This is a genomic window from Actinomadura napierensis (assembly GCF_039529375.1).
GTDB classification, from domain to species: Bacteria; Actinomycetota; Actinomycetes; order Streptosporangiales; family Streptosporangiaceae; genus Spirillospora; species Spirillospora napierensis.
The window spans coordinates 1-48,711 of sequence record NZ_BAAAMR010000079.1 but is presented as its reverse complement, the minus strand read 5'-3'; the positions used below and the strand labels follow the sequence as shown (position 1 = coordinate 48,711).

Here is a 48,711-nt window from a genome sequence, read left to right as displayed (position 1 = left end):
AACGGCCGCCGCGTCGGCCGCGCCGCCGCGCCCGCCGCCGGCGTCGCCGCCCTCGCCGTGCTGGCCGGCCAGCCGTGGGTCGCCTACGCCTGCGCCGCGCTGGCCGTCCTCGCCGTCCCGCTCGGCCTCGACCGCTACCGCCAGCTCGGGCACGGCACCGACGGCGAGCGCCTGACCGTCCGCTCCGGGTCGCTGCGCCGCCGCCAGGTCGTCGTCGAGCACGGCGCCGTCATCGGCTGGCGCGTCCGCCGCACCCTCTTCCAGCGCCGCCTCGGCCTCGCCACCCTGTTCGTCGCGACCGGAGCCGGCGACGGCGGGTACTCCGCGACGGACATGGCGGAGTCCGACGCCGTGGCGTTCGCCGCCGCCATCACCCCGGAATGGCTCGAGCCGTTCATCGAGCGCCCGGCCCCGCCCCCGCCTCTTGCACGGGACGCCGACTGAGGCGCCGAACGTACGAACACGGCGGTCATGCGGGATGCATGACCGCCGTGCCGGCAGGTCTCACTCGGGGCGGCGGGCGCCGAACATGATCTCGTCCCATGACGGGACGGAGGCGCGCTTGCCCTTGGACTTGCGCCGCGGCCGCGCGGGCCGCCGCTCCGGCGCCTCCGCCGCCGGAGCGGCCGGGGCCGGGGGAGCGGTGACCGGCTTGTCCTGACCGGCGGCGGGCATGGGGGGCCGGGACGGCTTCTTCTTCGCCGGCGGCCGGGACGGCTCCCGCCGCGCCGGATGCTGCGGAGCCGGCTTCGGCGCCGCGGCCTTCTCCTCCGGCGCCTGCGCGGCCGCCGTCTCCGCCTCGCGCTCCGCGGCGGCCTGGTCGTCCTCGGAAACCTCCGCGTCCGCGTCCTCGGCGGACGGCTCCGGCGCCAGGGCGTCCCTGCGGGCGCTCTCGTCCGCCTCGTCACGCGACGAAGCCGCCTCCCGCTCGGCAGGCGCCTGAACGGCAGCCGGCTCCTCGGCGACCTCGCCCCGCCGCGACTCGCCCTCGTCGGCCGCCCGCGCATCCTCCGCCGCACGCTCGTCTTCGGCCGCCTGCGCGGCTTGGGCCGCGCGCTCGTCCTCAGCCGCCTGCGCGTCTTCGGCCCACCGCGCGTCCTCGCTCGACCGCTCGTCATCGGCGGGACGGGCGTCCTCGCTCGACCGCTCGTACCCGGCGGGACGGGCGTCTTCGGCGGGACGCGGCGCACTCTCGTGCCGTGCGCCCTCCAGACGGGGCTCGTCCTCGCTCTCGCGGGCGCTCGGGCTCCCCGCGGCGCGCCGCTGCTCGTCCTCGGCCTGCGCCGCGGCAGGCCGCGTGGCCTCCTCGGCCGCCGCCGCTTCCCGGTGCGCTTCCTTCGGCGCTTCGCGCCCCGGACGCGCATCCTCGCGGGCTGCTTCCTCACGCGTACGGGCGTCCTCGCGGGCCGCACGCGCACGAGCGTCCTCTTCGTCGCGGGTACGGGCGTCCTCGCGAGCGGTTTCCTCACGCGCACGAGCGTCCTCGCGGGTGCGGGCGTCGTCGCGAGCAGCTTGCTCGCGCGCGCGGGCATCCTCGCGGGCCGCTTCGTCACGCGCACGGGCGTCTTCGCGGGTGCGTGTGTCCTCGCGAGCGGCTTCCTCGCGGGTGCGGGCGTCGTCGCGGGTGCGGGCTTCTTGGTGGGCTGCTTCCTCGCGGGCTCGGGTCTGCGCGCCGGACGCCAGGCTCTCGCGCGGCTGCGCCTCTTCGCTCACGCGCTGCGGGCGGTCGTTCTGGGCCCGGGTGCCCGCGCGGGCCTCGGCCTCTTCGCGGCGGCCCGCTTCGGCGGGGCGCTGAGGCGCGGCATGCGGCTGCTCCTGGCGGGGGCGCGGCGCGCGGTGCTCCTCCTCGCGCGGACGTCCGTCGGACGGACGGGCGGGGGCCTCACGCAGGCGAGGGGCCTCGCGGGGGCCGTCCGAGGCGAGCGGACGGGACGCCTCGCGCAGCGGGGCGCCCTCGGCGGGCGCGTCGCGGAAGGCGGGGCGCGGGTCGACCATGCGGCCCCGCTCGACGATGTACTGCGGCGGCTCGGCGGGCCGCAGCGGACCGGGCGCGGCGGGCTGCTCAGGCTCGGCGGGCAGGCCGCGCGCGGAGACGTCCCTGTCGTTCGGGGGCCGGTCGTTCTGCACGACCTTCATCGCGGGGCGGCGCGGCACGAGCGGGGTGACGGTGTCGGACAGGGCCTCGTCGTCCCATTCGACGGCGGTGAGCCGCGCGGCAATCTCGTCGAGGGGGGAGACGTGCCGGCGGCGCGGGTCGAAGGACCACTCGGCGGCGTGCGGGCGGCCGTTGTCGAAGAACGACAGCCGGACCCGCCAGGTGGAGTCCTCGCACTTCCAGGAGTCCCACTCGACCTCCTCGAGGTCGACGCCGCCGCGGCCGAGCCGCTCCTCGACGGTCTCGCCGAGCGGGGGGCCGAGGGTGGTCTCGCCGGGGCGGCGCACCGCGACGCGTTGCGCCTGCTGCGCCATGTACTCGCGTTCCTGCAGGACCGGGCCCTCGAACCAGCGGATGCGCTCGACCGGGATCCCCGCCGATTCGGCGATCTCCTCCGCCGTCTCGCCGGACCGGATGCGGGCCTGGATCTCCTTGGGACGCAAGGGACTCTCCACTTCGATCTCGAACTGGCCGAGGCGGGAGAAGTGCCCACGGACCGCGGCGCGGAGCCGGTCGTCGACGGGCAGGGTGAACCGGGTGCCTCGGCCCGCGGTGGCCAGGACGAGGTACGTACCGTCCTCGCTGACCGCGACGAGGCGCAGCTCCTGCATGCGTGTCCTTCCTGCCCTGTCCTGACGGCACGGAGGGCGCCGGACCGTCCGGCCGCGGTCTCACCGGCCGGTCGCCCGTTGCCCGCCGAGGGCGCATGCGTGCCCTTCCCCCGGGTTCCCGAGTCTCTCTTCCGGACACACCTGCTGCCAGCACCGTACCCGGCATGTCCGAACATCGCCGCTCTCGAAGCCCTCTTCACGAGGCCGAAGAGGGCACCTGACCTAGCTTGCCGGTGCTGAGGCGCGGCCGTGGCCGCCCTGCCGGATTCTTGTGCATCCTTTTCCACACTGTGCCTGAGCCCGGCGGAGCGCTCCACCCCTTTGAGGTTAGGAGCGTCACGTCTGTGGCAGGAACACTCGGATCTTCCGATTAGTTTCGTTTCCGGGGGATTCGGGCGAACGGACAGGGGTGAAAGGGTCGATGCAGCGCAAGCTGCCGGACGTCAGCACGACGCAGCTCATCGCCAGCGGGGTGGCCACACTGGTCGCCGCCGTCGGGGCGTCCTACCTGGGGGTCTACGGGACGATCATCGGTGCCGCGCTGATGAGCGTGATGTCGACGGCCGGTTCGGCGGTCTTCAAGCACTACCTCGACCGGGGCCGCACCCAGATCAAGGATCTGACGCACATCCAGGCGGCGGTGAGCCGGCGGGACGCGGCGGACCAGGCCGCGGCCGAGGCGATGAACGCCGACCCGACCCGGACCGTGGTGTGGCCCGGCGGGGACCCGAACGCGACGCGGCTCGACCTGCACCCGCCCGGTGGCGGGGACCCGAACGCCACCCGCCTGGACCGCACCCCGGCCGAGACGGTCGCGGACACGCTCGCCGCGGCGGCGGGCCCGGAGGCGCTGCGCGAGGTCGTCCGCCGCTCCGCGCTGGACGGCACCGTCGAGTGGGCCAAGCAGCACTGGACGAAGCTCGTGGTGTCGTCCGCGGCGATCTTCGCGATCGTGATCGGCGGCATCACCCTCTACGAGGCGACCACCGGTTCGCCCATCGGCAAGAACTCGGGCAGCGGCACCACCATCAGCAAGGCGCTGACCGGCGGCGGTGGCGGCGGCTCGCAGGAGACGCCGGAGTCGCCGTCGCCGTCCGGGCACTCCACCGGGCCGAGCGGCACGCCGACCCCCAGCTCGTCCGGCGGGACGACGTCGACCGGCACGCCCACCACCACACCGCCGCCCGCGACGACGCAGAGGCCGACCGAGCCGACCGCGCCGACGTCCTCGGCCCCCAGCACGCCGAACACGCCGAACACCCCGCAGCCGACGAAGTCGTCGGACGGCGGGAACGACGGCCAGCAGAACGACCAGAACAACGCCGACCCCAACGCCCGCACCACCCCGTAAAGAGGGGCACGGCGGGGCGCGCGCTAGTCCCCGAAGACCTGGCGGGTGTAGGGGTTGGCGAAGCGGCGGTCGGGGTCGAGGTCGTCGCGCAGCTTCCGGAAGTCGCCGAAGCGGGGGTAGACCTTCTCCAGGTAGGTGGCGTCGCGGGTGTGGAGCTTGCCCCAGTGGGGGCGGCCGTCGAGAGCCGTCAGGAGGTCCTCGACGCCGCGGAAGTACTCCTGGTGCCGGTCCTTGTAGTAGACGTGGACGGCGATGAACGCGCTGCGGCGGCCGTGGGCCATCGACAGCCAGGCGTCCTCCTCGGGGAGCAGCCGCACCTCGATGGGGAAGCTGATCCGCCAGTCCTTGCGGGCGAACAGGGAGCGCAGTTCGCGCAGCGCGGGGACGAGCTCCTCGCGCGGGATCGCGTACTCCTGCTCCTTGAAGCGGACGGTGCGCGGGCTCGTGAACACCTTGTAGGAGGTGTCGGTGTAGGTGCGGGCGCCGAGCGCCTTGGCGGAGATGCCGTTGACGAAGGGCGTGGTGGCCGGGGCCAGGTGGGTGAGCCGGTTGACGGCGCCGAAGACGGTGTTGGACAGGAACTCGTCGTCCAGCCAGTGCTTGAACCTCGGCAGCGGCTCGGCCGGGCCGTCGACGCGGTTGTTGCGCTTGGTGAGGCAGCCCTCGGTGTGCGGGAACCAGTAGAACTCGAAGTGCTCGTTGGCGTGGTCGAACTCGTCGACGCGGGCGAGGACCTCGTCCCACTTCATCGGTTCCTCCTGCGCGCGCAGGAGGAAGATCGGGACGGTCCGCCAGGTGACGGCGGTGACGACGCCGAGGGCGCCGAGGCCGGCGCGGGCGGCGTCGAACAGCTCGGGCCGCTCGTCGCGCGAGCAGGTGACGACCGAGCCGTCGGCGAGGACGAGTTCGAGGGCGGCGACCTGGGAGACCAGGCCGGCGGCGTCGCGTCCGGTGCCGTGGGTGGCGGTCTGCAGGGCGCCGGCGACGGTCTGCTCCTGGATGTCGCCCATGTTGGCCAGGGCCAGGCCGTGCTCGGCGAGGACGCGGTTGAACACGTGCAGCGGCAGCCCGGCCTCGACGGTGGCCAGCCCGGTGGCGGTGTCGACGGAGCGGACGGCGGTGAGCGAGTCCGGGCGCAGCAGCACGCCCTCGGCGACGGCGGCGCCGGTGAAGGAGTGGCCGGTGCCGGGCATCCGGACGGTGAGCCCGTCGGACGCGGCGGACCGGACCGCCGCGGCCACCTCGGCGGTGCTGCCCGGGGTCGCGACGCGATGCGGTGTGGCCTGCTGGTTTCCCGCCCAGTTCTGCCACTTCTGGTGGGTCACGGGTGACATGCGCCGACTCTACTCGGCAATCGATCGTGAGGAAAGTTCACGTTTACTCAGGGCGCGGGCCCCGGCCAGCCCGACCAGCGCGGCCGCCGCCGCCGACCCCAGCGGGACCAGGAACGCCGCGTGCGAGCCGGACGCGTCCACGACCCGTCCCGACAGCGACGACCCGGCCGCCACCCCGACCCCGACGGACGTGGAGACCAGCGCGAGCCCCTCGGTCAGCTGGTGCGGCGGGACGAGCCGCTCCACCAGCCCGTAGCCGGGGATGATCGTCGGGGAGATCGCCAGGCCGGAGAAGAACACCACGGGCATCATCAGCCACAGGTTCCCGACCAGGACGGGCGGGACGAGCCCGGCCGTCAGCAGGCCGAGGCCGATGAGGAAGCGGCGGGCGAGCGGGCGCCGCCAGTGCCGCGCCCCGTACCAGAGCGCCGCGGTGCCGCTGCCGAGCGCGTAGCAGCCGAGCAGCAGGCCGGCGAGCGCCTTGTGCCCCTGCTCCTGGGCGAACGCGACGCCGCTGACGTCGATCGCGCCGAACACCATGCCGAGCGCGAGGAACACCGGCGTGATCACGACGACGCCGGGATTGCGGAACACCCCGCCGCGCATCCCGGGCGCGCGCGGGCGCGGCGGCGGCTCGGCGCCGCGCTGCGCCGCGAGCGCCAGGCAGCCGGCCAGCGTGCAGGCGGCCGCCGCGCCGAGGCCCGCCGCCGGATGCACGCCGGTGGCCAGCGCCGTGACGACCAGCGGTCCGGTGACGAAGATGCTCTCGTCCACGACGGACTCGAACGAGAACGCGGCGTGCAGCCGGGCGGGGGAGTCGCGCAGCACGTGCGACCAGCGGGCCCGCACCCAGGCGCCCAGCGACACCTGCGTCAGCCCGGCCGCCGCCGCGGCGGGGAACAGCGTCCACACCGGCAGCCCGGCCAGCGCGAAGGCGATGAGCACGGCGAAGCTCGCGATGTTGGCCGCCACCAGCGGGACCAGGACGCGGCGCTGCCCGTACCGGTCGGCGTACCGGGCGCTGAGCGGGGCGCCGACCGCGTAGGAGAGGGAGAGGGTCGCGGTCACGGATCCGGCGATACCGTACGATCCGGTAACCGCGGACACGAGAAGGACGATGCCGATCCCCACCATGGACATCGACATGCGGCCGACGAACCCGGCGGCGACGAACGGCCGGGCGCCGGGAACCGACAGCAGCTCCCGGTACGGGCCGGCCATCCGAGACTCCCCTCCCCACCGGGAGGAGGGGCGCCCCCGGCGCCCGTCGTTCGACTTCAGCCCCATGATCACGTTACCTGGGGGAAAGAAGTGCCAAGACGTGTAACTCACCCGTAGCGACACTCGTTGGGAAATGTTGTGGCTCCTCCATCAGCACCGCGCGCGGCCGCGGACGGGGCGCCGGACGCCCCCGCGCCGGCCGGGCGCCCGCCCCGGCAGAGGCCGCAGAAGAAGAAGCGCCAGGGCCGGCCGGTGCGCGCCGCCGGCCGGGACCCGGCGCCGGGCGGCCTGCGGCGGAGCCTGCCGCTGCTCATCGCGACCATCGCCGTGCTCGCGGTCGCCAGCACGTCCGCGGGGGTCTACGCGGCGCTGACCACGGACGACTCCACGCCGTCCGCCTCCTCCGGCGGGCCGCACGGCGACCCGCCGCCGAGCGCGGGCCCGGGCGACCCGGTGAAGGTCGTCGACGGCGGGCAGGTCGCCCCGCTGCGCCGCGTCGTCCCGCCGGACGTGCTCGCCGCCGAGCCCGGGTCCATCTCCGCCGCCAAGATCGCCAAGATCGCGAAGCTGACGAAGGTCCGCGACGTGGTCGCGGTCGCGGGCGGGGCCGTCCAGCTCCAGGGCCGGCAGGTGAACGCGTTCGCGGTCGACCCGTCCTCGTTCCGCTCCTGGACGCCGCCCGGCACCGCGAAGAAGACCGACCTGTGGGCGGCGCTCGCCGCCGACCGGTTCGTGGTCTCGCCGGAGGCCGCCGAGCAGCTGCAGCTGACCCGCGGCTACGAGTACCCGGTGGTCGGCCGGACGATCCCGAAGCTGACCATGGGCGGCTCCGGGGAGCTGGGCCTGCCCGGGATCAACATGCTGGTCAGCAAGAAGTCCGGGACGCAGATGGGCCTCGTGCCGAACGTCGCGCTGCTGGTGAACGCGCCCGGGGTGAGCCCCGCCAAGGTCGTCAGGGCGGTCCGCAAGATCCTCGGCGCGCACTCGAACGTGGTGAACCTGCACGACGCCAAGTACCAGTCGTCCGGTACCGGCGGGAAGGCGACCAGCTACCTCGACCTGTACAAGCAGGCCGCCACCGGTTGCCCGGGCCTGTCGTGGACGGTGCTCGCCGCGATCGGCCAGGTGGAGAGCGACCACGGACGCAACGCCGGGCGCTCCAGCGCCGGCGCGCTCGGCCCGATGCAGTTCATGCCGGCCACCTGGAAGGTCTACGGGGTGGACGGCGACCGGGACGGCAAGGCCGACATCATGAACCCTTACGACGCCATCCCGGGCGCGGCGAAGTACCTGTGCGCCAACGGCGCGGGCAAGGGCGGGCAGCAGCTGTACCAGGCGGTCTGGCACTACAACCACGCCGACTGGTACGTCCAGAAGGTGCTGAACCTCGCCAGGGCGTACGCGGCCCGCTACCGCTGACCGGTCGGCTCGGTCCTCATCGGGGAGGCCGTCCCCTCGGCGAGTTGCCGACGCGACGGCCCGGTGCTCCGCCCGTGGCGGGGCACCGGGAGCGGGCTGGTTGGATGGAGGGCATGACGTCCCATGACGCGTTGCTTCTGCTGTCCTTCGGGGGGCCGGAGGGGCCCGAGGACGTGATCCCGTTCCTGGAGAACGTCACCCGCGGCCGCGGCATCCCGCGCGAACGGCTGGAGAAGGTGGGGGAGCACTACCACCTGTTCGGCGGGGTCAGCCCGATCAACCGGCTGTGCCGCGAGCTGAAGGCCGCGATCGAGGCCGACTTCGCCGCCCACGGCGTGGACCTGCCGGTGTACTGGGGCAACCGGAACTGGACCCCGTACCTGGCCGACACCGTCCGGCAGATGAAGGACGACGGGATCCGGCATGCGGCGGCGTTCGTCACGTCCGCCTACAGCGGCTACTCCACCAACGACCAGTACCTGCAGGACATCGCGCGGGCGCGCGAGGAGGTCCCCGGCGCCCCGGAGATCGACAAGCTGCCCGTCTACTGGGACCGGCCCGGCTTCCTCGACCCGTTCACGGACGCGGCGCGGGACGCGCTCGGCCGGCTGCCGGACGGCGCGCGGCTGCTGTTCACCGCGCACAGCGTCCCGCTGTCCCAGCCGAACCGCGACCTGTACGTCGCCGAGTTGGAGCAGGCGGCCCGCACGGTCGCGGACCGGGCCGCCCCCGGGACGCCGTGGGACCTGGTCTACCAGAGCCGCAGCGGCCCGCCGTCGCAGCCGTGGCTGGAGCCGCAGATCACCGACCACCTGGAGAAGCTGGCCGGCGAGGGGGTCTGCGCGGTGGCGGCCGTGCCGGTCGGGTTCGTCTCCGACCACATGGAGGTCAAGTACGACCTCGACGTGGAGGCGGCCGGACGCGCCGCCGAGCTGGGCATCGCGTTCGTCCGGGCCGCGACGCCCGGCAGCGACCCGCGCTTCGCCGCCCTGCCCCGTCAGCTGATCGAGGAGAGCAAGTGAGCTTGCCGGAGGACCTGCTGGAGCTGGCCGCCGCGACCGCCCGGGAGGCGGGCCGGATGCTGGTCGACAAGCGTCCGGCCGGCGGCCCGGACGTGGTGCAGACCAAGTCGTCGCCGACCGACGTCGTCACCCAGATGGACCGCGCCGCCGAAGCGCTGATCATCGAGCGGATCCGGGCGGCCCGCCCGGACGACGCCTTCCTCGGCGAGGAGGGCGGCGAGCACGGCGGCGGCAGCGGCGTCCGGTGGGTGGTCGACCCGATCGACGGGACCGTCAACTACCTGTACGACCTGCCGGACTGGGCGGTCAGCATCGCCGCCGAGGTGGACGGCGTCGCGGTCGCGGGCGCGGTGGAGATGCCGCGGCGCGGCGAGTCGTACACGGCCTTCCGGGGCGGCGGGGCGCTGCTGCACACCGCGTCCGGGACCCGCGAGCTGCGGGTGACCGAGCGGGTGCCGCTGGGCCAGGCCCTGGTCGCGACGGGGTTCGGGTACGACGCCGGGCGGCGCGCCGCGCAGGCGCGGGTGCTCACCGGGGTGCTGCCGGCCGTCCGGGACATCCGGCGCGGCGGGTCGTGCTGTGTGGACCTGTGCTCGCTGGCCGCCGGGCGCCTCGACGCCTACTACGAGCGGGGCGTCCAGGCGTGGGACATCGGCGCCGGCGCGCTGATCGTGCAGGAGGCGGGCGGGCGCGTCGAGGGGCTGCACGGCGCCGCGCCGGGGCCGGAGCTGACCATGGCGGCCGGGCCGGGCACCTTCGAGGCGCTGCACGCGCTCCTGGCGCCCCTGGACCCCCTCAGGGACTAGCCGGGCGGCCGGGTGGACGAGAAGAGCCCGGGACCTGGGCGTCCCGGGCTCCGCGCGTCGGGCGTCTCAGTCGCAGCGGGGTGGTTCGACGCCGATGTCGTTGTTCGCTGCGATCCGGCGCAGTTCGTTGATCTCCTCCTGACGGATGTCCGCCAGGTAGGTGTCGCCTTCCGCGTGGGCGCTGCGCAGCGACGCGTACGCGTCGTCGAGCCGCTGCTTGATCGTGCGTGACAACTCGCCCATGGGCCTCCTCCCGGATCGTGCCCATGCCTACCCAGCCGTAGGCTGAAGGTAAACCTGTTCGCCAGTGCAATTTTCGCGGATCCTTACACCGCCAGTTAACGCGGCGGGGCGAACGCCACCTTGAACAGGTGTTTACGGGCGTCTTACGACTTCCGTGGCATATCTGGGACCACGGGGCGGACCGCGCCCCGACCGGAAGGGGACGCAGAGTGCGTGTTCTAGTCGTCGAGGACGAGCGGGTGCTCGCCGACGCGATCGCGACCGGCCTGCGCCGCGAGGCGCTCGCCGTGGACGTGGCCTACGACGGCGCCGGCGCACTGGAGCGCGCCCAGGTGAACGAGTACGACGTGATCGTCCTGGACCGCGACCTGCCGCGGGTGCACGGCGACGACGTGTGCAAGCAGCTGGTCGCGCAGCGCTATCCCGCGCGGATCATCATGCTGACCGCCGCCGGCGAGCTGGACGACCGCGTCGAGGGCCTGTCCATCGGCGCCGACGACTACCTGGCCAAGCCGTTCGCGTTCGCCGAGCTGATCGCCCGGGTGCGGGCGCTCGGCCGGCGCGCCGCGGCGCCGCTGCCGCCGGTGCTGGAGCGCGCCGGGATCGCGCTCGACCCGGCCCGCCGCGAGGTGACCCGCGACGCGCATCCGGTGGAGCTGACCCGCAAGGAGTTCGCGGTGCTGGAGGTGCTGCTCAGCGCGGACGGCGCCGTCGTCAGCTCCGAGCAGCTGCTGGAGAAGGCATGGGACGAGCACATCGACCCGTTCACCAACGTGGTCCGCGTCACCATGATGACCCTGCGCAAGAAGCTCGGCGACCCCCCGGTGATCGAGACCGTGCCCGGAGTGGGATACCGCCTGTGACGACCGAATCCGGACCCCAGGACCACGAGGCCGAGCAGGCCCCCGAGACCGACCAGATCGGGCAGGACGACCGGTCCGCGCGCCCCGGCCGGTGGCGGCGGCCCGGCCCGCAGCAGGTCCCCGGCCCCGAGCAGGGCGGCCGGGGCGTGTGGCGGGCCGAGGGCGGCGCCTCGTTCGGCGAGCTGAAGAAGCTGCCCGGCCGGATGAGCGTCCGCCTGCGGCTCACCCTGCTGTACGGGCTGCTGTTCTTCATGGCCGGCGCGCTGCTGCTGTTCGTGATGTCGGTGCTGGTCGCCAACATCCTCGGCAACGTCAAGGTCATCGGGCTCGGCTTCATCTCCGACGAGCAGGCGGTGGAGCTGCAGCACCAGTTCGTCGAGCAGACGATGAAGCAGCTCGTCGGCCGGTCGCTGATGGCGCTGGCCGGGGTCGGGGTGATCACCCTGGTGCTCGGCTGGTTCGTCGCCGACCGGGCGCTCAGCCCGCTGCAGCGGGTCACCGCGACGGCCCGCCGGCTGTCGGAGAGCACCCTGCACGAGCGGATCGCGCTGGAGGGCCCCGACGACGAGATCAAGGAGCTGGCCGACACCTTCGACGCGATGCTGGAGCGGCTCGGGCAGGCGTTCGACTCCCAGCGCCGGTTCGTCGCGAACGCCTCGCACGAACTGCGCACGCCGCTGGCGATCAACCGGACGCTGCTGGAGGTGGCGCTCGGCGACCCCGAGGCGTCCGACGACCTGCGCACCGTCGGCAGGACGCTGCTGGCCACCAACGCCCGGCACGAGCGGCTGATCGAGGGCCTGCTGCTGCTCGCCCGCAGCGAGCGGGAGCTGACCGACCGCACCCCCGTCGACCTCGCCGAGGTCGCCGCGACGGTGCTGGAGCACGCCGCGCGCCGCGACCACGACAACGACGTGGCCGTGCACCCGGAGCTGACGTCCGGGACGGCGCTGGGCGACCCGGTGCTGCTGGAGCACCTGGTGTCCAACCTCGTCGACAACGCGATCAAGCACAACGAGGCCGACGGCGGCGGGCTGTGGATCCGCACCGGGCTGCTCGACGGCTACGCCACCGTCCAGGTCGAGAACACCGGCCCGGTCGTGCCCGCCTACGAGGTCGAGCGGCTCTTCGAGCCGTTCCGGCGGCTGAACTCCGACCGCGTCGAGTCGGCCAAGGGCGCGGGCCTCGGGCTGTCGATCGTCCGCTCGGTGGTGCTGGCGCACCGCGGCGCCGTGTACGCGGTGCCGCGCCCGGGCGGCGGGCTGATCGTCACCGTCCGGCTCCAGCCGGGCTGAGAACCCCGGCCGCCGCTACTTCAGCGCGGCGGACGCCACCGTCGGATCGCCGTCGTAGTCCATCCCCAGGTTCACGTACTTGCCGCTGACCAGCGCGCCGCCGCCGTCGTAGACGAGCGGGACCAGCGCCATGTCGTCCAGCGCCGTCCTCTCGGCCCGCTTGTACAGGTCGGTGCGGGCGGACGCGGCGGACGTGCGGACCGCGTTGGAGATCAGGTCGTCGAAGCCCTGACTCTTCCAGCCGGACAGGTTGTAGTAGTCGTTCTTCGGGGTCGCGACGATGGTGCCGCCGAGCAGCGGCCACAGCATCGAGTAGGGCGCCGGGTAGTCGGGGCCCCACGCGAACAGGATCAGCCCGGACGCGTCGTCCGCCACGACGGTGCTGCGGAACTTGGTGAAGTCGGCGATCGGCGTCAGCTTCGTCTCGACGTTCCAGCCGAGCACCGACTTCAGCTGCTGGGCGACGGCCTCGGCCGCCGGCTGGTTCGTGGTGGACTGCTGGAGGTACAGCCGGACGGTCGTGCCCGGCCGCAGGCCGGCCTGCTGCGCGAGCTGCTTGGCCTTGGCCGGATCGGGCGCGTCGCAGGACGCGCAGGCGCCCGGCGCGCCGAAACCGGAGAGCGCGGGCGGGACGATCCCGTGCGCCGGCTGGTCGGCCGGCCCCCACACCGAGGCCAGCTGCCGCCGGTCCAGCGCGTAGGACACCGCGAGCCTGGCCTCCTTGGACGTCATCGGCCCGCGCGCGGTGATCGGGACGAGCATCCGGGTGAACGGCAGCGTCCTCGTGACCAGCCCGCTCGTCCCGCGCGCGGCGGTGAGGTCGGACCCGCGCAGCGACGCCCAGCCGGCCCTGCCCGCGGTGAACGCGGCGCGCCCCTGGGCCGCCGCCGCGGTGAGGTCGACCTCGACGCCGTCGAGCTTGGTCGCGCCGAAGGCCCACCGGTCGTTGCGGACGAGCACGACGCTCTTGCCCTTGCTGTACGTCTGGAGCTTGAACGGCCCGTTGCCGACGGGGTTCAGGTTGTAGGCCTGGTTGGCCGACGCCCCGGCCGAACGCGGGACGGGGGCGAAGACCGGGTCGGCGAGGCGGTCGGGGAAGTCGCAGCTCGGCGAGGTCAGCCGCACGGTCAGCCCGTCGCCGGTCGCCTGGACGCCGGACAGCGCGTCCGCCTTCCCCGTGGAGACCTCGGAGTACCCGGCGATGTCGGACATCAGGACCGGGCCCGCGCCGGTCGCGGTCGCGGCGCTGCGCGCCCAGCCGCGCGCGAACGCCGCCGCGTCGACCGGCTCGCCGTTGCTGAAGGTCGTCCCGCCCCGGATGGTGATCGTCCAGTTCGTGCAGGTGGCGTCCGGTTTGATGGCGGTGGCGAGCCGGTTGTGCCGCGTGCCGTCGGTCCCGGTCTCGGTGAGCCCGGTGAACAGCTGCTTGCCAAGGAACCGCTCGGTGCCGCTGAAGCTGTGCGACGGGTCGATCGCGCCCTGGTCGGTGCTGACGTCCGACACCGACATCCGCAACGTCCCGCCGACCTGTCCGACGGGCGGCTCCGGATCGTTGTCGCCGCCGCCGTTCATGTTGACGACGATCACGGTGGCGATGACCGCGAGCGCGACGAAGGCGGCGCCGCCCGCGCCGGCGAGGACGCCGATCCGCCTGCGCGACCCGGGGCGGGGCGGCTTCGTCATGTCGACCCCGGGCGCGGGCGGGGCCTGCGGTCCGGACGGCCAGGTCGACGGCCCGGCGTAGGCGGACGGCCCCGACCACGGCCCGCCCGGCGCCTGCGGGCCCGGCATCGGGACGCCCTGCGGCATGGGCGCCGGCGGGGGCGGCTGCGGGACGGGCCCCTGAGGTGCCGGCGCGAAGCGCGGATGCGAGTCGTGCGGCCCGGGCGTCAGCGGCTGCCGGACGCTCAGCGGCGACAGCGCCGCCTGGAGCCGCGCCGAGTCCGCCGCGGCCGTCTCGGCGCCCCGGCTCAGCATCTCGTCGGCCCGGTCGCCGGCCCCGCCGCCGGGCTTCGGCGGGTTGCCCGCCAGCGTCAGCAGCATCGCCAGGACCTGCTGCGAGGCCGGCCGCAGCGCCGGGTCCTTGCTGAGGCAGCCCGCCACGACGCCGCGCAGCGGCTCGGGCATCATGCCGAGGTCCGGCGCCAGGTTCAGGATGCGGTGCATCACCGCCGGGATGGAGTCCTGCCCGAAGGCGGGACGGCCGGTCGCGGCGAACGCCATCGTGGCGCCCCAGGCGAACACGTCGGCCGCCGGGCCGACCGGCGCCCCGGAGATCTGCTCGGGCGCCATGTAGGCGGGCGTGCCGACGGCCGTGCTGGACAGCGTGCCCGTCGCGTCCAGCGCCCGGGCGATGCCGAAGTCGATGACCCGCGGGCCGTCCTCGGCGAGCAGCACGTTCGCCGGCTTGAAGTCGCGGTGCACGATCCCGGCCTGGTGGATGGCGGCCAGCGCGGTCATCGTGCCGATCGCGAGCCGGTCCAGGTCCGCGCCGCGCCGCGGGCCGCCCCCGGCCAGCGCCGCCGACAGCGACGGGCCGTCGATGTACTCGCTGACGATGTAGGGCCGGTCGCCCTCGACGTCGGAGTCCAGGATGCGGGCGGTGCAGAACGCCGAGACGCGCTGCGCCACCGCGACCTCGGCGGCGAACCGCGACCGGGCCTTCGGGTCGGCGCTGAAGCGCGCGTGCAGCAGCTTCACCGCGACCCGGTGGCCCGGCTCGTCCTCGGCGAGGTAGACCGCGCCCTGCCCGCCCTCGCCGAGCAGGCCCGTCAGCCGGTAGCCGCCCAGGCGCTCCGGATCGCCCGGACGGAGCGGGCGGATGTCGGCCATGTCAGTTGTGCACGATCCCGGACGCCGACGCGGTCGGGTCGCTGCGGTTCTCGCGCCACTCCCACCGCATGGTGCTGCCGCCGGGGGCCACGAAGCGGACGTACCCCGGCGCGCAGTTCGCCGTCTGCTGCCCGGCCATGGGCGTCTCCTGGTACTCGACCATGCTGCTGCTCTCGTCGCCCGACAGCAGGGACAGCTTGGTGTAGCAGGTGGGCTGCACGCCGCTGTAGTCGTAGGTCGCGGTGCCGTAGGTGTACACCAGCGCGAACTTCGCCGTGAAGTTCTGGTGGCCGGAGGGGGCGCCCGGCTGGTAGCCGGTGCCGTCCCAGACGCCGACCAGCCCGCCCTTGCCCGTGGTGGTCGGGGTCTCGTCGTCGGTCGGCGGCGTGTAGACCGAGGTCGCCGTCGGGCGGGGGCCGGCGTCGTCGCCGCTGTTGGCCGCGATGACGACGAGCACCACGACCCCGATGAGCACGATCAGCGCCAGCACGCCGCAGCCGATCGCGATGGCCGGCCCCGGCGAGCTCGACTTGCGGGGCGGCGGCCCGTACGTCGGCGGGGGCGGCGGCTGCATCGGGGGCTGCTGCATGGGGGGCCGCTGCCCCATCGGCATGTTCGGCGGCGGGGGCTGCATGCCGCCCTGGTACATCGGCATGGGCGGCGGCGTGATCGGCTGCGGGGGCGGCGTCGTCGGCCCGCCCATGCCGCCCTGCATCCCGCCGCCCTGCATGCCGCCCTGGTGCAGCGGCATCGGCGGCGGGGTGATCTGCTGCTGCGGCGGCTGCGGACGCGGCGCGGGCGGCACCCGCGGCGGCGCCGGCATCTGCGCGGCGATCCGGGTGCCCTGGTTGAGCAGGTCCTCCTGCCCGGCGGCCGGGTTCGCGGGCGCGGCGCCGACGGCGCCGAGCAGGTTCAGCAGCAGCTGCGGCGCGGGCGGGCGCAGCCCCGCGTCCTTGGACAGGCAGCGCGCGACCAGGTCGCGCACCGGCCCCGGCGGCAGCGCCGAGAGGTCCGGGTCCTCGTTGAGGATGCGGTTGATGATGACCGGCAGCGTGTCGGCCTCGAACGGCGACTGCCCGGTGGCCGCGAACACCATCGTCGCGCCCCAGGCGAAGATGTCCACCGCGGGCGTCAGCGGCGCGCCGGTCAGCTGCTCGGGCGCCAGGTAGCCGGGCGTGCCGACCACCATGCCGGTCGCGGTGACGGCGCTCTCCTGCGAGTTGACCGTCCGGGCGATGCCGAAGTCGACCACGCGCGGGCCGTCGGAGGCCAGCATCACGTTGTTGGGCTTGAAGTCGCGGTGCACGATCCCGGCCTCGTGGATGGCCGCGAGGGCCGTCACGGTGCCGATCGCCAGCCGCTCCAGCTCGGCGGCGCCGAGCGGGCCGTTGTGCGCGACCACGTCGTGCAGCGACGGGCCGTCGATGAACTCGCTGACGACGTACGGCTGGTCGCCGTGCACGTCGGCCTCGAGCACCCGCGCGGTGCAGAACGGCTCCACCTTCTGGGCCGCCGCCACCTCCCGGGTGAACCGGGCGCGCGCCGCCGGGTCGTTGGCCATCTGCGCGTGCAGCAGCTTGACGGCGACGTACTCGCCGCCCGGCGCCCGCCCGAGGAAGACCGCGCCCTGCCCTCCGGCGCCGAGCCGGCCGACGACCTCGAACTGACCCAGCGCCCTGGGATCGCCCGGCTCCAGCGGAGCGGCATCCGGCATCTGATCCTCCAGTGACCCGCAGTGATGTCCCGCGACATGATGCGCCCGGGCCCGTCCGAGGCCGCGGTTCCCCGCGGGACCCGGGCTCGCGCCGGCGGACCCGCGCGGGCTCGTCCCCCGGCCTCAGGCGGGCACGATATCGCGTTAGTTCAGACGTTTCACCGAAGCTTCTGGTTCAGCGGCCGACCAGCCGGTTCGGGCCGTCCCGCGCGCCGCGGCCCGGTCGGCGCGCGCAACGCTCCCGGGACCGATATGATCCCGGCCGCCGCGGGTACCCCCCGGCGGGCGCCGCCGGCCCTTCGGGAGCACGCCGGAGCGCCGGCCGGACGTGTGAGGGACGACACATCGCGAGGATGGGAGACGGGTGAGCGGTGTCACCCGTGGGACCGGTCGCGCCTCGTGTGTCACAGCTCACCAAACGTGACAGAATTTCCCGCCCGGATCGGGCACAAGAACGGTCCCCCGAGCGTTAGTTCCGCGCGACGGGGCGCATAAAGCACTGAGGGGGATGGAGATAGAAGATGGCGACCGACTACGACAGCCCACGCAAGACAGACGACGACCTGAGCGAGGACAGCCTCCAGGAGCTCCAGGCCCGGCGCGCCGACAAGGCCGCGAGCATCATCGACGAGGATCTGGACGCCGGTGAGGTCGCCGAGCTGCCCGGCGCGGACCTGTCCAACGAGGAACTGACCTTCCGGGTGGTCCCCCGGCAGGCCGACGAGTTCACCTGCACCCGCTGCTTCCTGGTGCACCACCGCAGCCAGCTGGCCACCGAGAAGAACGGCCAGCCGGTCTGCCGCGAGTGCGCGGCCTGAGTGCCTCGGCATGGCGGGTGACCTCGAAAGACGCCGCGACGATGTGGAGCCGGCGCACGACGGCGGCTCCACCGAGCTCGGCGAGCTGATCGGCAGGCTCGCCGGCGACGACGAGATGGACCGCGAGACCCGCGGGCGGCTGCTCGGCCGGCTGGCCCGGCTGCTGGGCCAGGGGGCCCGCCGGGCCGGCGCCGCGGGGATCGCGCGCGGCCGCCTGCTCGCCGACCTGCTGGTCGAGGCGGCCCCGCACATCCCGATCCGCGATCTGGAGACGCTGAGCCGCCACCACCACGGGCTGGCGGGGGAGGACCTCGCCGACAGCGTGGTCCGGGTGGCGGGCCACGCCACCACCGGGGTCGGCGCGGCCGGCGGCGCGCTGGCCGCGGTGGAGTTCGCCGCTCCGCCGCTGCTGCTGACGGCCCCCGCCCAGATCGCCGCGGAGACCCTGGTGGTCGCGGCGATCGAGGTGAAGATGATCGCGGAGCTGCACGAGGTGTACGGGGTGCGCGTGCAGGGGACGGGCACCGCGCGCGGTGCGGCGTTCGTCACCGCGTGGGCCCGCCAGCGGGGCGTCAACCCGCTGGAGGGCGGCACGTTCACCAGCGCGCTCGGCTCGGCGGCGAAGGCGACGCTCCGAAAACGGATGATGCGGACGTTCGGCCGCCACATGACGACGATGGGACCGCTGCTGACCGGCGCCGCCGCGGGCGCCGCGCTCAACCGGGCCGCGACGCGGGCGCTGGCGGCCAAGGTCCGGCAGGACCTGCGCGGCACCGCGCCCTCCCCGCCCCCGCTCCCGGGCGGTCCTCCCCCCTGATTCCTCGCGACCGCGGGCCAGGGGCCCGCTCACGGCGGCCCGGCCCCTGACCGCGCCGCACTCCATCCCGCGCCCGAACGGCGTCGTGGCCGGTCCCGGACGAGCCGGGACCGGCCACGACGCCGTTCAGGCCCTCGACCGGGCCGCGTGATCAGACCGCCGGGCTAGGCGTCCACCTTCAGGTGGGACGGCAGCTCGCCGGTGCCCTTGTGCCACTGGTGGACCGCGGCCCGGGTGGCCACCAGCCGCGCGATCTCCACGCCGACGCCCACCACCACGGCCCAGCCGATCGCCTCCGCCAGCGCCACGTCCGGCGACTCGGGATTGGTCGGCGGCTCCTTGCCGGTGGTCTTCTTCCACACGAGCGTGATCGCCTTCTTCGTGACGAAGCCGCTCGCGAAGGCCGCGGCGCCGGCCATCACCCGATAGCCGATGTCGCCTTTGTCCGCCATCATCGTCCTCCAGTCGTCCTGTCGCCCCCGACGCTACCGGAACGCCCCGCTCCGGGCGGGAAAGGCCGCAGCGTCGGCGCGGGCGGGTGGCCTCCGGGCGGGGCCGATGTCAATACCATTGGGCCATGACAGAGCAGCCGCGTACGCCGAGCGTCCCTTCCAAGCCCTCCCTGGACGGCCTGGAGGACAAGTGGGTACGCGCCTGGGAGGACACCGGCGTCTATCGCTTCGACCGCACCCGGCCGCGCGGCGAGGTCTACTCGATCGACACTCCGCCGCCCACCGTGAGCGGGTCCCTCCACGTCGGCCACGTCTTCTCCTACACCCACACCGACACCGTCGCCCGGTTCCACCGCATGCGCGGTCGCGCGGTCTTCTACCCGATGGGCTGGGACGATAACGGGCTGCCCACCGAGCGGCGCGTGCAGAACCACTTCGGCGTGCGGTGCGACCCGTCGCTGCCCTACGATCCTGATTTCGAGCCGCTCGCACAGCGTGCTCCCCACGCACGTGGGGGTGGTCCACGCCAGCAGCCGGTCTCGCGGCGCAACTTCATCGAGCTGTGCGAGCGGCTCACCGAGGTCGACGAGAAGGCGTTCGAGGAGATGTGGCGGACCGTCGGCCTGTCGGTCGACTGGACCCACCTCTACACCACGATCGGCGACGTGTCCCGGACGGCGTCGCAGCGCGCGTTCCTGCGGAACCTGACGCGCGGCGAGGCGTACGTGTCGGAGGCGCCGACGCTGTGGGACGTGACGTTCCGCACGGCGGTCGCGCAGGCCGAGCTGGAGGACCGCGAGCAGCCGGGCGCGTTCCACCGGATCCGCTTCCACGGCGGCGAGCGGCCCGTCTACATCGAGACGACGCGTCCGGAGCTGCTGCCCGCGTGCGTCGCGCTGGTCGCGCACCCCGACGACGAGCGGTACCGGGAGCTGTTCGGCACGACGGTCCGCACGCCGCTGTTCGGCGTCGAGGTCCCGGTGCTGGCGCACCGGCTCGCCGAGCCCGACAAGGGGTCGGGCATCGCGATGATCTGCACGTTCGGCGACGTCACGGACGTCACCTGGTGGCGCGAGCTGGACCTGCCGACCCGCGCGGTGATCGGCTGGGACGGCCGGCTCGCTGCCGAGCCGCCCGCCGGCGTGCCGGCGGAGCCGTACGCGGAGCTGGCCGGTAAGACGGTGTTCTCCGCCAAGGAACGCGTCGTCGAGATGCTGCGCGAGTCCGGCGACCTCGACGGCGAGCCCCGCAAGATCAGCCGGCCGGTGAAGTTCTACGAGAAGGGCAGCAAGCCGCTCGAGATCGTCACGACCCGGCAGTGGTACATCCGCAACGGCGGCCGCGACGCCGCGACCCGCGCCGAGCTGCTCGCGCGCGGCGCGGAGCTGAACTGGCACCCGCCCTACATGAAGGCCCGCTACGAGAACTGGGTCGAGGGCCTCAACGGCGACTGGCTGATCTCCCGGCAGCGGTTCTTCGGCGTGCCGATCCCGGTCTGGTACCCGCTGGACGGCTCTGGAGAGCCGCGCTACGACGACCCGATCACCCCGCCGGAGGACGCGCTGCCCGTCGACCCGTCCTCGGACGTCCCGCCGGGCTACACCGAGGACCAGCGCGGCAAGCCGGACGGCTTCATCGGCGACCCGGACGTCATGGACACCTGGGCCACGTCGTCGCTGACGCCGCAGATCGCGGGCGGCTGGGAGCGCGACGCCGACCTGTTCTCCCGGGTGTTCCCCTACGACCTGCGGCCGCAGGCGCACGACATCATCCGGACGTGGCTGTTCTCCACGGTCGTCCGGGCGCACCTGGAGCACGGGTCGCTGCCGTGGACCGACACCGCGCTGTCGGGCTGGATCCTCGACCCGGACCGCAAGAAGATGTCGAAGTCCAAGGGCAACGTGGTCACCCCGATCGACCTGCTGCGCGAATACGGCTCGGACGCCGTCCGGTACTGGGCGGCGAGCGGCCGGCCGGGCACCGACACCGCGTTCGACACCGGCCAGATCAAGGTCGGCCGGCGGCTCGCCATCAAGGTCCTCAACGCGTCCAAGTTCGTGCTGGGGCTCGGCGAGGTCGAGGCGGACGCGGCGGTGAGCGAGCCGCTGGACCGGGCGATGCTGGCCGCGCTGTCCAAGGTCGTCGAGGACGCCACGGAGGCGTTCGAGGGCTACGACTACACGCGCGCCCTGGAGCGCACGGAGCGGTTCTTCTGGGAGTTCTGCGACGACTACCTGGAGCTGGTCAAGGCCCGCGCGTACGGGGACGGCCCGGAGGCGCAGTCGGCGCGCGCGGCGCTGCGGGCGGCGCTGTCGGTGCTGCTGCGGCTTTTCGCGCCGGTCCTGCCGTTCGTGACCGAGGAGGTCTGGTCGTGGTGGCGGAAGGGCTCGGTGCACGCCGCGTCCTGGCCGCTGCCGGCCGAGCTGCCCGCGGGCGGCGACCCGGCGGTGCTCGCCGCCACCGGCGAGGCGCTGCGGCAGGTCCGCAAGGCCAAGTCGGAGGCGAGGGCGTCGATGCGCGCGGACGTGTCCCGGGCCGTGGTGCGCGGCGCGGAGGCCGGACGGATCGCGCGGCCGGATCTGGCCGCCGCCGGACGGATCGCCGAGCTGACGCTGGAGAGCGCCCCCGCCGGGCTGACGGTGGACGTGACGCTGGCGCCCGCCGGCTGAGTCCCGCGGCCGTCCCGGGAGGTCAGCCGGGGCGGTCGCAGCCGGGGTCGGTGTGCCCGGCGGCCTTCAGCGCGCCGCCGAGCACGCGGACGGCCAGGTCGCGGACGTCCTCGCGGCTGAGGTCGCCGCCCTCCAGCCAGGACGCGGTCGCGCCCTCGACGAACGACAGCCAGCCCTCCAGCGCCACGCGCAGCGCGGGCCGCGGCGTGGGGGAGCCGATCAGCCCGGCGGACATCGCGGCCAGCAGCCGCTTGCGCGAGGCGCGGTGCAGTTCCAGCACCTCGGCGTCCACGCCGACGCCGCCGCTGGTGATCGTCTGGAACGCCGAGCGGTGCGTGCCGGCCCACCACAGGAACCCGTCGAGGGTGCGGATCAGCCGGTCGGCGGGGGAGTGCCCGCCGAACTCCTCGGCCAGCGCGTTCAGCGCCTGCGCGGCCGCGCCGATCACGGCCAGGAACAGCCCGCGCTTGCTGCCGAAGTAGTAATAGATCAGGCCCTTGGCCACTCCGGCCTCGGCCGCGATGTCGTCGATGGACAGCGCGTCGTACGGGCGGTCGGCGAACAGCCTGGACGCGGCGTCGAGGATCGCGGCCCGGCGCGCGCCTCCCTCCCGCGCCGTGCCGCCGGAGGCGGCGTGCGGGCCGTCCGGCCGGGTTCCGGCTGTCATCGCGCCCCCTCTTGACTTTCATTCAACCCCGTCATCATATTAGATCCCAAGTCTAATTGGGTGGGTGGCGATGGACGTGATGCCGCGCGGCGAGGCCGCGGCGAAAACCGCGCAGGTGCAGGTGAAGCACCGGCGCGTGAAGGCGGACGGGGTGAAGCTCGCCGTCCGCGAACGGGGGCCGAGGACGGCCCCGACGGTCGTGCTCGTGCACGGCTACCCCGACAGCGCGGTCGTCTGGGAGCCGATAGCGGATCTCCTCGCCGAGGACTTCCATGTCGTGACCTACGACGTGCGCGGTGCCGGAGGCTCGTCCCGGCCGCGCCGGAGCAAGGCCTACGCCATGGAGAACCTCGCCGCCGACCTGCGCGCGGTGATCGACGCGGTGTCGCCCGGCCGCCCCGTCCACCTGGTCGGCCACGACTGGGGTTCGGTGCAGGGCTGGGGCGCGGTCACCGGCGACGCCGTCGCTGGACGCGTCGCCTCGTTCACCTCGATCTCCGGACCGTGCATCGAGCACTTCGGGCAGTGGGTGCGCGACCGGCTGCGGCGCCCGACGCCCCGCAACGTCCTGCAACTGGCCGGCCAGTTCGCCCGTTCCTGGTACCTGATGTTCGGAGCGATCCCAGGGATCCCCCAAATCGCCTGGCGTCTCGGGGGCGCCAGGATCTTCCCGGTCGTGATCGAGCGGATGGAGGGCATCGAGGGCTGGCACGGCGACACGTTCCAGAAGGACGCGCTGTGCGGGATGAAGCTCTACCGCGCCAACGCCGTCCGCTTCCTGCGTCCCGGTTCCATGGCGACGACGGACGTTCCGGTGCAGGTCATCGCGGCGACGCGGGACGCGTTCGTCTCGCCGCACCAGTCCAAGGACCTCACCCGGTACGTCGACCGGCTCTGGCGGCGGGAGATCCCGGTCGGTCACTGGGGCGCCGTCCGCAAGGAGCCCGCGCAGGTCGCGGCGTGGATCGCCGAGTTCGCCCGGCACATCGAGGGCGGTGCCGAGACGAACGGGCTGCGGAGCGCGCAGGTGCCCGTCCAGGGCGAGGTCGTGGCGGCGGGGGAGTGACGGCATGAGCGAGATCGACGAGCGGCACCCCGCCATCACCCCGCGCCGGGTGAAGTTCGACTGGGCGGACACGCCGCTGCACTGGATCCCCGGCGAGCCGGTCGCCACCCACTTCATCAACGTGCTGCACCTGCTCCTGCCCGCCGGCGAACGGTGGTTCGTCCACGTCTACAAGCAGACGCTGCCCCTGGTCGAGGACGACGAGCGCCTCTACCGGGAGGTCAAGGGCTTCATGGGCCAGGAGGCGGTGCACGCCTACTCCCACCAGGGCGTCCTGGACCGGCAGATGCTCGCGCAGGGCCTCGACCCGCGTCCGCTGACCGGCCGGATCGAGTGGCTGTTCAAGCGGATCCTCGGCGACCGCTGCCCGGTGCCGCTCGTCCCGCGCCGCCGGTGGCTGGTCTTCCGGATCGGGATCATCGCCGCGATCGAGCACTACACGGCCGCGCTCGGCCAGTGGATCCTGGACGCCCGCGCTCTGGACGACGCCGGCGCCGACCCGACGATGATGGACCTGCTGCGCTGGCACGGCGCCGAAGAGGTCGAGCACCGGTCCGTGGCGTTCGATGTGTACCAGCACGTCGCCGGACGGTACTGGCTGCGGTTCATCGCGTTCTTCATCGGCGTGCTGGCGATGCCGCTGATGGTGTACGTGGGCGCCGCGTACCTGTGCCGCGCCGACCCGGCGCTGAAGGGCGTCCGGCCGCGGATCCGCGACTACCGGCGGGCGGTGCGGCGCGGGCTGTTCCCCAGCAACCGGTTCATGGTCGCCGCCGCGCGCGCCTACCTGCGGCGCGACTACCACCCGTCCGCCGAATGCTCCACCCAGCGCGCCCTGGACTACCTGGCGGTCTCCCCGGCGGCGCGCGCCGCGGGCTACGCGGGACGGCCGGGGACGTGAGCCGCGGCGGGCCCGGACGCCGTAAATCCGCGCCACGCCGGCCGGGCCCGCCGCACCCTTCCCGCCTGCCGCCGGGACTCAGAACGCGCAGGGCAGATGCTTGATCCCGTTGATGAAGCTGGAGAACAGCCGGTCCGGCTCGCCCGTCGCGCGGATGTGCGGCACCCGGGTGAACAGCTCCCGGTACATCACCGTGATCTCGCGCCGGGCGAGGTTCGCGCCGAGGCAGAAGTGCGGCCCGGGCCCGCCGAACCCGACGTGCGGGTTCGGCGAGCGGGTGATGTCGAACGCGTCGGGGTTCTCGAAGACCGTCCCGTCCCGGTTGGCGGAGTTGTAGAAGAGCAGGACCTTGTCGCCCGCCTTGTACTCGTGGCCGTTCATCACGTGGTCGCGGGTCAGCGTCCGGCGGAACTGGATGACCGGCGTCGCCAGCCGGACGATCTCCTCGACCGCGCCCGGGATGTGCGCGTCGAAGTCCTCCAGCAGCAGGGCGCGCTGCTCGGGGTTGTCGGTGAGCAGCTTCAGCCCGTGCGACATGGCGTTGCGGGTCGTCTCGTTGCCGGCCACCACCAGCAGGATGAAGAACGAGCCGATCTCCTGGTCGGTCAGCGACTCGCCGTCCACGTTCGCCGCGATCAGCGCCGACACGAGGTCGTCGCCGGGGTTCCGGCGGCGCTGCCGGGCCAGCTTCATCGCCAGGTGGTTCAGCTCGTACCCGGCCGCCAGCACCTTGAGCAGCCCGTACAGCGCGCCCATCCGGGTGATGCCGTCGCGGGTGTAGTCCTTGCCGCCGGTGTACTCGGGGTCGCCGAGGCCCAGGATGAGGTTCGTCCGGTCGTACACCATCGGGCGGACGTGCTCGGGGATGCCCATCATGTCGCAGATGACCTGGAGCGGGAGCCGCGCGGCGACGTCGGTGACGAAGTCGGCGGACCCCTTGGCGACCAGCTCGTCCACGATCCGGGTGGCGCTCCTCTGGAGGTCGTCCTCCATCTTCTCCAGGACGCGCGGGGTGAACGCCCGCGACACGATCCGGCGGATCTTGGCGTGCCGCGGGTCGTCCATGTTGATCATCGAGCCGAAGTAGCGGGCCAGGAAGCGCGGCAGGTCCGCGATGCTGTTGGAGCACGGCTCGCTGCTGAAGATCTGCGGCGACCGGCTGGCCTCGACCACGTCGGCGTGCCTGGCCAGCGCGTAGAAGCCGGCGCCCGCCCTGACGAACGGCAGCTTCAGCTCCGGGAAGAACGCCGGATGGTCCAGCTCCCGCAGGCGGGCGAAGGCCGCGAGCCGCCGGTCCGGGGGCTCGGCCCAGAACTCCAGCGAGGACAGATTGCCGTCGATCGTGTCCCGTGCCGCGGTCGTCACAACCGCTCACCGCCTTCGGCGCCGTGTCCAGAATCAGGTTCGGTTTCTATCGAAGCGGCGTTCCCCGGGCATCGTCAAGGCGCCCCGGGCGATTCAGGCCGCCGGCGCCACGATCCTCCGGTGCAGGACCGCGCGCTCGACGGCCGTCCACGTGCCGGACGCCAGCAGGTACAGCCCGGCGGCCAGCGGCATGAACACCGCGAACACCACCGTCCCGAACGGCGCGACCCGGGCCAGGACGCCCGCCGCCCCCGCCGGAGCCGTCCCTGCCGAAGCCGTCGCAGCCGTCCGCCGCGACGACCACACCGCCAGCGCCGCCAGCAGCGCGAGCAGCCCGAGGAACACCAGCGACGGCGGAGCGAACAGCCCGCCGCCGACCAGCCCGATCCAGTTCTGCCCCAGCGGCGCCCCCAGCAACGTGTGCGCGAGCAGCGCGTTCTGGTGCCCCGCCACCGTCGCCGACCGGAACAGCCGGTACATCACCATGAAGAAGGGCACCTGCGCGAACATGGGCAGGCACCCCGTCAGTGGTGTCGCCCCCTCGGCCTCATAGAGTGCGGCCGTTTCCCGCTTGAGCCGCTCGGGGTTCTTCTTGTGGCGCTGTTGCAGGTCGCGGACCTTGGGGAGCAGCCGCGCCCGCGTCCGCTCTCCCCTGGCGGCCGCGACGGCGAGCGGCAGCATCGCCAGCCGCACCAGGAGCGTGAACACGATGATCGCCGTGGCCGCGGCCATCGGCCCGGCGACCGGGTGAATACCGTCGGCCAACCCCGTGACCAGGGCGTACGCGATCGGAACAGGAGCATCGAGCAGGAACATGACAGCCTTCCGGTAAGAGGAGATCGATGGCGTGCCGGCCGCGCTCAGGCGGCCGCGATCTCCGCTCCCGGTGCTCGCGGGCGGGGGCGTCCCGCCGCGTCCGGATCGCGCTGCGGCAGGAAGGCCGTCCGCAGCGTCCGTTCCCGCAAGGTCGTCCGCACCCGCGCCAGTGTGGCCCGATGCCCGCGGCGCGCCGCGTGGACGCGCAGCGCCGCCAGCACGAGAATTCCCGCCACGGTGAACGTCGCCAGCGTCAGCAGCGCCGGCTGCCCCGGCGCCGTCGCGGCCCATTCGGCCACGGCGAGCACCCGCAACAGCGCGGCGATCACCAGCGACCAGACCATGGAACGGACCTTCCTGACCTCACGGACGTCCATAGTCTCTCACTCGTCCGGATTGTCCGGCGCTGGCCGTAGTGAAGATGGCGGGCGCCGCGGCGTTTCAGGGACGGGCCGGCGCGCACGTCCCGGTAGTGTCGGGTGGCTTCTCGGCGGGACCGCCGGAATGCTCCCGAAGGCGAGGTGGGACCGTTGGGCAAGGTCGACGTACTGATCAAGCGGCTCGATCCGGAGCTGCCCCTGCCGCAGTACGCGCACGCGGGCGACGCCGGCGCCGACCTGGTCGCCGCCGAGGACGTCGAGCTGGCGCCGGGGGAGCGCGCCGTGGTGCCCACGGGCATGGCGATCGCGCTGCCCGACGGCTACGCCGCTTTCATTCACCCCCGGTCCGGTTTGGGCGCTAGGTTGGGGGTGACCATAGTCAACGCACCCGGTACGGTCGACGCCGGCTATCGGGGTGAGATCAAGGTGACCCTGCTGAACACCGACCGCCGCGCCGCGGTGCGGTTGCGGCGCGGCGACCGCATCGCGCAGATGGTCGTGCAGCGGGTGGAGCAGGCTGTGTTCCACGAGGTCGCCGACCTTCCCGGATCGGCACGCGGAACCGGCGGATTCGGCTCCACGGGCGGGTTCGTCGATAATGAGCACAGTCGAGAAGGAGCGTGAGTCGTGGCTTTTGGACGTCGCCGGCAGGCCGAGGAGCCCGCGGAGGAGACCGAGGTGACCGAGGAGTCGGCGGAGGCCGCCGGCGAGGACGCCGAGGAGGCCTCCGCCGCGGCGGGCCAGTCCGAGGGCGGGCCGTGGGACTCCGAGGACTCCTTCCCCGAACTGCAGCGCCTGGACTTCGGCTCCATGCAGGTGCCGATCGCGCCCGGGCTCGGGTTCCAGGTGAACTTCGAGGCCACCCAGGTCGACGATGAGGGCAACCCCCTCGACGGCCGGCCGGTCGCGGTGCTGGTGCAGTACGAGGAGAGCGCCATGCAGCTCCAGGTGTTCGCCGCGCCCAAGCGCAGCGGCATCTGGGACGACGTGCGGCGTGAGACCGCCAAGGACATCCAGGAGGAGGCGCAGGGGCAGACCCAGGAGGGCGAGGGCCCGTTCGGCCCCGAGCTGCTGGCGATGATCCCCGCCGCGCTGACCGAGGAGGTCCTCGCGGAGATGCCGCAGGAGGTCCGCGAGCAGATCCCGCAGGAGTTCGTCGAGCAGGGCTGGGCGCCGCAGATCATCCGCTTCCTCGGCGTGGACGGCCCCCGCTGGTTCCTGCAGGCCGTGGTGCAGGGCGCCGCGATCGAGGACGAGGAGCAGTGGCAGGTCCTGGAGGACGTGCTGCGCGGCGTCGTCGTCTTCCGCGGCGACGCGCCGATGCCGCCCCGCGACCTGCTCGAGCTGAAGATCCCCAAGGAGTTCAGCGAGGCCGGGGAGAACGGCGAGGAGGGCGGCGAGCAGAACTTCAACCCGTTCGAGCGCGGCCCCGAGATCACCGAGGTCCGCTGACCCCGGCCCGCCGCCCTTCCGGGCGACTCCGCCCGCCCGGCCGTGCGCCGCTTTTCGGACGCACGGCCCGGCGGGTTCGTGCGTCCGGCGGGCGTCCGCCCCCTTGCGCCCGGCGCCCATCGGGTGGTCAATCGGGGCATGTCGAAGAAGACGCGGAAACGCCGGGCCCGCAAGCGCGGAAAGCACAACAAGGGCAAGCGCCCCAACGCCCGGCACTGAACCGCCGCTCCGTTCAGGCCTCGATCATCACTGATCAGGCTTCGATCATCTCTGTTCAGGCTTCGATCATCTCTGTTCAAGCCTCGATCATCTCGAAGGGCATGGCGTGCCGGACGCCGACCGTGCGCCCGGCCGGCTCGACGAGGCCGGTGAGGAACGCGGCGGCGTCGAACCCCGCGCCGAGGTTGCCGAAGTACACCTCGTGCGCCAGCAGTGAGTCGATGCCGTCCTGGAGATGGCCGGTCACGTCGACGTAGTGCGTGGCCTGCGGCGATCCGCCGAACAGCGCGAACCGCACGCCCTGCCACGGCTCCAGATCGAGGTCGCGGAACACCCAGCGGTTCGCGGCGTCCCGGATCGCGTCCGCGACCGCGAGGCCGAGCACCCGGTGGTCGGCCATGTTGAACCCGCCGCCGCGGAAGGTCTCCCGGAAGTTCACCGACAGCACCACCTCGGGCCGGTGCCGCCGGATCGCCGCCGCGAGGACGCGCCGCAGCGGCAGCCCGTACTCCAGCACGCCGTCGTGCAGGTCGAGGAACTCGACGTTCCCGACGCCGACCCGGCGGGCCGCCTCGATCTGCTCCAGGGTGCGGACGCGGCGCACCTCGTCGGGGTCCATGCCGTCGATTCCCGCCTCGCCCCGGGTCGCCAGCACCTCCGTCACGGTCTTGCCCTGCGACGTCCACTTCGCGACCGCCGTCGAGCCGCCGTACTCCAGGTCGTCGGGGTGCGCGACGATCGCCAGCGCCCTGTCCCAGTCCTCGGGTACCGGTTCCATGACCCCATCCTGGCGGAGCGGGCGGCCTCCTAGGATCACCGGCATGACCTCCGTGCCGGAATCCGTGCGCCTCGCCGGTCTGGCAGACGCCGGGATCGCGGCGGACCCGGCCGCTGCGCCCCCGCCCGCCCTGGACGGGCCGCCCGAGGCCGCGCTGGCGCTGGCGCGCCTGCACCTGCGGGGCCGCGCCCGGTCCTGGCCGGACTGGCGGTCCGCCGGGCTGCCCGCCGCGGTCCGCATCGCCTGGCTGAGCGCCGAGCTCGCCGCGGGCCGCGCGAACGTCCGCGACGAGCCGGCCGGCGAACCGCTCTACCAGGCGGTGCACGCGCTCCGCGCGGCCGACGCCGCCGATCCGGAGTCGCTCGTCCGGGACCTCGCCTCGCGGCCCGACGCCGTCCTGCGCGCCGAGGCCGCCCGGCTCGTCCGGGACGCCCTGCACGCGGCCCTGCTGCCGCCCCGCACCGTCCGCGAGATCCTGGCGGGGCTCGCCGCCGACGTCCCGGAGGCGCTGCGCGAGCTGGCCGAACCGTGGGCGGCGCTCGACCCGCTGCCGCACGAGCGGGTCCGCCGGTACCTCGGCACCGGACCGGTGGACGTCGCGATCGACGTCGCCGCCCGGCACGGGCACCGGGACCTGCTCCGCGACACCGCCGCCGACCCGTCCCGGCCCCCGCGGCCGCGCCGCAGGGCGCTGGAGCTGCTCGGCGACCTCGCGGGCCGCGACGACATCGACGCCCTGCTCGCGACCGCCGCCCAGGACCCGCCGCTGCTCGCCGGCCCCGCCGTCACCTGCCTGCAGGGCCTGCACCGGCGCGGCCACTTCCCCGCCGGACGCCACGTTCCCGCGATCATCGCCTTGGCCCTCGCCGACCGGCGCGTCCCCGCCGACGACGTCGCCGCGGTCCTGTTCTCCTGCCGCCGCGACGCGTTGCGCGAGCTGACCGCGGCGGACGGCGGGTCCTGGCGCCGCCGGCTCGACCTGCTCGTCGCGCTCGACGCGCAGGGCGCGCCGGGGCTCGGCGTCGCGGACGCCGTCGCGCGGCCGGCCCGGGACGCCGCCGACCCCCGCCCGTTCCTGCGGGCGCTCCGCGAGCTGCGGGATCCGGCGGCGGAGGAGACCGTCCTCGCGCTGCTGCCCGTAGCGCCCCGCGAGGCCCTCGACGCGCTCGAAGCCGTCGGCGGCCCCCGGACGGCCGACGTGCTCTGGGCAGGGCTCGGCCTGGACGGCGGCGACGTCGCCCCGCACCTGTCCCCGTTCCGGCACCGCGCCCTGGAACTGCTGTGGCACCTGAACCGCGATCCCGGCCGGCGCCGCGCCCTGCTGGACCGGCTCGATCCCCGCGACCTGCCGCGCCGCGTCGCCGACGACCTCGGCGGGCCGGACCCCCGCGAACTGGCCGTGCTCCGCGCCGCCCCCGACCCGGGCGACCCCACCGGGGCGCTGCGCCGGCTCGCCCGCAACGGCGACGCCACCACCCTGCCCGCCATCGCCGACCTGCTGCTGCGCGTGGTGTCCGGCCTGGCCGCGTCGTGGACGCCGGGCGACCCCGGCCCGGAACCCGCCGTCCCGGACGACGTCGCGACCGCCGTCCGCGGCCTCGGCGAGCGGCTCTTCCGGCGCGGCGCCCTGCGCCCGCGCTGCCTGCTGGACGCCGACGAGCCGGGCACCGCCGGGAACGCCCTGCTCGCGAGCACCGTCCTCGACTTCCTCGACCGGCCGGGCCTCACCACCGCCGAGCAGGCGATCCTGCTCGGCGTCCTGCGCGGTGCCCCGTACCGGCGGACCAGGGCGCGCGTCCATCCGCTGCTCCGGCACCGCGACGGGCGCGTCCGAGGCCATGCGATCGCGCTGTTCTCCACCGATGCCGCGGGCGCCCGGGTGCTGTCGGCGAGCCTGGTCAGGCTGGTCTCGGCGGACGACCCGCCGACCGTCCGCCAGGCGCTGCGCGCCCTCGCCGAGGCGCACGCGACCTGGGCCGCCGCCGCGATCGCAGACTGCCTCGACCATCCCGACATGAGCGTCAAGAAGACCGCGGCGGAGGCCCTCGTGGCGGCGGGCGGCCCGAAGGCCGTCCCGAAGGCGCTGTTCTGGCTGGGCCGCCACGACAACCCCGGCCTGCGCGAACACCTCACGAAGGCGCTGCGGGCGGTGCTCGGCGACGCGGCCGCCGCCGTCGTCCTCGCGGCGGCGGACCAGGCCACCGACGACCGCACCCGCGCCCTCCTCCACGCCGCCCTGCCCGCCCTCGCCCCCGACCTCGGGCAGCGTCACCCCAGGTGGGACACCGAGGCCCACGGCAGGCTCCCCGAGAACACCGACGTCGCTGACGTTCGCGGCCTTGTGGAGCACGGCTGGGACGCCGCGATCGCTCGCCGCGTCCTCGACGCGCGGGCGCACGGCAAGGCGACCATCACCGGCTTGCGTCCGCTGCTGCCCCACTGGCTCGACCTCGCCGCGTCGGACCCGCGTGCGCTGCGACTCGTCGTGGACATCTGCGACCCGCCGTGGACGGCGACGGAGTTGGAGATCTTCGCGCGTTCCGCCGCGCTCCTCGTCGAGGCCCTGGTCGTCGACGCGGCACCTCCCGGAGGCGACGGCGCGCTCCCGGACGCAAGGCGGCTTCGGGAGCTGGTGACGGCGGTGGTGCCGCGGCTCGGGGCGGGGGAGAGGTACCGGATCGCCCAGCGGGTGCGGGCGCTGCCGCCGAGCACCGCGTCGATCGTCGTGCTGGGGCTGTGCGGGGCCGTGGTCACGAGGGACGACCTCGAACGGTCGCTCGCGGCGGCGCGGCACGGCACCGATCCGGCGGCGGAGGAGGAAGCCGTCCTGCGTGCCGCCTTCACACAGGAGGCGCTGGAAGGGACCGAGTCCGCACGCGAGGCGATCAGGCACGCGATCCGGGAGCCCGAAGCGCTCCGGCGGCTCCGCGACCGCGCGGACGAGCCCGCCCCGAACCTCGACGCGCTGATCGGGGTCTTCCCGGACGCTCCCGGCGAGGTGCGTCAGGCCCTGCTCGACTGGATGGAAGCGCTGCGGCCGCTCGGCACCCCGCCCCGGGCACCGGCGGAGACCCGCGAAGAGCCCGGCCCGAGGGCGCCCCGGCCCGACGGTCTCGACCAGCCGCCGTCCGCGGCGCAATGGCGGCGCCTGATGTCGATGCTGGACGGCGGCCCGGCCGACCAGCGGGCGCGGGCGGCCCGCGCGCTGCTCGACTGGCCGGGGCCCGAGGGCGGGCGCGCGGTCCTCCGGGCGTTCCTGGACGGACGGGACGGCGTGCCGGCCTCCTGGGAGCTGGCGCACGTCCTGGCGGACGAGCCCGAGATACCCGACGGCGACCGCTTCGTCCGCCTGGCGGCGCATCTCTACGGAGCGGATCTTGACCGGTTCGTCCCAGCCTTGATATCGCGCTGGGAGCAGGGCGACGCCAGGGCCCGCGAGGTGCTGCGGCAGGCCTCCGCCGACGCCATCGCCGGTATGATCGCCGAGCGGCTGGCGGACGGTGCGTGGGGGCTGCTCGAACTGATCGCCGGCCGGAAGACGACTCGTACGCCGGTGCTGGACCGGGCGGTACGGCGGCTCCGCGCCGAGGGGCGCGACGACCTGGCGGACCGGCTCGTCCTGACCGACGGCCCGCTGCGGCCCCCCGGCGCCGCCGAGGAGGACGCGACCACGCTGGCGGCGATGCGGCGGCACGAGCCGGCCGCGGCGCGGGAGCCGTCGCGGGAGCTGCTGTTCCGGCAGGCGACGGGCGGCGGCGCGAGGGAGGTGCGGCGCGCGCTCGCGCGCCTCGCCGAGCGCCGCGAGGACGGGCTGGAGGAACTGCTCGCCGAGCTGATCGGCCACCGCGAGACGAAGGTCAGGCTGCACGCGCACCGGGTGTCGCGCCGGGTGCTGGGCCGGGCGGCGTACCTGGACCAGACCGTCCGGCTGCTGGACGATCCCGAGCCGGAGGTCGTCCGCTCGGCCATCCGGACGCTCAGCCACGCGGTCTGGGAGCCCGCGATCCCCGGGCTGGTCGGCCTGCTCCTGCATCCGAACCCCCATGTCCGGCGGGCCGCCGGGGACGGGCTCGTCCGCTTCGGCGCGGTTGCGGTCCCGGCGCTCCGGCACGCCGCCGGGCGCGCTCGGCCCGACCTCAAATCCCGCTATACCGCCCCGTTGGCGCAGATCAACGCTTCCGAGGATGATGTTCATGGAGCATCGGAGGGGCGGCATTGAGCATCTATCTGGGAGTCACGCTGGTCGCGGCGGGCGCGCTGCTCGTGGTGGTGGGCGAGCTGACCGCCGGCGGCCGGATCGGGCGCAACCACTTCGCCGGCATCCGCACCCGGCAGAGCATGAGGGACGACGAGTCGTGGCTGACCGTGCACCGGGCCGCGCGCCCGTGGATGCTCGGCGCGGGCGTCGTCCTGGCCGTCGCGGGCGTGGTCGCGCTGGCGGTCCCGTCGCAGCTCGCGTCCTCGGTCTCGGCCGGGGTCGGGGCCGTTCTGACCGGCGTCCTGGCGCTGAAGGGGACCGCCGCAGGTCACGCCGCTCTGCGCCGTAGATAGCGCCGTCCGGGGGTGGGGTTTTGCCTACCCCGACCGGCGTGCTGGACCCATCCTCCGTGGCCTTCGCCGTCCGTAACTTCATCTCCGGAGGCGCTCTACAAGGGGGCGCCTGGCGGAGAGGTGAAGGCGATGTTCGGACGCAAGGCGCACCCGGTGGGGGCGGTCCCGTCCCCCGGTGAGGCGCTTCGGCTGGAGGACGTGCGGAAGGTCTACGGCGCGGAGGGCAACCGGGTGGTCGCGCTGGACGGGGTGTCGCTGTCGCTGCCGTCCGGGTCGTTCACCGCGGTGATGGGCCCGTCCGGGTCGGGCAAGAGCACGCTGCTGCAGTGCGCGGCGGGGCTGGACCGGCCGAGCGCCGGCCGGGTCGTGGTGGACGGCGCGGAGCTGTCCGGCGACGGCGAGGCGGCGCTGACGAAGTTCCGGCGGCAGCGGATCGGGTTCATCTTCCAGCAGTTCAACCTGCTGCCGACCCTGACCGTCATGCAGAACGTGACGCTGCCGCTGAAGCTGGCGGGCCGCCGCGTCGACCGGGACCGGGCGCGGGAGGTCCTGGGTCGGGTCGGGCTCGGCGACCGGCTCGGGCACCTGCCGGCGGAGCTGTCGGGCGGGCAGCAGCAGCGCGTCGCGATCGCGCGGGCGCTGGTGACGGAGCCGCGGATCCTGTTCGGGGACGAGCCGACCGGCGCGCTCGACACCCGCAGCGCCCGCGAGGTGCTCGGGCTCCTGCAGGAGGCCGTCCGGGTGTACGGGCGGACGGTGGTGATGGTGACGCACGACCCGGTCGCCGCGGCGCACGCCGACGCGGTGCTGTACCTGGCGGACGGGCGGATCGTCGGCCACCAGGCGGCGCCGACCGCCGAGGCGGTCGCCGAGCGGATGACGCATCTGGCCGACGAGGTCGAGCGGCAGCGGACGTCCGCGCGCACGCAGGCGGGGGTGTGAGATGTTCGGTCTGGCACTGCGCTCCCTGCGCAAGCGCGCGAGCGCGTTCACGGCGAGCTTCCTGTCCATGTTCCTCGGCTCGGCGATCATCATGGCGTTCGCCTCGATGTTCGACACGGCCGAGGCGAGCGGGGCGACCGGGCAGACCCGGTCCACCCTCACCACGATGGCGACGGTGGTCGGCGGCTGGGGACTGCTGCTGGTGGTCTTCGCGGTCACCTCCACGCTGACCCTGTCGGTGCGGCAGCGGGCGTCGGAGATGGCGCTGCTGAAGAGCGTCGGCGCGACGCCGGCGCAGCTCACCCGCATGATCGTCGGTGAGGCGGCGGGCCTGGCGGTGGCGGCGGCGCTGCTCGGCGTCCTTCCGGGGGCGCTGGCCGGGCGCGGGCTGCTCGGGCTGCTGCACGGCACCGATCAGGTCCCCGACAATGTGTCCTACTCCTTCGGGATGGTCGCGCTCGGCACCGGCATCGGCGTCACGCTGGCGTCCGCCGCGATCGCCGCGCTGATCACCGCGCGCCGTGCGGGGCGCGTCCGCGTCACCGAGTCGCTGATGGCGGCGGCCGTCGACAGGGGGCGGCTGAGTAAGAAGCGCGCCGTGTTCGCCGGGCTGTTCCTCTTCCTCGCTGTCGACGAGGCCGTCGTGACGATGACGATGATGCGCGGCAAGGGCAGCGACGCGATGGCGACGTCCGGGCAGGCCGACATTCTCGCCGCGATCGGGCTGGCGCTGCTCGCCCCGGTGATCGTGCGGCGGGCGACGGCGCTGCTGGCGGGTCCGCTGCGCGCGTTCGGCGTCGCCGGTGACCTCGCGGTGACCAACCTGCGGCGGCGGACGGGCGCGATGGCGTCCGCGGTGACCCCGGTCGTCCTGTTCACCGGCATCGCCGTCGGGACGCTGTTCCTGCAGGCCACCGAGAACGCCGCGACCGAGGAGTCGGGCCTGGCCGCGACCGCGGAGCAGAAGGACATCGCGACGCTGAACCTCGTGGTCATCGGCATGGTGGTGCTGTTCGCCGCGATCATGCTGGTGAACACGCTGATCGCGGCGACCGCGCACCGGCGCCGCGAGTTCGGCCAGGCCCGGCTGGCGGGCGCCACCCCGGCCCAGGTGCTCGGCACGGTGGCGCTGGAGTCGGCGGCGCTGACCGTGATCGGCGTGGTGTGCGGCACGGTCGCCTCGGTCTTCACGATCGTCCCGTTCGGCGTCGCCCGCCGGGGCTCGGCCGTCCCGGACGGCAGCGTGTGGATCTACGTCGGGGTCGTCGCCCTGGCCGCGGTGCTGACCGGCGTCACGGCCCTCGGCTCCGCCCGCCGCACCCTCCGCACCCCGGCCGTGGAGGCCGTCACCGCCTGACCGAACCCCGTTCACTTGCGGCGAGTCGTCGTTATGGGCCGTCCCATAACGACGACTCGCCGCAAGTCGATGGACGAGAGTATGCTGGGTGAGCACTCACTCATTTGGAGGAGACATGGACGGAGCGGCCGGCGCGGTCCGCGGCGGGCTTGCGCCGGCGGACGCCGTGCGAGCGGTCCCGGGCTTCTGGACGGGCGGACGGCGGATCGAGCGCGCCTGCTACGCGGTCGGCGGGCTGCTGATGCTCGGCGGGCTGTTCCACCTGCTGGTCTTCGCCGTGGACGGCGGCCCCTGGACGGGCCCCGTGTCCTGGCGCAAACCCGTCACGTTCGGCCTCTCGTTCGGGCTGACACTGATCACCATTGCCTGGGTGAGCTCATACGTCCGGCTCGGGGAGCGCGCCCGGCGGGTGCTGCTCGGCGTGTTCGCGGCCGACTGCGTCGCAGAGGTCGCACTGATCACGACGCAGGCGTGGCGGAAGGTCCCGTCCCATTTCAACATGGAGACCGGGTTCGACACGCTCGTCACGCGCCTGCTCGCCGCGGGCGGCGCCATCCTGGTGATCACGCTCGTCTCGCTGACCGTCGCCGCGTTCCGCGCGAACCCCGGCACCGCGCCGAGCATGCGGCTCGCGCTGCGCGCCGGGTTCGCCGCCCTCATGCTCGCGCTGGCGTCCGGCGCCGCGATGATCGCCAGGGGGGTGGCCGAGGCGCAGGGCGGCCACCAGCAGGCCGCCTACCACGTCGCCGTCGCGCTCAAGCCCGCGCATTTCGTGACGATGCACGCCGTCCTGGTGCTGCCGGCGCTGGCCTGGCTGCTCACCTTCACCGGCCTCACCGAGGGACGGCGCGTCCGGACCGTCGCGCTCGCCACCTCCGCCTACGGCGTCGTGGCCGCCGCCGTCATCGCCGTTTCCGCCGTCCGTTTCGCCGCCGGCTGAGACGGGCGGTTCCACCGGCAGGTCCACCGGTCCGATTCGCACCGTGATGCCATACGCTTCCACTTATGGACGACGTTTCGGCCCGCACATCGCCGGAGACCGACCCGGCCCCGCCGGACCGGGGCAAGGGCGGACTGCGGCGCTTCCTGCGGCGCATGGGGGCGAGCAAGGCCGAGCTCGAAGCCGAGGAACTGCAGAAGACGACCGGTGACGAGGGCGCGACCCCCATCACCGCATGTTCGGCGCGCAAGCGGCACTGCGTGGCGGGTACGCTGCGTACGGTGACCCTCCGGCCGCGGGGCGGTGCCCCCGCGCTGGAGGCCGAGCTCTACGACGGCACCGACGTGATCAACCTGGTCTGGCTCGGCCGGCGGCGGATCGCCGGCATCGACCCGGGCCGCCGGCTGCGCGCCGAGGGGCTGGTCAGCGTGCAGGACGGCCGCAAGGTCATGTTCAATCCGCGATACGAGCTGCGCGGCGGTTCCTGATCCGGCCGCACCCTGCGGTACCGGGGGCCGTCCACCGCGGCGATACGGCCTGGAGTGCGATGTGAGCGAACGGGAAGCGACACAGGCGGCGGCCGGCGCGCACGCGGCCGGCCCCGCGGCGGCGCCCGGCGGGGACAGCGCGCACGACACGGTCGAGGCGGCGGTGCGCGCCCAGCTCAGCAAGGCGCTCGGCGGTATCCGCGGCATGATCGAGGCCGCCGTGCCCACCATCGGCTTCACCGCGACCTACGTCGCCGCCAAGGACATCAAGCTCGCCGTCGGCGTCGGGGCCGGCGCCGCGGTGGTGCTGCTGGTGCTCCGCATCGCGCAGCGCACCAGCGTGCAGTTCGTGCTCAACAGCCTCGTCGGCATCGCGATCGCCGCGTTCTTCGCGCTGCGCTCCGGCAAGGCCGAGGACGCGTTCCTGCCCGGCATCATGCTGAACGCCGGCTACGCCGCCGCGATGATCTTCTCGATCGTGGTGCGCTGGCCGATCGTCGGCTTCATCATCGGCTCCGTCACCGGAGACCCGACCGCCTGGCGCTCCGACCCCGGCATCGTGAGGCTGTGCTCCCGGCTCACCTGGCTGCTGGTGCTGCCGTGCGCGCTGCGGGTCGCCGTGCAGTACCCGATCTACCTCGCCGCCGGCGACCAGAGCGGGCTGCTCGGCCCCGCGAAGATCGTGATGGGCTGGCCGCTGCAGGTCGCCGCGCTCGCCTCGATGGTGTGGCTGCTCGCCCGCGGCCGCACCCCGCTCCCCGCCGGCGCGGGCCCCGACGAGCCCGAGGCCGCCTGACCCGCCGCCGGCCCGCCCGGCCCACCCGGCCACCGACGAGGCGGTGAGGGGACGGGCCCGCCGCCCCCTCCGCGCCTCACCGCCCGCCGAGCAGCTCCGCCAGCTCGTCCTCCACGTCCTGGATGGCCACGAACATCAGCTCGTCGCCGGGCTCCAGCGTGTCGTCGGGCGTCGGCACCAGCACCCGCCCCTCGCGCAGGATCGCCACCAGCGCCGTGTCGCGCGGCCAGCTCACCGACCCGACCCGCTCGCCGCCCAGCGGCGCGTTCTCGGGCAGCGTCAGCTCGACGAGGTTCGCCTCGCCCTGCCGGAACGTCATCAGCCGGACCAGGTCGCCGACGCTGACGGCCTCCTCCACCAGGGCCGACAGCAGCCGCGGCGTGGACACCGCGACGTCCACCCCCCACGACTCGTTGAACAGCCACTCGTTGTTCGGATGGTTGATCCGCGCCACCACCCGCGGCACCCCGTACTCGGTCTTGGCGAGCAGCGACACCACCAGGTTGACCTTGTCGTCGCCGGACGAGGCGACCACCACCTGGCAGCGCTCCAGCGCCGCGTCGTCCAGCGCGGAGATCTCGCACGCGTCGGCCAGCAGCCACTCCGCGCGCGGCACCATCTCGACCTTGATGGCCTTCGGGCTCTTGTCGATCAGGAGCACCTCGTGGCCGTTCTCCAGCAGCTCCTGGGCGATGGAGCGCCCGACGGCGCCGGCCCCGGCGATCGCGACCCGCATCAGGAGCCCTCCTCGTTCCGCGCCGCGACCGCGGCGTTGATCCGCTCGACCTCGTCGGCGCGGGCGATGATGTGCACGATGTCGCCGTCCTGGATCACCGTGTTGCGCTCCGGCACGAGCGCCTCGCCCATCCGGGACAGGAACGCCACCCGGCAGTTCGCGTGCTCCTCCAGCTCGCCGACCTTCTCGCCGACCCACAGGTGCCCGGAGTCGAGCTCGGCGAGCAGCACCGCGCCGGTCGGGTCGCGCCACAGCGGCTCGGCGCCCTCGGGCAGCAGCCGGCGCAGGATCTGGTCGGCGGTCCAGCGGACGGTCGCCACCGTGGGGATGCCGAGCCGCTGGTACACCTCGGCGCGCCGGGGGTCGTAGATCCGGGCCACCACGTTGTCGACGCCGAACGTCTCGCGGGCCACCCGGGCCGAGATGATGTTGGAGTTGTCGCCGCTGCTGACGGCGACGAACGCGTCCGCGTTCTCGATCCCCGCCTCGACGATCACATCGCGGTCGAAGCCGAACCCGGTGATGCGGCGGCCCTTGAAGCCGCTGCGCAGCCGGCGGAACGCCTCCGGGCTCTGGTCGATGATGGCCACGGTATGGCCCTTGTCCTCGAGGATGTGGGCGAGCGTCGACCCGACCCGCCCGCACCCCATGATCACGATATGCACGGCCGTTCCCTCTTCCGTCCAGGGGGGACGTCCCCCCTGTACCCCCCGCGCCGTGCACGGCATCCGCCGCCGGTCCGCCGACGCCGTGCTGCACCCGAGGATCGCTTTCCTGAATGATCCCTGCCGGGCTGCAAAACTACACATCCGCCCAGGCGAGCACTACCCGCCCGGCCACAGGCCGGGGGCCGGGGAGCATACCGGGCGGACGGGCTAGGCTCTCCTTCCGTGTCAAAGGTTCCGGACCTTGCGAAGCGGCTCATCCTCGGCCGCGCCCTCAGCAGCGCTCAGCAGCACGAGCAGCTGCTGAAGAAGAGGGTCGCGCTGCCGATCTTCGCCAGCGACGCCCTGTCGTCGGTGGCGTACGCCCCCCAGGAGATCCTGCTCGCGCTCGCCGCCGCCGGTCTCGCCACCTACCACTACACCCCCTGGGTCGCCGCGGCCGTCGTGGTGATCCTGCTCACGGTCGTGGCGTCGTACCGGCAGAACGTCCGGGCCTACCAGAGCGGCGGCGGCGACTTCGAGGTCGCCACCACCAACCTCGGCGGGAACTGGGGCGTGGTCGTCGCCAGCGCCCTGCTCGTCGACTACGTCATGACCGTCGCCGTCTCGGTGTCGTCCGGGGTGGAGAACCTCGGCGCGCTGCTGAAGTTCATGCAGCCGCACGAGGTGGCCGTCGCCATCGGCATCGTCGTGCTGCTCACCATCGGCAACCTGCGCGGCCTCAAGGAGGCCGGTGTCGCCTTCGCGATCCCGACCTACCTGTTCATGTTCTCGATCGTCGCCATGTTGCTGTGGGGCCTCGCCCGGCTGGTGCTGGGCACGAACCTGGACGCGGAGACCGCGCACTACGAGATCCACGGGGACGAGACGGGCATCGCCGGGTTCGCCCTGGTGTTCCTGCTGCTGAGAGCCTTCTCCTCCGGCTGTGCGGCGCTCACCGGCGTCGAGGCGATCAGCAACGGCGTGCCCGCGTTCCGCAAGCCCAAGGGCGAGAACGCCGCCAAGACCCTGCTGGCGCTCGGCGTCGTCGCGATGACGATGTTCGGCGGCGTGACCGCGTTCGCCTACATCACGCACGCCAAGTTCGCCGCGCCCGACCAGGGCAGCCATCTGATCAACCCGGCCACCGGCAAGGAGGTCACCGACGCCGACCCGGTGATCGCCCAGGTCGCGCACTCGGTGTTCAGCAACTTCGAGGTCGGGTTCGGGCTGGTCACCGTGATGACCGCGCTGATCCTTTTCCTCGCCGCCAACACCGCGTTCAACGGGTTCCCCGTGCTGGCGTCCGTGCTCGCGCAGAACCGTTACCTGCCGCGCCAGCTGCACACCCGCGGCGACCGGCTGGCCTTCAGCAACGGCATCATCATCCTGGCCACCATGGCCGGGCTGCTGATCTACGCCTACGACGCGTCGGTGAGCCGGCTGATCCCGCTGTACACCGTCGGGGTCTTCGTCTCCTTCACCGTCAGCCAGGTCGGCATGGTCCGGCACTGGAACAGGCTGCTGGCCACCGAGACCGACGCGGCGCAGCGGCGGCGGATGCGCACCTCCCGCGCCATCAACGCCTTCGGCGCCACGCTCACCGGCATCGTCCTCGTCGTCGTGCTGCTCACCAAGTTCCTGCTGGGCGCCTACATCGTGTGCATCGCGATGCCGCTGCTGTTCCTGCTGATGCGGGCGATCCGGCGGCACTACGACCGGGTCGCCGAGGAGCTGGTGCCCTCCGGCGAGGACGTGGCGCTGCCGGCCCGCAACCACGCGATCGTCCTCGTCTCCAAGATCCACAAGCCGACGCTGCGGGCGCTGGCCTACGCCCGCGCGACCCGCCCGTCCTCGCTGGAGGCCGTCACGGTCGCGGTGGACGCCGAGGAGTCGCAGCGCCTCCAGGCCGAGTGGGACGCCCTGGACATGCCGGTCCCGCTGAAGATCCTCGACTCCCCGTACCGGGAGATCACCCGGCCCGTGCTGGCCTATGTGAAGAGCGTCCGGCGGCGCAGCCCCCGCGACGTCGTCACCGTCTTCATCCCCGAGTACGTCGTCGGCCACTGGTGGGAGCAGCTGCTGCACAACCAGAGCGCGCTGCGGCTGAAGGGCCGGCTGCTGTTCCAGCCCGGCGTCATGGTCACCAGCGTCGCCTGGCAGCTGCACTCCTCCGACCGGCTGAAGGGCCGGCTGGAGCCGCCCGGGCCGGGCTCGTCGCGGCGCCCGCCGCGGGTCGAAGCGCGCCCGTCCGGCGGTAGTGTTGCGGACCGTGACTGAACGCGACGACGTCGCGCCGGGCGCGGAGGGACGTTCCTCCGCCGCGGGCGCCGACAGTGAACCGGACATGCTCGAACTCGAGGTCGGCAACGTCGCCAACGGCGGGTTCTGCGTCGCCCGGCACGAGGGCCGCGTGGTGTTCGTGCGGCACGCGCTGCCGGGCGAGCGGGTGCGGGCCCGGGTCACCGACCGCACCAAGAACTTCCTGCGCGCCGACGCCGTGGAGATCCTCGAGGCGTCCCCCGACCGGGTCGAGCCGCCCTGCCCCTTCGCCGGGCCCGGCCGCTGCGGCGGCTGCGACTGGCAGCACGCCTCGCTGCCCGCGCAGCGCGCCCTCAAGGCCGCCGTCGTCGAGGAGCAGCTGAGCCGGCTCGCCGGGATCACCCGCACGGTCGTCGTCGAGGAGGTCCCGTACCCGGTGGACGGCGAGGTGACGCCGCCGCCGGGGCTCGGCTGGCGGACCCGCGTCCAGTTCGCCGTGGACGGCGGCGCGGTCGGCCTGCGCCGGCACCGCTCGCACGACGTCGAGCCGGTCGACGAGTGCCTGATCGCGCACCCCGGCGTCGAGCTGATGGGCATCGAGCGCAAGCGCTGGCCCGGCGCGTCCGGCGTTGAGGGCATCGTGTCGGCCACCACCGGCGACCGCCTCGTCGTGCTGCGCGGCCGGGACCGCCGCAAGATCCGGGTGCCCCGGCTGGACGTCCCGGTCCGGCTGGTGCGCGGCAAGCCCGAGCCCGGCGCGAACCTGCCGTACGTCCGCGAGAGCGTGTCCGGGCGGCTGTTCCAGGTCAGCGGCAGCGGGTTCTGGCAGGTCCACCCGGGCGCGGCGCAGCTGCTCGCCGACGCGGTGCTCGACGCGCTGGAGCCCAAGCCCGGCGACATCGCCCTCGACCTGTACTGCGGCGTCGGCCTGTTCACCGGCGTGCTCGCCGACCGGATCGGCCCGGACGGCCTCGTCGTCGGCGTCGAGTCCGACGGGCAGGCCGTCCGCGACGCCCGGTTCAACCTGCGGGACCTGACCAACGTCTCGATCGAGCGCGGCTCCGTCGAGGAGGTCGTCGCCGACCTGGAGTTCGGCCGCGCGTCCGGCGCGGGGAAGGCGCAGAACAAGCGCGGCGGCGGCCACCAGGGCGGCGCCCGCGTCCGGCGCGCCGACGTGGTCGTCCTCGACCCGCCGCGCGCCGGGGCCGGCCGCGACGTGGTCGGGCAGATCACCCGGATCGCCGGCCGCAAGATCGCCTACGTGTCCTGCGACCCCGCCACGCTCGCCCGCGACCTCGGCTACTTCAGCGAGCTCGGCTGGACGCTGGAGACCCTGCGCGCCTTCGACGCATTCCCGATGACCCAGCACGTGGAGTGCCTGGCCACCCTCGTCAGGGGCTGAGCCCGGCCCACCGAGCGGGCGGCCGGGCCGGGCGGCCGGGCCGGGCGGCCGGAAAATCTGTTGCGGCACTGCATACGCTGGGTGAATGACCGATCTGGAGATCAGGGACGTCCCCGAGGACGACCTGGACCAAATGATCGACTTCTCCGGGCTGGTGTTCCACCAGCGCATCCGCGAACGCGACTACGAGCGCTGGCGCTGGATGATGCGGCGCGCCGAGCGCATCGGCGCCCGCGTCGGCGACGTGCGGGCGGGCCAGCTCGCCGCGCTGCCGATGCGGCTGGCCGTCCCGGGCGGGACGGTCGACTGCTCGGCGGTCACCGCGGTCGGCGTGCTGCCGACGCACCGCCGCCGCGGCGTGCTGTCCGCCATGATCGAGCGGATGCACGCCGACGCGGCCGCCGCCGGCCGGCCGGTCGCCGCGCTGTGGGCGTCCGAGGGCGCGATCTACGGCCGCTACGGCTTCGGCCTCGCCGACCGGGCCGTCGAGCTGGAGGTCGACACCTCCCGTCCGCTGGCCCTGCGCACCGAGCCCGACCCGCGCCCGCTGCGGCTGGTGGCCCCCGCCGACGCCCCCGCCGTCCTCGGCCCGCTCCACGAGGCCGCGCTGTCGCTCCGCCCGGGCGGGCTGGTGCGCGACGCCGAATGGTGGACCCGCAACATCCTGCCGGACGAGGAACTGAGCGACGACCAGCTGACCGCGCCGCGCGTCGTGGTGCATCCCGAGGGCTACGCGATCTACCGGACGGGCCGCGGGACCGTCCGCCTGGAGGACCTCGTCGCCACGGACGCGCGGGTCGAGGCCGCCCTCTGGCAGTACCTCGCCGGCATCGACCTCACCTCGCGGATCAAGGCGCCGAGCCGCCCCGTGGACGACCTGCTGCCGCACATGGCCGCCGACCCCGACCAGGTCAAGGTGACCGGCGCGTACGGTGCGATGTGGCTGCGCCTGATCGACGTCCCGGCCGCGCTGCGGGCCCGGTCGTGGGCGTCCGCCGGCACGTTCGTGCTGGACGTGGCGGACACCCGGATCCCCGCCAACCACGGCCGGTGGCGGCTGGCGACCGGGACCGCGCCCGCCTGCGAGCCCACCGCCGACGCCCCGGACCTGTCCCTGAGCGCCGCCGACCTCGGCGCGGTCTACCTGGGCGGGACCCGAGTGTCGACGCTCGTCCGCATCGGCGCCGTCACCGAGCACACGCCCGGCGCCGCCGCGCGCCTGGACGCCGCGCTCGCCGTCCCGCTGGCGCCCTACACCAACGACGACTTCTGATCCGTCCCGCAGCGTCCCGGATCCCCATCGTGGCAGGATCATGCCGGGTCCATGGCGGTTGCGGGTGATGGGGACGGCGTTGAGCGATCTGGTGGAGTTCGTACGGGCACGGCTCGCCGAGGACGAGAGCACGGCGCGCTGGGCGGCCGACTACCGGAGCCGCCCGAACGGCGGCCGGGACCTGTCCGGGGACGAGCGCTGGCAGTGGGTGGACCCGGGCAGCGGGGCGCGGCTCAGGCTGGGCCGGCGGCCCATGGACCACCTCCAGCGCCCCGTCTCGATGCGGAGCACCGGCACCTACCCGTGGCAGAGCCGTCCGGGATTCGGGCCGCACCACGTGCTGGACGTGCCGTTCGTCAAGGAGGGCACCGCACTGCATATCGCCCGGCACTCGCCGGCCCGGGTGGTGGCGGAGGTCCGCGCGAAACGGCTGCTGCTCGACATGCACCGGCCGGACGGCCGCGGCGCCTGCGCGGGATGCGGCGAGCCCGCAGCCGCAGGAGGGTGCACGACGGTGCGGCTGCTGGCGGCGCCGTACGCGGACCATCCCGCGTACCAGCGAGCCTGCGCGATCTGAACCCGGCCGCCGCTACGGCGCCGGAGCACGGCACCGCGCGGCCGATCGCCGCACCGGCGGGGGCGCGCCGGTGCGGCGACCGAGGCGGCTACCGCCAGAAGAACACCTTGGCGCTGCCGCCGGTCGCGACCTTGGCCGCCGCGTCGCCGTGCTGGACGACCTGGAACCGCACCCGGTAGCCGTCCCCGACGGTGTCGGCGCCGAGCGAGTACACGATGTGGGTCTGGTCGCCGGCCGACACGTAGTCCTGGACGGGCCCGCCGGTGACCTTGCTGTCGTCCTCGGCGTCGACCTCGACCGCGCGGGCCTGGATCAGCGTGCCCGCCGGCACGCCGGTGACGGTCACCGCGGCGGTCAGGGAGTAGTAGGCCGAGCCCCACAGGACGCTCGGGCCGCCCGCGTCGCTGTGCTGGTGCTCGGAGTCGGCGTAGTCGTGCTGCCAGCTCACGTTGGTCCACTGGCCGGCGGGCAGCTGCTGCTCCTTGTTCGTGCCGACGGACACGTAGCTCGGCATTTCGTCGTCCTCCTCGGGCGAGACGCCGACGCGCCACTGCCCATAGTCGTCCTTCACGGCGCGGTCGTAGTCGAGGCCGACGCCGTTGATCGTGTGGTCGTTGGAGTACTGCTGGAGCTGGGCGCGCCCGTCCCAGCGGCCGCCCGACCAGGCGTAGGTCTGCCAGCCGTAGGCGATCTTCCCGGCGTCGAACGCCCGGTTGACCGGGCCGTACCCGGCGTACAGCCCGACCCGGTCGCGGCCGAGGACGGACGCGGCGCCGTCCAGGTAGGCGTTGATCTCGTCCTGCTGCGAGGAGGAGGCGTCCCAGTCGACCGCGAAGTAGATGGGCCGGTCGTCCGGCATGCCGCAGGCCGCCGCCTGGCTCGCGGCGTCCTCGGCGTCCGCCTTCCCGGCGGCCCTGCCGTCCAGCGCCCGGTTCGCGGTGGTCTCCCAGACCACCACCAGCCACAGGCCGGCGTCCGACAGGTCGTCCGCCTCCGCGCGGGTCAGGTTCTTGCCGGTGGTGTCGTGTGAAAGGTACCGGCACGCGAACTTCGCCCCGGCGCGTTTCAGCGCGGCCGCGCCGGGGCGTCCCCACGCGTAGTCGACGCCGAAGACAGCCATGTCAACTCCATGATTCGGATCCAGGTCATCGCCGATTCAACAGCTTGTGCCCTTTTCGCCGCAGGAGATTCGCGAGGTTGATCGCCCGGAAGAGACCGTTCCGCCCGATGTGACTGTCGGTGACGACACGCCGACGTGGCGCTAGCGGAATCCCCGTGCGCTCGCTACAACGGACCTGTCCGCAAGAAGGCGCAGGCCACAGGGGGTTCCACGGTGATCCGGAAGATGACGGGGCGCGTCGGCGCGCGGGGGCTCGCGGTGCTGGCCGCCGCCCCGCTGCTGGGAGTGGCGCCGGCCGCGCACGCCGACGGCCCGGGGCCGTCCGGCGGCAAGGCCCATCACGGCCACAAGAGCGGCCAGGGCAAGGGGCACGGGCACGCCAAGCCGCACAAGGCGCCGGTCAAGCAGAAGAAGCCGGCGCGGTCGGTGCGGCTGCACACCAGCGGCCCCGGAAGGACCGTGGTCCCGGGGCGCACCTACGACTGGCCGTTCGCGGTGACGGCGAAGGGCCCGGGCAAGGCGGGCCGGGCGGTGTTCCGCGCGACGCTGCCGAAGTCGCTGGAGTTCGTCTCCGGACGGCGCGACTGCGCGTCCAGCGGATGGACGGTCGAGTGCGACCTCGGTCCGGTCAGGGCGGGGGAGACGGTCGCCGGGATGATCCGGGCGAAGGTCTCCAGGAGCGCCAAGCCGGACGAGGCGCTCCGGATCCCCGCGACGGTCACCTGGCGCAAGAAGCGCGCCGCCGCGGACTTCCCCGTGGCGCGCGTCGCCCGGACGGCCGACCTCGCCGTGTCGAGGACGGCCCCGGCGACCGCGCGGGCCGGCACGGCGATCCCGTACGAGATGAAGATCCGCAACCGGGGCCCGGCCACCGCCGAGAACGTGTTCGTCCACGCGAGCGGGCCGGTGCGGCTGCTCGCCGGGAACGCCGCGTGCATCCCCGAGGACACCGGGTTCGTCTGCGGGGTCGGCGCGCTGCGGCCCGGTGAGACGCGGACGCTGCGGTTCAGGGTGATGCCGGCCGGGAACGTCCGGGCCGGGAAGGTCCTGAGGTACCGGTCGCGGGTCACCTCGTCGACCATGGACCTCAACCCCGGCAACAACGCCGCGTCGATGCGCACCAGGCTCACGGCCGCGAAGGCCCCGTCCAAGAAGAGCCCGGCCAAGAAGAGCCCGTCGAAGAAGGCGGGGAGCAAGCAGCACCACGCGAAGCACCCGGCGAAGAAGGCGCACGCGAAGAGCCCTGAGCCCAAGCGGGGGTCGGACAGGTAGGTCCGGTGGCGCGGGCACGGACGCGGGCGTACGAGGATGGACCCATGCGTCTACGGATCTTCACCGAGCCCCAGCAGGGGGCCAGCTACGAAACACTGCTGTCGGTCGCCAAGGCGGCGGAGGACCTCGGGTTCGACGCCTTCTTCCGGTCGGACCACTACACCAAGATGGGCGACGTTTCGGGCGAGCCGGGCCCGACCGACTCCTGGGTCACGCTGGGCGCGCTGGCCCGCGAGACGAGCCGGATCAGGCTCGGCACGCTGGTCACGGCCGGCACGTTCCGCTACCCGGGCCCGCTGGCGATCTCGGTGGCGCAGGTCGACCAGATGAGCGGCGGCCGCGTCGACTTCGGCATCGGGACGGGCTGGTTCGAGGAGGAGCACGCCCACTACGGCATCCCGTTCCCCAGCCTGAACGAGCGGTTCGAGCGGCTGGAGGAGCAGATCCGGATCGTCACCGGGCTGTGGGGCACGCCGGAGGGGGAGACGTTCTCCTTCGACGGCGAGCACTACACGCTGACCGACTCGCCGGCGCTGCCGAAGCCGGCGCAGGCGGGCGGCCCGCCGGTGATCCTCGGCGGCTTCGGGCCGAAGCGGACGCCGCGCCTGGCCGCCGCCTACGCCGACGAGTACAACGTGCCGTTCCACCAGGTCGAGGACACCGGCGGCGCGTTCGACCGGGTCCGGGCCGCCTGCCAGGAGGCCGGGCGGACGAAGCCGATCGTGTACTCCGCCGCCCAGGTCGTGTGCTGCGGCAGGGACGAGGCGGAGATCGCGCGCCGCGCCGAGGCCATCGGCCGGAGTGTCGACGAGCTGCGGCAGAACGGCCTGGCGGGCACGCCGGCCGAGGTCGTGGAGAAGATCGGGCAGTTCGGGGAGCTGGGCGCCGAGCGGCTCTACCTGCAGGTCCTCGACCTGAGCGACCTGGAGCACCTGGAGCTGCTGGCGTCGGAGGTGCTCGCCAAGCTCTGACGTGGTCCGGAGGACGGCGACGTCCCTGGGCGGATACGGCGACGGCCCGCGGCGGGGCGTGCGCTCCATGGAGGAGCGCGCGTCCTCGCCGCGGGCCGTTCTCCGGGGTTGCCG

42 protein-coding genes are annotated in these 48,711 nt (G+C 73.9%); 27 read left to right on the top strand and 15 right to left on the bottom strand.

The genetic code is table 11. From position 1 onward, the window contains the following. A partial coding sequence (locus ABD296_RS34585) for a PH domain-containing protein (protein ID WP_344277169.1) occupies window positions 1–444 on the top strand: 444 nt, incomplete at its 5' end. Between the two features lie 60 nt (window positions 445–504). Here ABD296_RS34585 and sepH read toward each other — a convergent pair. Continuing rightward, window positions 505–2,766 (bottom strand): septation protein SepH, encoded by a 2,262-nt coding sequence (sepH, locus tag ABD296_RS34580; RefSeq protein ID WP_344277166.1) that lies wholly within the window; start codon window positions 2,764–2,766, stop codon window positions 505–507. A gap of 421 nt (window positions 2,767–3,187) precedes the next feature. Between sepH and ABD296_RS34575 the strand changes: the two genes are divergently transcribed. Continuing rightward, on the top strand, window positions 3,188–4,117 hold the full coding sequence (locus tag ABD296_RS34575; RefSeq protein WP_344277163.1) for a hypothetical protein: 930 nt from the start codon (window positions 3,188–3,190) through the stop codon (window positions 4,115–4,117). Window positions 4,118–4,140: 23 nt separating this feature from the next. Here the strand turns inward: ABD296_RS34575 and ABD296_RS34570 are convergent, their stop codons facing one another. Beyond that, window positions 4,141–5,451, bottom strand: a complete 1,311-nt coding sequence (locus tag ABD296_RS34570) for a D-arabinono-1,4-lactone oxidase (protein WP_344277160.1) — start codon at window positions 5,449–5,451, stop codon at window positions 4,141–4,143. 9 nt (window positions 5,452–5,460) lie between these two features. Next, window positions 5,461–6,672, bottom strand: a complete 1,212-nt coding sequence (locus ABD296_RS34565; RefSeq protein WP_344277157.1) for an MFS transporter — start codon at window positions 6,670–6,672, stop codon at window positions 5,461–5,463. A gap of 138 nt (window positions 6,673–6,810) precedes the next feature. On the opposite strand from ABD296_RS34565, the gene ABD296_RS34560 reads away from it, so the two are divergent. The 3 genes from ABD296_RS34560 to ABD296_RS34550 all read left to right on the top strand — a co-directional run bounded on the left by ABD296_RS34560 (window position 6,811) and on the right by ABD296_RS34550 (window position 9,919). Then, the gene (locus ABD296_RS34560) at window positions 6,811–8,091 is read left to right on the top strand and encodes a lytic transglycosylase domain-containing protein (RefSeq protein WP_344277154.1); all 1,281 of its coding nucleotides are present in this window, start codon (window positions 6,811–6,813) and stop codon (window positions 8,089–8,091) included. A 113-nt stretch (window positions 8,092–8,204) separates the two neighbouring features. Then, a complete protein-coding gene (locus ABD296_RS34555; RefSeq protein WP_344277152.1) occupies window positions 8,205–9,113 on the top strand; it encodes a ferrochelatase in 909 nt (302 codons plus the stop codon). Beyond that, window positions 9,110–9,919: an inositol monophosphatase family protein gene (locus ABD296_RS34550; protein ID WP_344277149.1), complete on the top strand. Its 810-nt coding sequence runs from the start codon at window positions 9,110–9,112 to the stop codon at window positions 9,917–9,919. Before ABD296_RS34555 ends, ABD296_RS34550 begins: the two co-directional genes overlap by 4 nt. Before the next feature lie 66 nt (window positions 9,920–9,985). Here the strand turns inward: ABD296_RS34550 and ABD296_RS34545 are convergent, their stop codons facing one another. Further along, on the bottom strand, window positions 9,986–10,162 hold the full coding sequence (locus ABD296_RS34545; RefSeq protein ID WP_173095336.1) for a hypothetical protein: 177 nt from the start codon (window positions 10,160–10,162) through the stop codon (window positions 9,986–9,988). Window positions 10,163–10,371: 209 nt separating this feature from the next. On the opposite strand from ABD296_RS34545, the gene ABD296_RS34540 reads away from it, so the two are divergent. Next, entirely contained in the window at window positions 10,372–11,025 is a 654-nt protein-coding gene (locus tag ABD296_RS34540; protein WP_344277143.1) for a response regulator transcription factor, read from the top strand. Beyond that, on the top strand, window positions 11,022–12,320 hold the full coding sequence (locus ABD296_RS34535; protein ID WP_407061546.1) for a sensor histidine kinase: 1,299 nt from the start codon (window positions 11,022–11,024) through the stop codon (window positions 12,318–12,320). The genes ABD296_RS34540 and ABD296_RS34535 overlap by 4 nt, the downstream gene beginning before the upstream one ends. A gap of 15 nt (window positions 12,321–12,335) precedes the next feature. Here ABD296_RS34535 and ABD296_RS34530 read toward each other — a convergent pair whose 3' ends face one another. After that, a complete protein-coding gene (locus ABD296_RS34530) occupies window positions 12,336–15,152 on the bottom strand; it encodes an ABC transporter substrate-binding protein (RefSeq protein WP_344277140.1) in 2,817 nt (938 codons plus the stop codon). A gap of 1 nt (window position 15,153) precedes the next feature. Then, on the bottom strand, window positions 15,154–16,866 hold the full coding sequence (locus ABD296_RS34525) for a serine/threonine-protein kinase (protein WP_344277136.1): 1,713 nt from the start codon (window positions 16,864–16,866) through the stop codon (window positions 15,154–15,156). 521 nt (window positions 16,867–17,387) lie between these two features. Between ABD296_RS34525 and ABD296_RS34520 the strand changes: the two genes are divergently transcribed. Both ABD296_RS34520 and ABD296_RS34515 read left to right on the top strand, forming a co-directional pair. After that, entirely contained in the window at window positions 17,388–17,684 is a 297-nt protein-coding gene (locus ABD296_RS34520) for a DUF4193 domain-containing protein (RefSeq protein WP_117404125.1), read from the top strand. A gap of 10 nt (window positions 17,685–17,694) precedes the next feature. Further along, the gene (locus ABD296_RS34515) at window positions 17,695–18,501 is read left to right on the top strand and encodes a hypothetical protein (RefSeq protein WP_344277132.1); all 807 of its coding nucleotides are present in this window, start codon (window positions 17,695–17,697) and stop codon (window positions 18,499–18,501) included. A 164-nt stretch (window positions 18,502–18,665) separates the two neighbouring features. Here ABD296_RS34515 and ABD296_RS34510 read toward each other — a convergent pair whose 3' ends face one another. Further along, complete coding sequence (locus ABD296_RS34510; RefSeq protein ID WP_344277180.1) at window positions 18,666–18,953, bottom strand: DUF4235 domain-containing protein; 288 nt, start codon at window positions 18,951–18,953, stop codon at window positions 18,666–18,668. A gap of 125 nt (window positions 18,954–19,078) precedes the next feature. On the opposite strand from ABD296_RS34510, the gene valS reads away from it, so the two are divergent. Next, entirely contained in the window at window positions 19,079–21,622 is a 2,544-nt protein-coding gene (gene valS, locus ABD296_RS34505) for a valine--tRNA ligase (protein WP_344277129.1), read from the top strand. A gap of 22 nt (window positions 21,623–21,644) precedes the next feature. Here the strand turns inward: valS and ABD296_RS34500 are convergent, their stop codons facing one another. After that, entirely contained in the window at window positions 21,645–22,289 is a 645-nt protein-coding gene (locus tag ABD296_RS34500) for a TetR/AcrR family transcriptional regulator (protein WP_344277126.1), read from the bottom strand. Window positions 22,290–22,359: 70 nt separating this feature from the next. Between ABD296_RS34500 and ABD296_RS34495 the strand changes: the two genes are divergently transcribed. Next, entirely contained in the window at window positions 22,360–23,355 is a 996-nt protein-coding gene (locus ABD296_RS34495) for an alpha/beta fold hydrolase (protein WP_344277177.1), read from the top strand. Between the two features lie 4 nt (window positions 23,356–23,359). Then, on the top strand, window positions 23,360–24,256 hold the full coding sequence (locus ABD296_RS34490; protein WP_344277123.1) for a metal-dependent hydrolase: 897 nt from the start codon (window positions 23,360–23,362) through the stop codon (window positions 24,254–24,256). A 78-nt stretch (window positions 24,257–24,334) separates the two neighbouring features. Here the strand turns inward: ABD296_RS34490 and ABD296_RS34485 are convergent, their stop codons facing one another. The 3 genes from ABD296_RS34485 to ABD296_RS34475 form a co-directional block, all read right to left on the bottom strand. Further along, on the bottom strand, window positions 24,335–25,621 hold the full coding sequence (locus ABD296_RS34485; protein ID WP_344277120.1) for a cytochrome P450: 1,287 nt from the start codon (window positions 25,619–25,621) through the stop codon (window positions 24,335–24,337). Between the two features lie 93 nt (window positions 25,622–25,714). Further along, window positions 25,715–26,437, bottom strand: coding sequence for a YidC/Oxa1 family membrane protein insertase (locus tag ABD296_RS34480; protein WP_344277117.1), 723 nt, complete (start codon window positions 26,435–26,437; stop codon window positions 25,715–25,717). A 44-nt stretch (window positions 26,438–26,481) separates the two neighbouring features. Beyond that, on the bottom strand, window positions 26,482–26,814 hold the full coding sequence (locus tag ABD296_RS34475) for a DUF6412 domain-containing protein (protein ID WP_344277114.1): 333 nt from the start codon (window positions 26,812–26,814) through the stop codon (window positions 26,482–26,484). A gap of 153 nt (window positions 26,815–26,967) precedes the next feature. Between ABD296_RS34475 and dut the strand changes: the two genes are divergently transcribed. Next, window positions 26,968–27,441 (top strand): dUTP diphosphatase, encoded by a 474-nt coding sequence (gene dut / locus ABD296_RS34470; protein ID WP_344277111.1) that lies wholly within the window; start codon window positions 26,968–26,970, stop codon window positions 27,439–27,441. A gap of 3 nt (window positions 27,442–27,444) precedes the next feature. Next, window positions 27,445–28,269 carry a DUF3710 domain-containing protein gene (locus ABD296_RS34465; RefSeq protein WP_344277108.1) on the top strand — a complete coding sequence of 275 codons (825 nt, stop codon included), beginning with the start codon at window positions 27,445–27,447 and terminating at the stop codon, window positions 28,267–28,269. Between the two features lie 295 nt (window positions 28,270–28,564). On the opposite strand, the gene ABD296_RS34460 is transcribed toward ABD296_RS34465, so the two are convergent. Beyond that, window positions 28,565–29,266 carry a PIG-L deacetylase family protein gene (locus ABD296_RS34460; protein ID WP_344277104.1) on the bottom strand — a complete coding sequence of 234 codons (702 nt, stop codon included), beginning with the start codon at window positions 29,264–29,266 and terminating at the stop codon, window positions 28,565–28,567. A 43-nt stretch (window positions 29,267–29,309) separates the two neighbouring features. Between ABD296_RS34460 and ABD296_RS34455 the strand changes: the two genes are divergently transcribed. The 7 genes from ABD296_RS34455 (at window position 29,310) to ABD296_RS34425 (ending at window position 38,340) form a co-directional block, all read left to right on the top strand. After that, a complete protein-coding gene (locus tag ABD296_RS34455; protein ID WP_344277102.1) occupies window positions 29,310–33,485 on the top strand; it encodes a HEAT repeat domain-containing protein in 4,176 nt (1,391 codons plus the stop codon). After that, window positions 33,482–33,817 (top strand): SdpI family protein, encoded by a 336-nt coding sequence (locus ABD296_RS34450; RefSeq protein WP_344277099.1) that lies wholly within the window; start codon window positions 33,482–33,484, stop codon window positions 33,815–33,817. The genes ABD296_RS34455 and ABD296_RS34450 overlap by 4 nt, the downstream gene beginning before the upstream one ends. Window positions 33,818–33,946: 129 nt before the next feature. After that, window positions 33,947–34,759, top strand: coding sequence for an ABC transporter ATP-binding protein (locus ABD296_RS34445; RefSeq protein WP_344277096.1), 813 nt, complete (start codon window positions 33,947–33,949; stop codon window positions 34,757–34,759). A 1-nt stretch (window position 34,760) separates the two neighbouring features. After that, window positions 34,761–36,116 (top strand): FtsX-like permease family protein, encoded by a 1,356-nt coding sequence (locus ABD296_RS34440; RefSeq protein WP_344277093.1) that lies wholly within the window; start codon window positions 34,761–34,763, stop codon window positions 36,114–36,116. A 115-nt stretch (window positions 36,117–36,231) separates the two neighbouring features. Beyond that, window positions 36,232–37,056 carry a hypothetical protein gene (locus ABD296_RS34435; protein ID WP_344277089.1) on the top strand — a complete coding sequence of 275 codons (825 nt, stop codon included), beginning with the start codon at window positions 36,232–36,234 and terminating at the stop codon, window positions 37,054–37,056. A gap of 65 nt (window positions 37,057–37,121) precedes the next feature. After that, complete coding sequence (locus ABD296_RS34430; RefSeq protein ID WP_344277087.1) at window positions 37,122–37,544, top strand: OB-fold nucleic acid binding domain-containing protein; 423 nt, start codon at window positions 37,122–37,124, stop codon at window positions 37,542–37,544. 61 nt (window positions 37,545–37,605) lie between these two features. Beyond that, complete coding sequence (locus ABD296_RS34425) at window positions 37,606–38,340, top strand: DUF3159 domain-containing protein (protein ID WP_407061545.1); 735 nt, start codon at window positions 37,606–37,608, stop codon at window positions 38,338–38,340. Window positions 38,341–38,416: 76 nt separating this feature from the next. On the opposite strand, the gene ABD296_RS34420 is transcribed toward ABD296_RS34425, so the two are convergent. After that, window positions 38,417–39,076 carry a potassium channel family protein gene (locus ABD296_RS34420; RefSeq protein WP_344277085.1) on the bottom strand — a complete coding sequence of 220 codons (660 nt, stop codon included), beginning with the start codon at window positions 39,074–39,076 and terminating at the stop codon, window positions 38,417–38,419. Next, window positions 39,076–39,741 carry a potassium channel family protein gene (locus ABD296_RS34415; protein WP_344277083.1) on the bottom strand — a complete coding sequence of 222 codons (666 nt, stop codon included), beginning with the start codon at window positions 39,739–39,741 and terminating at the stop codon, window positions 39,076–39,078. Before ABD296_RS34415 ends, ABD296_RS34420 begins: the two co-directional genes overlap by 1 nt. A gap of 225 nt (window positions 39,742–39,966) precedes the next feature. Between ABD296_RS34415 and ABD296_RS34410 the strand changes: the two genes are divergently transcribed. From ABD296_RS34410 to ABD296_RS34395, 4 genes are all read left to right on the top strand, one after another. Continuing rightward, a complete protein-coding gene (locus ABD296_RS34410) occupies window positions 39,967–42,000 on the top strand; it encodes an APC family permease (protein ID WP_344277080.1) in 2,034 nt (677 codons plus the stop codon). Window positions 42,001–42,067: 67 nt separating this feature from the next. Next, on the top strand, window positions 42,068–43,384 hold the full coding sequence (locus tag ABD296_RS34405) for a class I SAM-dependent RNA methyltransferase (RefSeq protein ID WP_344277172.1): 1,317 nt from the start codon (window positions 42,068–42,070) through the stop codon (window positions 43,382–43,384). An 85-nt stretch (window positions 43,385–43,469) separates the two neighbouring features. Further along, window positions 43,470–44,657, top strand: coding sequence for a GNAT family N-acetyltransferase (locus tag ABD296_RS34400; RefSeq protein ID WP_344277077.1), 1,188 nt, complete (start codon window positions 43,470–43,472; stop codon window positions 44,655–44,657). A gap of 79 nt (window positions 44,658–44,736) precedes the next feature. Further along, window positions 44,737–45,234, top strand: a complete 498-nt coding sequence (locus ABD296_RS34395) for a DUF6221 family protein (RefSeq protein WP_344277074.1) — start codon at window positions 44,737–44,739, stop codon at window positions 45,232–45,234. Window positions 45,235–45,322: 88 nt separating this feature from the next. On the opposite strand, the gene ABD296_RS34390 is transcribed toward ABD296_RS34395, so the two are convergent. Then, window positions 45,323–46,354, bottom strand: a complete 1,032-nt coding sequence (locus ABD296_RS34390) for a glycoside hydrolase domain-containing protein (RefSeq protein ID WP_344277071.1) — start codon at window positions 46,352–46,354, stop codon at window positions 45,323–45,325. A gap of 225 nt (window positions 46,355–46,579) precedes the next feature. On the opposite strand from ABD296_RS34390, the gene ABD296_RS34385 reads away from it, so the two are divergent. Further along, window positions 46,580–47,626, top strand: a complete 1,047-nt coding sequence (locus ABD296_RS34385) for a hypothetical protein (RefSeq protein ID WP_344277068.1) — start codon at window positions 46,580–46,582, stop codon at window positions 47,624–47,626. Window positions 47,627–47,670: 44 nt separating this feature from the next. Continuing rightward, window positions 47,671–48,597, top strand: coding sequence for an LLM class F420-dependent oxidoreductase (locus ABD296_RS34380; RefSeq protein ID WP_344277064.1), 927 nt, complete (start codon window positions 47,671–47,673; stop codon window positions 48,595–48,597). The last annotated feature ends 114 nt before the right edge of the window (window positions 48,598–48,711 follow it).

Excerpts from the sequence above, each read along its gene's own strand:
- sepH (WP_344277166.1), bottom strand. The coding sequence starts at position 2,766 with ATGCAGGAGCTGCGCCTCGTCGCGGTCAGCGAGGACGGTACGTACCTC.
- ABD296_RS34575 (WP_344277163.1), top strand. The coding sequence starts at position 3,188 with ATGCAGCGCAAGCTGCCGGACGTCAGCACGACGCAGCTCATCGCCAGC.
- ABD296_RS34570 (WP_344277160.1), bottom strand. The coding sequence starts at position 5,451 with ATGTCACCCGTGACCCACCAGAAGTGGCAGAACTGGGCGGGAAACCAG.
- ABD296_RS34565 (WP_344277157.1), bottom strand. The coding sequence starts at position 6,672 with ATGGCCGGCCCGTACCGGGAGCTGCTGTCGGTTCCCGGCGCCCGGCCG.
- ABD296_RS34555 (WP_344277152.1), top strand. The coding sequence starts at position 8,205 with ATGACGTCCCATGACGCGTTGCTTCTGCTGTCCTTCGGGGGGCCGGAG.
- ABD296_RS34545 (WP_173095336.1), bottom strand. The coding sequence starts at position 10,162 with ATGGGCGAGTTGTCACGCACGATCAAGCAGCGGCTCGACGACGCGTAC.
- ABD296_RS34530 (WP_344277140.1), bottom strand. The coding sequence starts at position 15,152 with ATGGCCGACATCCGCCCGCTCCGTCCGGGCGATCCGGAGCGCCTGGGC.
- ABD296_RS34525 (WP_344277136.1), bottom strand. The coding sequence starts at position 16,866 with ATGCCGGATGCCGCTCCGCTGGAGCCGGGCGATCCCAGGGCGCTGGGT.
- ABD296_RS34520 (WP_117404125.1), top strand. The coding sequence starts at position 17,388 with ATGGCGACCGACTACGACAGCCCACGCAAGACAGACGACGACCTGAGC.
- ABD296_RS34515 (WP_344277132.1), top strand. The coding sequence starts at position 17,695 with ATGGCGGGTGACCTCGAAAGACGCCGCGACGATGTGGAGCCGGCGCAC.
- ABD296_RS34510 (WP_344277180.1), bottom strand. The coding sequence starts at position 18,953 with ATGGCGGACAAAGGCGACATCGGCTATCGGGTGATGGCCGGCGCCGCG.
- valS (WP_344277129.1), top strand. The coding sequence starts at position 19,079 with ATGACAGAGCAGCCGCGTACGCCGAGCGTCCCTTCCAAGCCCTCCCTG.
- ABD296_RS34500 (WP_344277126.1), bottom strand. The coding sequence starts at position 22,289 with ATGACAGCCGGAACCCGGCCGGACGGCCCGCACGCCGCCTCCGGCGGC.
- ABD296_RS34495 (WP_344277177.1), top strand. The coding sequence starts at position 22,360 with ATGGACGTGATGCCGCGCGGCGAGGCCGCGGCGAAAACCGCGCAGGTG.
- ABD296_RS34490 (WP_344277123.1), top strand. The coding sequence starts at position 23,360 with ATGAGCGAGATCGACGAGCGGCACCCCGCCATCACCCCGCGCCGGGTG.
- ABD296_RS34480 (WP_344277117.1), bottom strand. The coding sequence starts at position 26,437 with ATGTTCCTGCTCGATGCTCCTGTTCCGATCGCGTACGCCCTGGTCACG.
- ABD296_RS34475 (WP_344277114.1), bottom strand. The coding sequence starts at position 26,814 with ATGGACGTCCGTGAGGTCAGGAAGGTCCGTTCCATGGTCTGGTCGCTG.
- ABD296_RS34460 (WP_344277104.1), bottom strand. The coding sequence starts at position 29,266 with ATGGAACCGGTACCCGAGGACTGGGACAGGGCGCTGGCGATCGTCGCG.
- ABD296_RS34455 (WP_344277102.1), top strand. The coding sequence starts at position 29,310 with ATGACCTCCGTGCCGGAATCCGTGCGCCTCGCCGGTCTGGCAGACGCC.
- ABD296_RS34445 (WP_344277096.1), top strand. The coding sequence starts at position 33,947 with ATGTTCGGACGCAAGGCGCACCCGGTGGGGGCGGTCCCGTCCCCCGGT.
- ABD296_RS34440 (WP_344277093.1), top strand. The coding sequence starts at position 34,761 with ATGTTCGGTCTGGCACTGCGCTCCCTGCGCAAGCGCGCGAGCGCGTTC.
- ABD296_RS34435 (WP_344277089.1), top strand. The coding sequence starts at position 36,232 with ATGGACGGAGCGGCCGGCGCGGTCCGCGGCGGGCTTGCGCCGGCGGAC.
- ABD296_RS34430 (WP_344277087.1), top strand. The coding sequence starts at position 37,122 with ATGGACGACGTTTCGGCCCGCACATCGCCGGAGACCGACCCGGCCCCG.
- ABD296_RS34420 (WP_344277085.1), bottom strand. The coding sequence starts at position 39,076 with ATGCGGGTCGCGATCGCCGGGGCCGGCGCCGTCGGGCGCTCCATCGCC.
- ABD296_RS34405 (WP_344277172.1), top strand. The coding sequence starts at position 42,068 with ATGCTCGAACTCGAGGTCGGCAACGTCGCCAACGGCGGGTTCTGCGTC.
- ABD296_RS34400 (WP_344277077.1), top strand. The coding sequence starts at position 43,470 with ATGACCGATCTGGAGATCAGGGACGTCCCCGAGGACGACCTGGACCAA.
- ABD296_RS34390 (WP_344277071.1), bottom strand. The coding sequence starts at position 46,354 with ATGGCTGTCTTCGGCGTCGACTACGCGTGGGGACGCCCCGGCGCGGCC.
- ABD296_RS34385 (WP_344277068.1), top strand. The coding sequence starts at position 46,580 with ATGACGGGGCGCGTCGGCGCGCGGGGGCTCGCGGTGCTGGCCGCCGCC.
- ABD296_RS34380 (WP_344277064.1), top strand. The coding sequence starts at position 47,671 with ATGCGTCTACGGATCTTCACCGAGCCCCAGCAGGGGGCCAGCTACGAA.